Here is a 57,671-nt window from a genome sequence, read left to right as displayed (position 1 = left end):
TTTGTGCATTATGCAATGCCGCCAAAACAGAACTAGTAACGGTTAGACCGCAAAGATAATCAGCTGTATAAGGAAAAGCTGGCATAGGTTGATTTTGATCACCATTTTGTATCAAATAACCACTAAACGCTTGAGCTATTGTGTTATATGCAGCTAAATTTGTATATTCAGGATCGCCGTATTGTCCAAATCCAGAAAGATGAGCTATAACTAGTTTTTTATTGTGTGACCATAAAACCTCATCTGTTATACCTTTTTTAGCAAATGCAGGGCCTTTACTAGCTTCTATGAATATATCACATTCTTTTATAAGTTTATAAAAAACTTCTTTACCCTCTTCGCTAAATAAATTTAATGATAACGCATATAAGTTTCTGCGACTCAACTCTTTATAATTTTCTTGAACTCTTATAGTGTCTGGATATTTTGAATTTTCTATCCAAATAACTTCTGCTCCCCACTCAGCTAATATTTGAGCCGAAAATGGTCCAGCTATTTCCATAGCTGAAAAAACCACTTTTACACCGCTTAATGGACCAAATTTTGGAGTGTTAAATTTCATATTACATCCTTTTATCTATATTTTTTCAAAATAGCTCTACCAAGAGTTAAAATTTGCATTTCATCAGAACCACCAGACAATCTATCAACTCTTAAATCTCTCCAAAATCTGCCAACTCTATGACCTGTAACACCGATTCCACCAAGAACTTGAACAGCATCATCAACAACTTCAAATGCTTTATTTGCACAATAATATTTACACATGGCGCTTTCACCAGTAACATTTAAGCCTTGATCCATTTTCCAAGCTGTTTCATAAACCATATTTTTCATAGCGTTTAGCTTCATTGCCATATGAGCAAATTTTTCTTGAATAAGCTGAGTTCTGCCTATAGTTTCACCAAATTGAACACGTTCATTTGCATATTTGGCAGCATCTTCAAAAGCACAATAAGCTATACCGTAATTTGTGCAAGCTACCAAAAATCTTTCAGCGTCAAATTCTTCTTTTACTCTATTAAAGCCATTGCCATCTTCACCAAACATATCTTTTTCTTCAAGTTCTACATTGTCAAAAACTATCTCACAACAACTATCCATTCTAAGACCTAGTTTGTCCAGTTGAGTTAATTTAATACCTGGTTTACTCATATCAACAAACCATTCTGTAAAGACTGGCTTTTCACTTTCACTATCTCTTGCCATAACAACCAAGTAAGGAGTATGAGCACTTGATGTTATAAAGCATTTTTGACCATTTAAATACACTTTTCCATTTTTTCTTGTATAAGTAGTTTTTAAACTACCTACATCAGAACCAGCACCAGGCTCTGTTATGGCTGAGTTCAACATTTGTTTACCGGTTCCGCGATAAGCAAAAATTTTATCTATTTGCTCCTTTGTTCCATATTTTAAAATAGTACTAAATCCAGGAAGTTGATATAACACATATGTTGGGGCACCGCATCTGCCAAGTTCTTCCCAAATAGCTGTTAGTGTTATCCAATCAGCACTCATGCCACCATGCTCTTCTGGTAAAAGCATAGTATCAACACCCAGTTCAGCAAGCTCTTTGACCCATTTTATAGGATATTCGTGATTTTCATCACATTTTGCAAAATACACTTCCCAATTTTCTCTTTCCATAAGCTCTTTAATTCCAGCAACAAATAATTGTTGCTCATCTGTTAAACTAAAATCAACCATATTGTTCTCCTTTTAATAATTAATACCAATTATTCTTTTTAGCATCTTTAAAGAAAGATACCAATATCAAAATATTTACAAAAAATAATGGGCAACCACCTGCTATGATAGCTGTCTGAATAGGTTTTAATCCGCCCAACGCAAGCAAAGTCACACCTATAATACCAACTAAAACAGACCAACCTATTCTAACCCACAAAGGTGGCTCATCATATCCTGTTGCCTCTTTGCAAGTACTCATTGCTAAAGTATATGAGCATGCATTAATCAGTGTTATAGTTGCTATGAAAGCCAATATAAAAAATCCCCAAATGGTAAGTGTGGACATAGGTAAAGCAGCCCAAGTTTCAATAATAGCTCTTGCCATACCAGCTGTTTTTACAATTTCTGACATATTAACAACACCAGTAATCATAGTGTGAATTGTGTTACTTCCAAGTATAGTCCATAAAATCCAAGTTGTAGCGGTAAGACCAGCAACCATACCAATACAAAGCTCTCTAACTGTTCTACCTCTTGAAATTCTTGCCAAGAATATGCACATTTGTATACCATAAACTACCCACCAAGCCCAATAAAATACTGTCCAGCCTTGAGGAAATCCGCCTTTAGCGATAGGATCGGTGTAAAATAACATCCTGCCAAGATAACTAAGCATAACACCAACACTATCTGTAAAATAGTTAATTGTAAAAGTTGAAGCTCCAACTATTACAACCCAGCCAAGCATAATTATCATTAGATAACTTCTAACATCACTAGCTATCTTTATACCTCTATTAAGGCCAAAAGCAACACAAATAGCATTAAATAAAACCCAGCAAGATATAATCATAGTATCTAACTCCAGTGTTCTTTCAATGCCAAAAAGCCACTGCATACACTCAGTAACAAGTGGGGTAGCAAGACCCAAACTTGTTCCCATAGCAAGTATTAAAGCAACGATATAGACATTGTCTATAATTACACCAAGCCAACCTTTTGCTAATTTTTCACCAACAGCTGCCTCAATTGTTCCACTAGGACGGACAACATTAATTTTTTTAACAAACAAGAAATAACCAAAAGCAACAGACAATAAACTGTATGTAGCCCAAGGCAAAGGTCCCCAGTGAAATAAACTATAAGCAAGACCCAACTCTTTAGCTTGTGTGCTCATAGGCTCAAGACCAAAAGGTGGATAAGTTACATAATAGTAAATTTCCAAACTACCCCAATACAAAACAGCGGCTGACGTGCATGATGCAAACATCATAAAAATCCAGCTAACTGTACTAAACTCTGGTTTATCTTCAGGATCGCCTAATTTTTTATCTTTCATAGGACCAAAAATTAGCCAAAACCATCCAAACACCATAATAACCATATACCACTCAAAAGCCCAACCCCAAGAATTAGTTACATAGGCAAAAGTTGCATTTATTACTTTGTTTGCTGCATCCAAATCCCTAACAACTAACCAACTTAAAATCGCAACAGCGATTAGCGAGGGAAAGAATACTTTTGGTTCTATCCCAACTTTTTTAACCTTCATTTTAACTCCTTTGATTAAAATTGAAATTTTTAGTAATAAAATCCGCACCATCTTGTATAGCTTCATTGGCTATTTTCATCATCCTTGTATAGTGCAAAAATGCATGCATTACACCTTTATATTCCTTGTATTCACTATCATTTGTTTGTTTTAGTATTTCATACAAAGCAACACTATCATCTTTTAATGGATCAAATTCACAAGAAGCTATAAAACAATTAGGAATATTATCTGTCAAATCAGCATTGAAAATATTTACAAATTTAGAGTTTATATCGGTATCTTTTTTTAAATACTCATTGTAATAATATTGCATATCCTCTTCTCTTAACCAATCTATATCATTGCCATATAAAGTTCTTGATACTGAATCTTTAAGTCCATAAACACCGTAAAACAACGCCATTGATTTAATTAAACTTGTATCGATTATTTTTTTATCTTTTTGATATAAAAAAGTTCCCATGCACATATTAGCGCCAGCACTATCTCCAGCATAAGAAAATTCATCAGGTGATAGCTTATACTTTTTACTATTTTTGATAAAATATTCTATAGTTGCATTACACTCTTGAATTTGAAACGGAAATTTCTTATCTGGTGCAAGAGAGTAATCTATACCAATAACCGCGCATTTACTTAAGCTAGCCAAATTTCTCATCATTCTATCATGAGTTTTTATACTTCCTACTACCCATCCTCCTCCATGTATAAAAAATATAGTTTTATATTGATCTTGATCTTGTGGATAATAAATCCTAGTTTTTATCTTTACTTGCCCAAAATCAATAAAAACATCATGCATGTCAAACATAACAGCTCCGCCTTCGTTCCAATACTCTCTTTCTAGCTCATAATTAAGCCTCATCTGATTATTATCAGTTGCAGGCTCACTAGAGGCATTATCTTGTTGATGTTTAACAACCAACTTCATCTCTTCTGAAATTTTATTTAGTACATTAATTTTGTTAATAATATTCATAGAATATCCTTTAAATCATTGTATGGTAAAGCCCAATAAATTATTAATAATATAGTTAATATAATTCCTGAAGCAATCATTAAATATGCATAAAATCTGTCTATTTTATAATCACTAGAATTTTGTTCACTTATAGGAATTTCATGAAGTTTATTTAAAAATTCAACCTCTTTTGGTGTTCTTTTTTGACCAAAAGAACCAATAGTGGCTAAGCATACACTTAAAAATAAACCTATAAAAAACGGATCAAATAAATTTTTTAAATCAAATCCAGCAAATTCAACCAAACACTTACTTATCAAATATCCAAAAAATCCACCCAACATTGACAGATAAGCGCCTCTTTCTGTTATTTTTTTGCTCCAAACACTTGCAAATGCCAAAAATCCCCAAGAAGAAGCTATAATAGTACTAGCAAACCAGGCTATGATTCTTATACTAGCTAAATCAAAATATGCTAATATCAAAGCTATAAAGCTTACAACAAAAACTACTTTTCTTGTAAAACCTATCTGTGATTTTTCATTTTTAAAATTTATCCTAAAAATGTCATTCGCAAGACTAAAACTAACTACTGATAAAAATGTAGTTGCGGAACTAAGACCAGCTGATAAAATTCCAGTTAACAAAAATACACCCAAAAATTTCGGAACTACCTCATGGGCAGTCCAAATAATAACTTGTTCTGGTTTTTCCATATTTGGATTTAACTGTATAACACTGATTGCTATTATATAAAGATACAATAAGAAAAATGTTGTAAGAAGCGCTGATAATACACCTGAACGAAAAACAACATGTTCATTTTTAGCCATTAGATTGCGTCCAGCTTGCCAAGGACTAACAGCAACAGTTATCATCCAAACTATACCAAGAGTTATAGCATAAATTACTATATCAAAAGCACTTCCATTGCCGGTATTTCCATGATAACTAAAAAGATCTTTTGGTGAGTTTGGATTTGAAATCAAATTTTGTATTAAATTTGATATACCTCCTGACTCATTAAAAACAAAATAACCAAGAAAAATGGTTGAAGATAAAAAGCATAAACACATGATAGTATCTATAAGAACAACACCTTTTGAACCAGAATAAACAGTAAAAAGTAGTATACAAATCCAAGATATAAAAAGACAAGTTGTTCTATCAAAACCACTTAGAACTTCCATTAATATAGTTGTTCCAGACATAACGCTAAGCAAATAAGCACTAAGAGAGACAACAGTTATAATGCCTGCAAATCTTTGTATTCTATCACTATTGAATCTCAAAGAAAAATAACTTGGCATGGTATTTACTTTTGCTCTTCTTATAAAGCGACCAAAATAAAGCGGTCCTAAAACATATCCACATGCACAAAGTATATTTATCAAAAAAATAGTTGTTATATTTCCATTATAAGCATAAGCTGTATCGCCCATAAAACCATTTGTGCTAAGCATTGATGCAAACATAGTACCTGTTACAAAAAGAGTTGTTGATTTTCTACCATTAACATAATAGTCTTCTAAATTTTTAACTTTTTTACCGGCATAAAAACCTATAACGAGATAAATACAAATACCGACTAAAACACCAGCTATATAAATATTCATCTTTAGTCTCTTTCTTCGTTTTTTATATCTTCAGAACTTAAACTCTTATTTAAAATACCACCTGTAAAAACTAGACATAAGCCAACAAAAATAGAAAAGATAACTTCTCCCATGTATAACTCCTTACAGCATTATTCTTATAAAATTTCAAAAATACCAATAAGAACAATACTGAGATTCTTTAAAAAGAATCTCAAAAAAAAATTATTTTCCTTTCCAATTAGGCTTTCTTTTTTCCATAAATGCCAAAGGTCCCTCTATGCCATCTTGCGTTTTTTCTATAAAACGATAAGCTACATCTGAATATCTCATAGCATCATCTACAGACATAGAAGGAGCTACATGCATAATCTCTTTTGTTATTTTTAGAGATAAAGGAGCATTTGCTGCTATTTGCTCAGCAATTTCTATCGCCTTATTCATTAATTCTTCAGACTCTACAACATAATTAACAATACCTATTTCTTTAGCTTCATCGGCATATATTAATTTTCCTGTTAAGCATAATTCCATAGCAATTTTTCTAGGCAATTCTCTAGCCATTCTTACTATTCCACCTGTTGATGCTATAAGTCCAACTTTAACTTCAGGAAGACCAAATCTAGCGCCTTTTACAGCAACTATTATGTCGCAAGATACAGCTATTTCCATACCTCCGCCAACAGCTGTTCCATTAACAGCACAAATTATAGGCTTAGGGCAAAGTCTATTAGTAAGACCTCCAAAACCATGCTCCATTACAGTTTGACACTCACCAGTGCTACTTAGTTCGCTTAAATCTTCTCCTGCGCAAAAGCTTTTTTCACCAGCACCTGTTATAATGATAACCCTAACATCACTATCTTTTTCGGCCTTATTAATAATCTCTTCCATCTTCGCAGAAGTTACACCATTTAAGGCATTTCTTTTTTCTGGTCTATTTATGGTTAAAACCAAAATACCATCATCCCTAAGCTCACTAATAACTTCATTTGAGCCAAAATAATCTCTCATATAACACCCCCTATTTTAAAGAATTTATAAGTGCAGGCACTACTTTGTACAAATCACCAACTATTCCATAATCAGCATAATCAAATATTGGAGCATTTTTATCTTTATTGATAACTATAATTTTATCTGCATCTTTAACTCCAACCATATGTTGAACCTGTCCAGAAATTCCTATAGATATATAAACATCGGGTTTCGCCATAACACTTGATATACCTATATATCTCTCATGCTCCATCCATTTTTCTCCTTCTGCTATAGGGCGAGAACAACCAAGTTCTGCACCTATTGCAGTGCATAGCTCTTTTATCATTTTTAGATCTTCTTCTTTTGCTACACCTCTACCAACAGCTATAATTTTTTTAGCTTTACCCAAATCAACACTACTTGCTGTTTTAGGAAGCTTATTTATACATTTGATACTTGTGCTTGATTTTACAAACTGCAATTCTTTTACTTCACCATCGTTTGAAAAGTTGCCATTAGCTTGTTCAAAAGTACCAGAATTAACAAGAACTATGGCTATTTTTGAATTGATTTTTTCTGTAGCTATAGCCAAACCTCCGTACATTATCTTCATGCTTTCTACAGAGTTTTCAACAATTTTTATATCATTAACTTCTGTGCTAACACCAGCATTTAGCTTTGCACCCAAAATACCAGCCATTACCTTGCAACGCTTTGTATTTGGCATAAGAATAACGCCACTTTGGTTTTCAATATTAGCTATTACAGTAGAACTAAAATTTTCAAAAATATCATCTTCTTCACTACAAAAAACTTCATCAGCACCAAAAGAAAACATCTTTTTTGCTTCATCTTTTTTGCTTCCAAAAACAAAGCATGTGACTTTTTCACCAAGATTTTTAGCACCACCCATAATTTCTTCTATTTTGCCTAATGTATCACCTAATACCCATATATTAGAAACTTTACTCATATTAAAATCCTCTTAATTTAACACTTTTTTGAAGTTAGATATAAAATCAACCACACATTCTTCACTATCATCTTGTAAAACAACTCCTAATCTATCTTTTTTCTTAGGAGCATTAACATTTACTAGCTCTACAATATTGCTCATCGAATAATCAAAGGATAAAATATTAACTGGTTTTTTTGCGGCAGCTAATATGGCTTTCATTCCAGGAATTGAAGGCTCATTAATATCAGTAGAAACACATATTAATGCTGGCAATGAAAGTTCTAGCTCTTCTATTTCATTTTCAAGCTTTCTTTGAACCATAATCTTTGAACTGCTTATATCAATAGATAAAATTTTACTAACACTATTTATAACAGGAATATCAAGCAAAGCACCGGCCCTAAGACCAACTTGGCTAGCAAACAAATCAGCAGAACCATCTGCGCACACTATCAAATCAAAACCAATTTTTTCAGATGCTTGTTTGAATATCTCAGCGGTATCATGAGCTAATAAGTTATCAAATTTATCATCAATAACAATATTTAATTCATCAGCACCTCTTGATAAAATATCTTTTTTTACTTTTGTATTTTCAAGATTTTTTCCACCTATACTAAGAACTTTGATATTTACTTCATCCAAAACCATTGATTTAATATCAACGGCTGTTTGTATTGCATTTAAATCAAATGGATTTATTTTTGGATTAGCTTTACTAAAATCCAGAGTCCTATCACTATTTATAGATATATCTTGTTCTTCTAGAACAACCTTGCATCCTACTATTATATTCATAATTGCTCCTTAAATATTAATCATGATTAAATAATAATCATGATTTTTATATTATCGTGATTATATAATAACTACAATCAATTTGTCAATAGTTTTATTAAATTTATAATTAATTATATAATTTAATATTTATATAATATTTTATTTAGATATATTAAAAATTATAATAATTATTGTTTTGAAGCCAATAAATAGTGATTTTTTTAGATGTTTTAAAAGTAATAAAATAATTTCAATATTATATTTAAAATAATATAGCATATATAATTTAATCTAAAAAATATGCATCTTAATATAAAAATTAATTTTTTATATACAAATAATTATTATATAACTTAATAGGATGGTTGAATTTATATATCAACTTGAGTAATTTATTATAATATTAAATTAAGTTATTATTTTAATATATAAATCATATTTAATAAAACATGTAAAAACAGGGGGGGGGTTGGGGATAATGTAAGTCATGCAAAAAAATAACTTACATTAAAAAATATTATCTAACAAAAGGAATAAATTTTTCATACCCCATTTGTTTCATCTTTTCAAGTGGAATAAACTCCAAAGCAGCACCATTGATACAATACCTAAGTCCACCTTTCTCTTTTATACCATCTCCAAAAACATGTCCAAGGTGTCCATCAGCTACCTTTGAACGAACTTCAACCCTCTTCATGCCATGACTATCATCATTTTTATAATAGATAGAATCAGTTGTTATAGGTTTTGTAAAACTAGGCCAACCACAACCAGCATCATATTTATCAGATGAGCTAAAAAGTGGCTTTTTACTAACAATATCAACATAAATGCCTTTTTCTCCAAACTTATCATATTCGCTAGAAAATGGTCTTTCTGTTGCATTTTCTTGAGTAACAGCAAATGCAACATCAGATAGTATTTTTTTTAATTCATCTTTGCTTGGCTTATTAAATCTAGTATCATCAAGTGGCTTTTTAGCCAAAGAAAGATCGACATGACAATACCCATTTGTATTTTTATCAAGATATTTTTGATGATATTCTTCAGCCAAAACATAGTTTTTTATAGGCTCAACCTCAACAACAAAAGGCTTATCATAGTTATTTTGCTCTTGCTTTAAACTTGCATTTATCATATCTACCTGTTTTTCATTAGTATAGTAAATACCACTTCTATACTGTTCGCCTACATCATTTCCTTGTTTGTTTAAAGATGTTGGATCAATAACCCTTAAAAAATGAGCCAATAATTCAGCTAAAGATATCTTTGAACTATCAAAAACAACACGCAAAGTTTCAGCATGATGAGTTTTTGCTATATCATAATAGCTTGTTATATCACTATCTCCATTTGCATAACCAACATCTGTTTGCAAAACCCCTAAAAGTTGATCAAAATATCCTTGCATACCCCAAAAACAACCGCCAGCTATATATATCTCTTCTTTTATTTCATTCATAAAACACCCCTATTCTACTGTTACACTCTTTGCTAAATTTCTTGGCATATCTACATTATTACCAAGTCTTATAGAAATTTCAAGCGCTAAAATTTGAAGCACAACCATCATCTCAAAAAACTCAGACATAGCATGCTCATGCTCTTTTATTTTGATAAAATCATCACTTAGCTCAAATTCAAATGGGCTAATAGCAAGTATATAAGAATCCCTTGCCGCAAGCTCTTCAACATTACTTTTTGTCTTTTCATAAAGCGTATTTTTTGGCATAAGGGCTATAGTAAATAATCTCTCATCAGCCAAGGCTATCGGTCCATGCTTCATCTCGCCAGATGGATAACCCTCTGCATGTAGATAAGATATCTCTTTTAGTTTTAAAGCACCCTCTAATGCAAGTGGATAAAATATATCCCTACCTATAAAGAAAAATCCATGTCCATGCAAATAATGTTTAGAAAGTCTATAAATTTTTTCTTGCAATTTTGAATCAATATTTAAAACAGTTGGGACATGAAGCAAGGCTTGAATCTCTTTTTCAAGTTCGTTAGGTTCTATGCTATTTTTGGCTTCAGCCATCTGCAAAACAAACATCCAAAGCAAAACAACCTGAGTAGCAAAAGCCTTCGTGCTAGCAACACCTTTTTCAATACCAGCCCTAGTTAAAAGTGTAATATCAGCAAGTCTAACTATAGATGAATTATCAACATTACAAATAGCTAAAGTTTTTAACCCTTGCTCTTTTGCAATCTTTAAAGCCTCTAATGTATCAGCAGTCTCGCCACTTTGACTAATAACAATAAAAAGTGTATTTTTATGAAGTCTTGCTTGTCTATACCTAAACTCGCTAGCTATCTCAACCTTAGCCCTAACACCAGCCAATCTTTCAAACAAATAACTAGCAGTAAGTGCAGCGTGATAACTTGTCCCACAAGCACATAAAACAACATCATCTATGCCTTTTAAAAACTCATCATCAACACCTTCTAAGCTGATTTTTTGCTTTTTAACCCGACCCATAAGACAATCACTCACAACACTACTTTGTTCATATATCTCTTTTTCCATAAAAAACCTATACCCCTCTTTTTGTGCATAAGTTTTATCTTTTGGAAGTGGTATAAACATAGGTTTTATAGGCTTTGAATCCTTATAGACCCAAATATCTGTATCGCTAATAAATCCATAACTTTTATCATCAAGGTAAGCAACTTCATTAGCAACACCTATAACCGCTGCATCAGAAGAAGCAAAAAATAGATCTTTGTCATTTTTAGCTATCGCAAGAGGAGCGGCATCTTTTGCAAAAAATATCTTATTTGGAGCTAGTTTTGTTATAAGCAAGGTAGCATAAGCACCTTTTAGCCTTGCTATACTCATCTCATATGCCTTAAACACATCATCAGTATGTTTAACATTTTCTTCAAACAAATGAACGATTACTTCTGTATCTGTTTGACTGATAAACTTAACACCTTTTGCCTCTAGCTCATCTTTTAGCTCTTTATAGTTTTCAATAATTCCATTATGAACCACAAAAGAATGTTCCCCCAAATGAGGATGAGCATTTATCTCTGTTGGTTTGCCGTGAGTAGCCCATCTAGTATGACCTATAGCCACACCCATACCGCTTAAACTAAAATCTTTTGTCTTATCAGCTAAGTTTTCAAGCTTTCCGACAGCCTTAAAATACTGTATATCATCATCACTCATTACAGCCATTCCAGCACTATCATAACCCCTATATTCAAGCTCTTTTAATCCACTTAAAATTATATTTTTCTTTTCACTTTCGCCTATATATCCAACTATTCCGCACATTTTTCACTCACTTATTAATAAATTTAATATTTTTTCATAATTTGCATTTAGTCCATCATCTTTACTTATCAAAAACAAATTCCTAGTTTTATTTTTGATAGTTTGAACTTTTGCACTTGTTATTTTAAAATTCATATCATAAAAAACACTCATCACATAAGCCATAAGACCTCTTTGATCTTTTGCATTTATATTTAATTTAGCATACTCATCAGAGTGGTTAAGATCAAAACTTATCTCATCTTTATATATAATAGGTGCTGTTAAAACAAGCTTTTCATTGCTATTTAAAGCATTTAATGCCTTTGCTTTAAAATTTAAAAGATCACTATTTTTTATATTTTTATTAAACTCAAGTCTTATAAAAAACTTTTCATCAAAAAGCTCAAAAATTTCCATATAAGCAAGATCAAAATCAGCAAAAACAGCAAGCAAAGCTGATAAATTTAAAAATCTATTAGATATGATTTTAACTCTTAAGCCTTGAGTATTTTGTAAATCAAAGTATATATCATCACATAAAAATGCCTTTTTAGTTATATCTATAATATCTAAAACACTATGTTTTGCAAATAATAAATTTGAAGAAATTTCAAAAATTTTATTTTGAACTTCTTCATCTAGCACAGCAAACTCATCGTGTCTTTTTATACTATGTTCTTTTTTTACCCTTCTAGTAGCCTCATCAAGCAAATTCTCATCATCAAAACTCTCAAAAGACAAGTCATAAAGTTTTCTTAAAAGCTTTGATAAATACGGTGTATAAAGACTATCATCTGTTGCATTAAGAATACAATAAGTTAAAATATAAAGTAGTTGTAAACTTTTTTTATCAGAAAGTTTTGATATAAAACCAAAAACAACTCTTTGAGAATATATATCCTCCGTATTTGCAACCACATTCATCAAAGTATGATATTTTATAAGTAAAACACCCATATTTACAGCCTCAGCACTAAGCTCTAGCTTATTAGCATATGCTCTAAATATATTTGCACCGACCAACTCATGCTCACCTTCGCTTCCCTTACCGACATCGTGCATTAAAGCTACTAATTTAAGCATAATTTTACCTTGTAAGCATATATCACCATAAAGAGAATTTATAAATTTATCTTTTATATTTTCCAAAAAATACAAAGTAAACATACTATGTTCATCAACACTAAATTTATGATAACCATCATATTTTGGAAGTAATGCTATATTTTCCATAGGCTTTATAAGGACATTAAGCACACCAGCATCAAGAAATGCTTTTAGTATGCAATGTGAGTTATTTTTAGCTAATAATTTTTTGATTTGTGTATTTATATTTTGTGTTCCATCATCGGCACTAACAACCTTTTTTATATAAAAAATAATACTCATATCAATCTTATAATCAATATCATCAACCAAGATAAAATCATTTAAAAGATCTTTTAAACCAACTATTTTTTTATGCCTATGGACAAAAAGTGTTGAGTTTAGATTATAAAAACCACCTTTTGTCTTAGATAGTTTCTTTTGTAAAAATGAGAAGTTTGAAAAATTATAACTTGTAATTGATGAGGCAACAAAACGGGTAAATAAGCCTATATTTTTCATACAACTTAGAATTTTTTGACTAATTCTAATATTTGTATCTTGTGATTTTTTAGATTTTGTCTGCATTAATGTTGTTATTTCATCTATATTTTTTTCACTAAAAATATCTTCATTATTTACTAAATTCAAAGTTGATTTTAATGATAGTAAAAAATCCACACATATATTAAACTGGCTTGTTTGCTTCTCATCAAGCAAAAGCATAGATGGCATTCTTGCGCTATTTTCGCCACTTATGGTGCTTAATATACAATTTAAAGAGTATATATCATCAACGCCTCCAAAGCTTGTTTTTAAATTCGGCTCTTGTTCCAAAAAAGGAACATTATCAAAAGGTAAAAGCTTTTTAATATGATACGATAAAAAAGTATCTTTGTTATACTCTTTCAACCTTGTTATTTCATCTCTTGCATTTTTATAAAGAGTTTTTGACCCGCATATATATCTTATCAAACAAAGTTTGCTTTTTGATTTTATATCATCTTTAAATTTATCATACAAACTTGATAACTCTACAATCTTAATATTTATATCAAACTCTTGAAATCTTTCATCCAAGGATCTTAATAAATGCTTTGTATTATAGCCTTGTATATCCTTATAAACTATCATAATATCTAGTTTTGAATTTATAGAGATAAGATTTTGAGCATATTTATTGGTAGCTATTATACTTATTGGAAGCTTATCTATATCGGGACAAAAATCACCAAAAAATTGAGCTAGTGTTTCCGAAAAGATATTTTTAAATGTATCATCACGCTCTTTTATTAAAAAATTTATAAAATTTCTACTATTTTTATTAAAAAATTTATAAAATTTATTTACATCTTTCAAACTACAAACTACCCTAACTTTTTTTATTTTTTAACAAGATGATACTAAAAATTTGCAAAAATAAAGCTTTTTTTAATTATAATCCTAAAATATTAAAATAATTAGAAAGCAAAAATTTACTCAAATGAATATTATTAAAAAACTTGAAAATGGCGAAAGAATAGACAAGCACGAGGCATATAGCTTGTATGAACTTGACCTTTTCACACTAGGAAAGTTTGCATTTAAGCAAAGAGTTAAAAGATTTGGAAAAAAAGTTTTTTTTAACATAAATAGACACATAAATCCTACAAATATATGTGCTGATATATGTAAATTTTGTGCATTTTCAGCACATAGAAAAAATCCAAATCCTTACAAAATGTCGCACGAAGAAATTCTACAAATAGTAGGAAATAGTGTAAAAAATGGCGCCAAAGAGGTGCATATAGTATCAGCTCACAATGTCCAAAGTGGTTGGGAGTGGTATCTTGAAATTTTCAAAAAAATCAAAGAACAATATCCACAAATACATATAAAAGCACTTACTGCTGCTGAGATTGATTTTTTATCAAGAAGTTGTGGTTTTAGCTACGAAGAAGTTATAGATAAAATGATAGAATACGGAGTGGATAGTATGCCTGGTGGTGGGGCTGAGATATTTGATGAGGATATACGCAAAAGAATTTGCAACGGAAAAGTAAGCTCTGAAAATTGGCTAAAGATTCATCAAATTTGGCACGAACATGGTCGCCAAAGTAACGCCACAATGTTATTTGGTCATATAGAATCAAGAGAGCATAGGATAGACCATATGCTTAGAATTCGCGACTTGCAAGATAAAACAAATGGCTTTAATGCATTCATTCCTCTAGTTTATCAAACACAAAACAACTACTTAAAAGATATAAAATTTCTAGGTTCAAGCGAGATACTAAAAACGATAGCCATAGCAAGACTTCTTTTAGATAATGTAGCACACATTAAAGCTTATTGGGCCACATCTACACTTAATCTAGCAATGATAGCTCAAGAATTTGGAGCTGATGATCTTGATGGAACGATAGAAAAAGAAAGTATACAAAGTGCTGCTGGCGCAAGTAGTGCTAACGGAACAAATTTAAAGACATTTTGTGAGCTTATAAAAAGCTCTGGATTTTTGCCTGTTGAAAGAGACAGTTTGTATAATGAAATAAAAAATTATTAAAGGAGAATGAGTTGGATTTTTTCAAGCTTAAGGAAAACAACACCAGCATAAAACAAGAATTTACTGCTGGATTTACGACATTTTTGGCGATGATGTATATCGTGCCCACAAATGCTATCATAATGAGTAAAACAGGTATGCCAATAGATGCGCTTATAACAGCAACAGCTCTTGCAACTATCTTAGCAACAGTTTTAAATGGTCTTTGGGCAAACACTCCGGTTGCAATGAGCGTTGGAATGGGTCTTAATGCTTATTTTACATTTGGTCTTGTTATAGGTATGAATATACCTTGGCAAACAGCTTTGGGTATAGTATTTTTATCTGGTATATTGTTTGTAGCCTTGTCTTTTACCAACTTTAGGATATGGGTAGTAAAATCTATACCTATTGATTTAAGAAGAGCTATAAGCGCTGGTATTGGATGTTTTATAAGCTTTATAGGGTTACAACAAATAGGAATCATAGCAAACAACGATGCCGTATTAGTTTCATTAGGCGATATCAAAAATTCAAATGTTTTACTTGGAATTATAGGACTACTAATAGTAATGGCATTTTGGTCTTGGAAGATAAAAGGCGCATTTATGTTAGCGGTAATCACAACTTCTATCATAGCTTGGGTTTTTGGAATGTCTCCGGTTCCAACTGAGTTTTTATCAACTCCGGCTTCAATAGAGCCTATATTTTTACAATTTGATGTAAAAAGTGTATTGTTTGATGCAAGTGGTGTTTTTACACTTGCCCTTCTTCCAGTAATTATAATATTTTTTGTAACAGATTTATTTGACTCTATCGGCACTTTAACCGGTGTTGGAAGCAAGGCTGGCTTATTTACAGGAGAGGATCAAAATGATTCAAAAAGACTAGAAAAGACATTAGAGGCTGACGCGTTAGCTACAGTAGGCGGGTCACTAATAGGCGTTAGCACAACTACAACATTTGTAGAAAGTGCAAGTGGAGTAGCCGCTGGCGGAAGGACTGGACTTACCGCTGTATTTTGTGGATTATTATTTATCTTAACACTATTTTTACTTCCATTTTTTAAAGCAATCCCAGCAAATGCGATCTATCCTATATTAGTAATGGTTGGTGTTTTGATGTTTACAGAGCTTACAAATGTAAATTTCAAAGACCCGGCTATATGTGTAGCAACTTTTTTTATAGTTATTTTAATGCCATTAACATACTCTATAACAAATGGTCTAGCATTTGGATTTTTATCTTACTTTATAGTAAGAGTGTTAAGAAAAGAGTGGGAGCATATAAATTTAGGGATTATTGTATTGTCTATTATTAGCTTTGTAATATTCTTAGTTCATTAAGAAAGGTTGGTTGATTATGTTTTTTTATTCTTATGATGAATTTGAAAAAGATATAAAGGCTATGGCAAGAGAGATAAAGAATGATTTTAGTCCTGATGCTATACTAGCTATCGCAAGAGGTGGAATGACGATAGGACATTTTATGGCAATTGCTTTACAAAATCGTAATTTATTTAGTCTAAACTCTATACACTACAATGAGCAAAGCAAACTTGACACAATAAACATATTTAATATACCTGATTTATCAAATGTAAATAAAATTTTAGTTGTAGATGATATAGTTGATAGCGGGGAAAGTATGGCTGAGATAAAAAAGACATTATTAAAGCTATATCCTCATTTAGATATAAAAATAGCAACTATATTTTATAAAAAAACCGCTCTTTTAATGCCTGATTATAAAGCAAAAGAGGCAACTGAGTGGATTGAATTTTTTTGGGATATAACACTTTAAATGAAAGATTATGGTTTAAAACCTTATAGCATTAAAAACAATGATATATTTGTTTTAACCATAATCTGCGCTCTTGATTTAGCTCTTTTGATATATTGCACAAGCACTTTAAGCATAAGCTACTATGAAGCACTTGTATTTTTTAAAGAACAAGATTCTATCTTACATAAAATAATAACCGCTAGTTGCAAACTCTTTGGACAAAACGATTTTGCATTACGAATACCTATGATTTTTTTTCATATTATTAGTGTTATTTTGCTATATAAAATAAGTAAGTTTTATATTAAATTTCATCAAGATAGAATTATTGCAATACTACTTTTTGTATTTTTACCAGGCACTGTAGCAAGCGCTTTAATAGTAAACAATGCTGGCTTGTGCCTTATGATAACCCTTTTTATTTTATATTTTTTTCACAAAAACAATATCTATATAACTTATATCTTAATGGCTAGTTCTATTTTTGTAGATAGCTCATTTATGATACTATTTTTAGCATTTTTTGCTTATGGTGTATATACAAAAAATGCTACACTAGCTTGGCTTAGTGCTATTTTTTTTACAATAAGTCTATACTTTTTTGGATTTGATACACAAGGTAAACCAAGTAGCCACTTTATAGATACCTTTGGTATATTTGCTGCTGTTTTTTCGCCATTTATATTTATATTTTTTATATATGCCATATATAGAATTTGGATAAAAGAAAAAAAAGATATATTGTGGTTTTTGTCGGTAGTTTCGTTTTGTATTAGTATAGTATTATCTATAAGACAAAAGGTTCAATTGGAAGAATTCTTACCTTTTTGCATTATAGCAACGCCTCTTATGATTAGAATATTTTTTAGCTCATACAGAGTAAGGCTACCCGAGTTTAGAAAAAAACATAAAATAGCATTAGTATTTGTATTTGTATTTTTATTTTCTAATTGGTTAATTATTATTTTCAACCCTGTATTATATAATTTTATAGACAATCCAAAAAAACATTTTGCATATAAATTTCATGTAGCAAAAGAGCTGTCAAAAGAGCTGTCAAAGCTAAATATATATGAGATAAATACACAAAATTATAAATTAGCTCTTAGGTTACAATTTTATGGTATATCCAATGGTGGTAATTTAGCTCTTATAGAAAATAATAATGATTTTTTTGTTAAAAAATTTGATAAAATAATACATAAATTATAAATAAATAATTTGAGGTTATGATGATAAAAAGAGCATTTACAATGTTGGAACTAGTATTTGTTATAGCAATAGTTGGAATATTATCAGCTTTAGCTATACCAAGATCAAATAAAGATCCGTTAAGAGAAGCAGCAAATCAGATAATGGCAGATATAAGATATACTCAACACTTAGCAATGCAAGATAATAAATTTACACTACAATCAGATAGCACTCCGACCAAAGATTGGTATAAGGCATACTGGAGGATCAAATTTCAAAATGCGAAAAATTCAGGAAAAGCAAAATGGATTTATAGCGTTTTTAGTGATAGTCCTACATATGATAACGATCCAAAAAATGATGAGATAATATCAAGTCCAAATCAATTAGATAAAAAACTATCTGGATTAACAAACAATGATTATGATTTAAGTAAAAAATTTGGCATTACTAATATTATTATACATACCGACAATGCATCAAATGACAGTCAAGACTATGATGGCACTATTAGCTTTGATAATATAGGCAGACCGTATAAAAAAGTATCAAATACAAGTGCTTATGAAAATTTAATGAATGATAAAATAAATATAGACTTGGCAAGGAATGGAAATATTTTAACAATTGTATTATATCCACAAACTGGATATACATGTATAAAAGCTAATCAAAAAGTAATAGATGAAAGAAAAAAAAGTACAAATAAAATTGATGAGTGCGAATAAAACAATAAGATAAAAAATTAATTACTATTTTGTCATTTTATTTTTTAATTTTATAAAAACATAAAATAAAATCTATATAGTTTTAGTATTTTATATAAAAACAGAGGAAATAAAATGACAAAAAAAGCTTTTACGATATTAGAACTAGTATTTGTTATAGCAATAGTTGCAATATTATCAGCTTTAGCTATACCAAGATCAAATAAAAATCCACTAAGAGAAGCAGCAAATCAGATAATGGCAGATATAAGATACACTCAACACTTAGCAATGCAAGATAATAAATTTACACTACAATCAGATGGCACTCCGGAAAATGATTGGTATAAAGCATACTGGAGAATACTCTTTCATTATGATACGCAAAAAAGTAAGAAAATATGGAGATATACAGTTTTTAGTGATAGTGGTTCATATAGTGGAAATCCAAATTCAATAGATCAAATAGCGAACAACTCAAGAGATTTAAGTAAAAAACTAACTAGTGGATACGCTAGGCAAAAATACCCAAATCAAATTTTAGATAAAAAACTAAACTTAACGAAAACATATGGTATCACAAAAGTAAAGTTTAATTCAAGAAATCAAACATTAGCATTTGATACATTAGGTCGCCCGTATTCTGCATTGCAAAACTCAAAAAGTCCATACGAAAAGTTACTTCACAAAAATGCAAAAATATCATTACAAGGCAATGGTGATGTATTAAACATACTTGTTTTTAAAGAAAGTGGATACACATGCATAGAAGACAAAAACAATATAGGAAATTGTGAATAATATATTTAAAAATTTCAAAAAACTTTTAAATATAATTTATTGCATTAAACGCTAAGAGAGTTAAAGCAGTTATAAAAACTGCTTTAAATTTATTAGTTAGATTGTTTTGCTTTTCTTTTTCTCTCTGTTGGATCAAGATAACGCTTTCTTACCCTTATGTTTTGAGGAGTAACCTCAACAAGCTCATCATCCTCTATCCACTCAAGTGCGCGCTCAAGGCTAAGTTTTCTTGGTGGAACTAGTTTTATAGCATCATCAGAACCACTAGCACGAACGTTTGTTAGGTTTTTACCTTTTATAGGGTTTACATCAAGGTCATTAGGTCTACTATGCTCACCTATAACCATACCTATATAAACCTTTGCTTGTGGCTCAATAAATAAAACTCCACGGTCTTGTAAGTTAAATAATGAATAAGCAAGAGATACTCCATTTTCCATAGAAACCAAAGAACCATTTGTTCTATGCTCAACACTTCCACTAAACGGACGAAACTCTAAAAAGCTATGGTTCATAACACCCTCGCCCTTTGTATCTGTCAAAAACTGACTTCTAAATCCTATAAGTCCTCTAGCCGGTATTTCAAACTCTATTCTTGTTTGTCCATCGCCTGTTGGATTCATGCTTATCATCTCAGCTTTTCTCTTACCAAGCTTTTCTATAACCGTTCCGGTGCAGTCATCAGGTGCATCTATAACTAAAAGTTCAAATGGTTCACACTTAACACCATCTATCTCTTTTATGATAACCTCAGGACGACCAAGCAAAAACTCATAACCCTCTCTACGCATATTTTCAGCCAGTATTGTTATTTGAAGTTCTCCACGACCGCTAACCTTAAATTTACCTTCGCCTATATTTTCATATCTCATTGCGATATTTGTTTTCATTTCACTTTGCAAACGTTCATCTATCTTATTTGATGTAACGTGCTTACCCTCTGTTCCAGCCAAAGGACCATCATTTACACTAAATACAACACTTAGTGTAGGCTCTTCTATATGCAAAGGATCAAGCGGGATAGGATTATTTGGATCAACTATACTATCGCCAACATCAAGTGCTTCAAAACCAGCAATAGCAACTATATCACCGGTGCTGGCTTCGTTTATATCTTGTCTTTCAAGACCTAAAAATCCGATAAGTTTTGAAATTCTACCATTTGTTTTTGTTCCATCAGCCTTTGCCAAAGTAACATTTTGATTTTTAGAAATTTTACCGTTAAAAATTCTAGCAATACCAATTTTTCCAACATAGTTATCATAATCAAGAGTAAATACTTGAAGTTGTAAAGGATTGTCATCTTTTCCACTTGGAGCTGGAACATGTGCAAGTATAGCCTCAAAAAGAGGTTCCATATTTACATCCGGATCATCTAAGTTATGTTTGGCAAATCCATTTTTTGCAGCAGCATAAACCACAGGAAACTCAAGCTGCTCATCATTTGCATCAAGTGCAACAAAAAGGTCAAAAATTTCATTTATGACACGTTCAGGATCAGCTGCTGGCTTGTCTATCTTGTTTACAACAACTATAGGTCTGAGACCCAAACTAAGTGCCTTTTTAACAACAAATTTTGTCTGAGGCATAACACCCTCTTGTGCATCAACCAAAAGCAATACACCATCAACCATCTTTAGCACACGCTCGACCTCACCACCAAAATCGGCGTGCCCCGGGGTGTCTATGATATTTATCTTAGTATCTTTGTATTTTATCGCTGTATTTTTAGAAAGTATCGTTATACCACGTTCTTTTTCTATGTCATTGTTATCCATAACACGCTCACCAACACTTTGATGTTCGTTAAATGTTCCAGATTGCTTAAGCAATTCATCAACCATAGTTGTTTTACCGTGGTCAACGTGAGCTATTACTGCTATATTTCGTAAATTTTCCAAAATCTATCTCCAAGTTTTTTAAATAAGGGGGAGATTATACCTAAAATTTTCTTATATAAATTTAATGAAAATTTTGGAACATATTTTGCTTGATATATTTTCAGTTTAATATAAGAGGTTAAAAATGCAAACATTTAACACAAAAAATCAGATTGATCTTTTTACAAATACGAACAAAAAAAGCTCAAATAGCCCAAAAAAAAATAAAAGCGATAATAATGAATTTTTAAATATGGTTTTAAGCGCTGCATCCAAAAAAGCAGACAAAGGCGAAAAACTAAGTGAAAAAGATGTAAAAGATATAGCAAAATCAGTAAGTATGAAAAATGAGACTGACAAACAAATAAAAAAAGAAAATAATATAAAAATTTCACAAGATTTAGAAAGCAAACTTGATGATGATACAAAAAATGAGTTGTATGAAAATGCAAATTTTATGCAACTTTTACAAGTTTTAGAAATTTTAAATGGCGGGGAAAAAGTTAGTAAATTTCCAAATTTCACAGATAAAATAGCAAATTTTTTAAATAAAATAGCAAATGTTGAAGAGCTAAGCAATGTAAAAAGTGTTAATGAACTTATAGAACTTGCAAACAAATTTGACCTTGGACTTGATAAGATAAAAATCACACAAGGAAATGTTGATGAGCTAAAAAATATGTTTGAAAACTTAGGCAAAAAAGACTTTTTCAAACCAGTAATGCCATTACAAACAAAAATAACTCCGGATATAAAAAATCAAGTAGAACAAACCATACAGCAAGTTACAAAAAACACACAAAATCCTATCGGTTTAAATGAAGTGCTAAAAGAAATCTCAAAGCCTATCAATGAAGCTGTAAAAACAGAAACACCAAAACAAATAGCACAAGATAGTAAAAACAATGAGAGTGTATTAAAAACCATATCTGATGATGATAAAGAGGAGATAAATCTAACTCCAAAAACAAATGAAATGATCTCAAAAGATACAAAAAATCAAAAGATAAATTTACAAACACTGCTCTATCCTGAAAAAGAACAGCAATCAAGCCAAGAAGATAGTATCATCCAAACCACACAAAAAGATGATCAAAGTGAGCTTAATGCGATAGTAAAAGATATAGTAAAAACAGCAAACAATCAGATAAATCACAAACTAGCAGTAAAAGAGACTTTTAGTAATTTTTCACAAAATTTAGCAGATCAGATACAAAACTATAAAGCACCTTTTACTAAATTTAACATAACTCTAAACCCTTTAAATTTAGGGGAAGTTGAAGTTACAATGGTAAATAGGGGAAATAACCTGCATATCAATTTTAACTCAAACACAAACACGATGAATATATTTTTACAAAATCAAGCAGAGTTTAAAAACAGCCTTGTAAACATGGGCTTTACAGAACTTGAAATGAATTTTTCAGACCAACAAAGCAAACAAGAACAAGGACAAAAAAAATATAAGCAAATGGCTCAAGGCGAAAGCGATGAAGCAACAAACGAACAAGTATTATTAGAACTTGTAATGCCTATATATATATAAACAAGGGGAAATTATGGCAAGTATAACAGATACAAATTTAGAATTTACAGCAGATAAAAGAACAAAAAAACTTCAAGATGCAAAAAATCAAAAAGCTGATGGAACAAATCCATCAGCACACCTTGATAAAGATGCATTTATGAAACTACTTTTAACAGAACTCAAATATCAAGATCCAACATCGCCTATGGATACAGAAAAAATGCTAACACAAACAAGTCAGTTAGCAACACTTGAAATGCAAGAAAATACAAACTCAGCTATGAAAGAGCTTGTATCACAACTTAAATCAAACTCAAGTATGTATGCACTTTCTGCACTTGGAAAGATGGCAAACCTAGGCACAGATAGAGTTTTAGTAAAAGAAGAAACACAAACCCTAGATATACCTATTTATTTTAAAGATGAGGTAAAATCTGGTGTAATTGAAATACTTGACTCAAACTCAAATGTAATAAGAAAATTTAGTTTAGAGAAAATGCCAGCTGGAACACATAAAATAAAATGGGATTTATCAACCGACACAGGAGGTGTTGCAAAACCGGGAAGCTATCAAGCAAAAGCCACCTACAAAGATCCAAAAGATGAAGCTCATACAGCCCTTTATGGAACATATCCAGTAGAAGCTGTTAAGTTTATAGATGGTAAAGCAAATGTAAGAATTGGTGGCGAGTATAAGTCAGTAGAAGAAGTATCTGAATTTTTTTGAAAGTTAAGAGATGATAAGAGGATTTTATAACGGAGTTGCTGGAATCAAAACACAAAGTTTTGGTATAGATGTTTGGGCAAACAATATATCAAATATAAATAATGTAGGCTTTAAAGCATCTTTACCTGAGTTTAAAAGTATATTTTATCAAAGCATGGTATCGGCTGGAAATAAGCCTACAACAGATCAAGTAGGACTTGGAGCTACAAAACAAACAACAGCACTTGATATGAGTATGGGTAGCTTTAAAAACACAGAAAACAAATTTGATATGGCTATTCACGGGGATGGTTTTTTTGGTGTAAGAGATAGACACGGCGATGTGTATTATACTCGTGCGGGGAACTTTGATGTTGATGTTGATGGAAATTTAGTTGATCCTATGGGTAAGTTTGTGCAAGGAACTATGGCAAACTTAAAAACAGCAACACCAAGCAAAAATGCACTAAAACAATATGATTCAACAAAAGATATAAATAAAGCATTTAGTATAGATGAAAAAGAAGTCTTAGAGCTTGAAAATGAAAACACTCAAACAAATATAAAGCTTCCACATTTTTTATATCAACCAGCAAAAGCAACAAAAAATGTAGACATCAAAGGTAATTTAGATGCTACAAGAAAATTTGAAAATGTCAAAGTTGATTTGAAACAAGATTCATACAAACATGAAATAAAAGCAGATGAAAAAACATTAAGCATAAGTGGAAACATAAACAACAGCCCAAGTGTAAATAAATACAAAAAAGGCGATAGTATAATTATAAAAATAAAAGATGGGGATAAGCTTAGCGAACTATCAACACAGGTAAATGAAGATGGAAGCTGGGAATTAAAGGATTATAAATTAAATTATATGGATTTAAAAAATGCTGAGGTTTCAGCACAACTTTTAACAAACCAAGAAGTTGCAAATGTTCAAAAAATGAGTGCAGATATATTTAACGATGATGGAACAAAAAGCCTTTTATCACTAAGATACACAAAACAAATCCCTCAACAAAATGATAAAACAGTGTGGGATGTAGAAGCTACAATAACAGATGAAAAAAATAATATAGTTGAAACAAAAAAAGGGATGCTTACATTTGGACCAAGAGGAACATTAGTAGAAACAACCATAACAGAAATTGGTGGAGTAAATATAAATTTCGCACAACAAGAGCCACAAAATGATAAAAACAATACGAATAATAATACAAAAGATGACAAAGATAAACAGCAAGCTATCTACAAAGGCTTAACCACACTCCATAGCAAAGCTGTAACAGAGATAAAAAAAGATGGATTTGCGGAAGGGTTGTTAAAAAGCTATGAGGTTGTAAACAACGGCACAATAATGGCAAATTTCAACAACGGCCAAATGTTTCCTATAGCAAAAGTTGCACTTTATCACTTTCAAAACGACCAAGGTCTAGCAAAAATGGGTGATAACATATATACAAAAACATCAAACTCAGGAGAGCCATTTTTCTATAAGAGTAAAAATGGAGCAACAATACTTGGAACAAATATCGCATCAAACACACTTGAAATAAGCAATGTAGATCTAGGTCAAGCGCTAACAGAAATGATAGTTATGCAAAAAGCTTACGATGCTAGTTCAAAAAGCATAACAACAAGCGATCAAATGATACAAACCGCAATACAAATGAAAAGATAATAACTAGTCAGTTTTTGGCTAGTTATTATAATCTCAAAAAATATTTTCATTAAATTTATACTTTTTAGATATGATACACATTTTAAAATTTTAAGTAAAAAGATGAAACAAATAGACGAAAAAGCAAAAAGAGTAAAATACATACGAGCATTAGAAAAATTTGCAAAATCAGCCATAAGCGGGCTTAAAAGAGATGATTTTAATAAAGATGAATTTTACATAAGAATTGACAAAAATATGAAAATGCTAGAAAAAGCAGAGGCCGTTTATCTTGATAGCCCATACACAAAAGAGCTTGAAAACTTTGTAAATTTTGTTATTGCAAAACAAGATCCGCAAGAGCTTTTAAAAAAGGCAAATCATCTTGATAAATTAAAAAATTCAAAAACATATAAAAAAGATAAACATAAAAACAAATTTAAGGAAAATTAATGAAAGTTGTTATTTTTGATATGGATGGAACTGTCATAGACAGCTCAACAGCGATAGAAAAAACCATAAATGGCATAAGAAAAGATATGGGGCTAGATGAACTTGCAAAAACTTATATAACAAAAGTTATAAATGAACCTGGTAGAAATTTGGCATTTGATCTTTATGGTATACAAACACCAAGCACATCTTTAAAAAAGGGTTTTGAAGCTGAGTTTGAAAAAAACTATGACTTATATGCAACGACATATAATGGCGTAAAAGAGCTTTTACAAAAGTGTAAAGATAATGATTATAAAATAGTCCTAGCTTCAAATGCACCAGAAAAAACACTAAGCAAAATTCTTGAAAAAAACGAAATACTACATTTTTTTGATGAAGTAATAGGAGCAAGTAAAGATGTGCCAGAAAAGCCAGATCCAACTATGCTAAATCTTGCTATAGATAAAACAGGTGCGACAAAGGCTGTATTTGTTGGAGATAGCTTAAAAGATAAAATGGCTGCTGATAATGCAAAGATAGATTATATACAGGTAAATTGGGGCTTTGGAGTAGTTATAGAAAGCAAATATAGTGCAGATACCACAGACCAAGCTTGGCAGCTAATAGAAAAAATTTAATTTTTTAAGTATAATGTGGTCTAAAAAATTTTGTTAATAAATTTTATATTTTTAAGAAAAATTAGATGAATAAAATCATAATATTTTTTTGTTGCTTTGTTTTTTGTTGTGCAACGGCACCAGATTTTGATCACTCCTATGTTTTTGAGTTACCAAAAGATGAGTGGGGAAGAGTTGCTATAATACAAAAACAGACAAACGAAAAAGAGTATTTTGATTTTAGATGGACTTTGTCTGACACGACAAACATAACAGTTCAAAGTTTTTTTAGAAGATTTCCAAGACATATGGTTATGGGTTTGCAACACGGCAGAGATAGATACAAACAAGATATCTTGCCAAGCATGAAAAACCCACCAGATGATGGAGTGAAATTATATATAACTTTTATTGATTTTAAAAACAACTTAGGCAGTTTTCAAATTGATATTTTAGATGGACAAAAACTTGTTGATGTTGAGTTTATAAGACCAAAAACTAGGAGATAAGTTATGGATATGATAGATAAGATAATGCTTGATTATATAAAGGAGCTTGATTATAAACTTGCCACCGATATGTTCGAAAATATCAGCTCAGGTAAAAAACTTCGCTCAAAACTACTGCTAAAAATAGCTGGAGAAAATGAAAATACATATAGATTGTGTGCGATAATAGAGCTTATCCATCTAGCTAGTTTATTACATGATGATGTGATAGATAAGGCTGATACAAGAAGAGGCAAGCCGAGCATAAACTATCTATTTGGCACACAAAACTCAGTAATGCTTGGAGATATTTTATATTCAAAAGGTTTTCACGAGCTTAGCAAATTTGGAAAAGAGATATCATCTATCATATCAGACGCTGTTTGTAAACTAAGCATAGGCGAACTTATGGATGTCAATTTAAGCAAAGAGTTTAACTGTGACAAAGAAGCTTATAATAAAATGATATATTACAAAACAGCTATACTTATACAAGCCACGGCTTGCTGTGGTGCTATACTGGCTGGGCTTTCACAAAATGAGTTTGAAATTTATGGTAAAAACCTAGGTCTTGCATTTCAAATAATAGACGATGTTTTAGATATTACACAAGATAGCAAAACCTTAGGAAAACCGAATTTGAGCGATTATAAAGAGGGAAAAACAACTCTTCCTTATATATATCTTTATGAAAGTTTAGATGAAAAAGAGAAAGAAATTTTAAAAAGTTTTCATGCAAAAGAGTTAGATGAAAGCAAAATAAAATGGATAAAAGATAGATTTGAGAAATACAATATAATACAAAAAACTATAAACGAAGCAAAAGAACTTGGAATTGAGGCTATAAAAGCGATTAAAAATCATTCAAACCAAGAGCTTGAAAGCATTATAAAAAGTATGATCGACAGGGATTACTAATGCATTATTTAAGTATTAGTTTTACACATAAAAATACAGATATTTCTGTTCGTGAAAAGTTAGCATTTAATACACCAGAAAAAAAATTGCAAATTTTAAAACTAATAAAAACAGACAAAGATATAAATGAAGCTATGGTTATAAGCACCTGTAATAGGGTGGAAGTTTTGTCATTTAGCAATGAGCCAAAAACATCATCATCTCATATAATAAAATGTATGGCGATAGCATCTGGTGTATTTGAAGATGAGCTTTTTGAAAGGGCTGATGTCTTTGAAGATAGCGGTGCCTTACACCATCTTTTTTCTGTCGCCAGCTCTCTTGATAGCCTAGTGGTTGGCGAAACACAGATAATGGGGCAGATAAAAAATGATTTTAAATTTGCTCTTGAAAATGAGTTTTGTGGCGAAAATATAAACAAGGCTATTGATTATGCAAAAATATGCGCCGCAAAGGTAAGAAACGATACTCAAATTTCAAAAAATCCGATCTCTGTATCAAGTGTAGCTGTAAATAAAGCAAAAGAGATTTTTACAACTCTACAAAGCAAAACAGCTCTTATCATCGGTGCTGGGGAGATGTGTGAGCTAGCTGCTAAACACCTGATATCAAATGGAGCAAAAGTCATTATCCTAAACAGAAGCTCAGAAAGAGTAGAAACATTAGTGCAAAGCTTAGGAGAGATGGCTGATTGGGATACGATTTTAAAGCTAAAAGAGTATGTAAATAAATTTGACCTTATCTTTTCAGGAACTTCGGCACCAAACCCTATAATAACAGATGAAATAATACAACCAACAACATTTCACAGATACTTTTTTGATATCGCTGTTCCAAGAGATATAGATATAAAAAACAAAAGTGAGCTTATAGATATATACTCAGTTGATGACCTTGAAGAGATAGTAAAACAAAACCTAGCACTACGAGAAGAACAAGCCGAGCTAGCCTACTCTATCGTAGGAAACAGCACATCTGAGTTTTTAAAAGCTCAAAAAACAAGCCTTAGCACACCGATCATAAAGGCTATAAGACAACAAGCAAAGGAGTGTGCCGAAAAAGAGTTACAAAAAGCCATAAAAAAAGGCTATCTAAAAAACTCAGACAAAGAAGAGGCATACAAACTAATAAATCAAGTCCTAAACTCTTTTTTACACCCTATGACTACGAATTTAAAACAAATAGGCGAAACAAAGAATGCACTTGATATAACAAAATCAATGAAATATATTTTTGACATCAAAGAGGATAAATAACAATGAGATTTTCTAAATTTTATGCACCAACAACAAAAGAAGCACCAAAAGACGCAACACTGCCAAGCCATATATTTTTAGTAAGGGGTGGATTTGTAGAACAAAACGGATCTGGTCTTTACAACTTCTTACCGCTTGGAAAAATTATGCTTGAAAAGATAAAAAGTGTAGTAAAAGAAGAGATGGATAAAAGCGGTGCTTTGCAGGTTGATTTTAGTGTTGTAACATCATCAGAACTTTGGAAACAAAGTGGTCGTTTTGATGTTTTTGGAAAAGAGCTTTTAAGATTTAAAGATAGAAAAGAAAATGACTTTGTTATAAGCCCTACAAATGAAGAAAGTGCTGTTTGCATGGTTCGTGGTAAAGTTACAAGTTACAAGCAACTACCGCTAAATATATATCAAATAAATACAAAATTCAGAGATGAAGCAAGACCTAGATTTGGAATTTTAAGAGGTCGTGAGTTTGTGATGAAAGATGCTTACAGCTTTCATTCAAACACAGATGATTTAAAAAGAGAATTTGACCTAATGGAACAAACTTACTCCAATATCTTTACAAAACTTGGTCTAAATTTTAGAGCAGTTCAAGCAGATAGTGGAGCCATAGGTGGGAGTGGTAGTAAAGAGTTTATGGTGCTTACACAAAACGGCGAAGATGACATAGTTTATTGTGAGCATTGTGATTATGCGGCAAATATAGAAGTAGCAACAAGAGCTGCAAAAACGACAGATAAGCCACAACCAGAAGCAGATGCTTCTAAGTTTTTCACGCCAGATACAAAAACAATAAAAGATGTAGCCGAGTTTTTCAAGATAGATGAATACTACACAATAAAAGCCGTTATAAAAAAAGCCATATTTGAAAAAGAGTCAAAAATAGTTGTATTTTTTATCCGTGGCAATGATGAGCTTCAAGAGACAAAAGCACAAAATGCAGCAAAAGCCTTGGAGCTAACAGACGCAACAGAAGAAGAGATATCGCAAGCTGGTCTTATAGCCGGTTTTTGTGGTCCAGTTGGGTTAAATAAAGTTGAGTTTTTTATAGATAACGAGCTAAAAGATAGCAAACAAATGATATGCGGAGCCAATGAAAAAGACTATCATTTTGTTGGTGTAAATATAACAAATTTCAACGAAGATAGATTTAAAGACTTAAGTCAAGTAAATGAAGGCGACAGATGTCCAAAATGCGGTGGTAAGCTAAAAATAAGCAAAGGCATAGAAGTAGGACATATTTTCCAACTAGGCGATAAATACTCAAGTGCTATGAATGCTACATTCTTAGATGAAAATGGCAAAGCAAAGCCATTTATAATGGGTTGTTATGGCATAGGTGTAAGTAGACTTATAGCAGTTATGATAGAGGCAAGCCACGATGATAAAGGATGTATCTGGAAAAAAGAGTGCGCTCCTTTTGATGGTATGATAGTTATATCAAATCTAAAAGATGAAAACTGTGTAAATTATGCAACAAAGCTTTATGAGCAAGCAAAAAATATCGGAATAAATGTAATGCTTGATGACAGAAACGAGCGATTTGGCGTAAAGATGAATGATTATGAGCTACTAGGTTTTCCTTATGCTATCATAGTTGGAAAATCACTAGCAGATGATGAAGTAGAGCTTATCCAAAGAGATGGGCTTATAAAGACAAAAATCAAAGCAAGCCAAGCGTTAGATGAGCTAAAAAATAGACTATGCTAATTAGACTTAAAAGCTCACTTTTTATACCATATATAATCGCAGAAACAGTATTTACGGTTATTTATATAAGCAATTATGGTTTTTTATCATTAGTTGGCGAAGTATTTTTAAGTGCTATAATTGGTTTTTTATTTATATTTAACATAGGCTTTTTCAACCTAACATCTAAGATAAATATGATAAAACCAAGCGATATTTTTAGCTCTATTGGTATAGGCATAGGTGGATTTTTGCTATTTTTACCGGGGCTTATAAGCGATACTTTTGGAATTATAGTTATAACAATAAGTCTTATTTACAAGCTAGTAAAAAAACCTGACTATAAACAAAATGAACGTGATTTTAGATATGATAGATATGATAACGAAGAAGAGATTATAGATGTTGAAGTTATTGATGACACTCATCACATTCGCTAGTATTTGCCTTGCTGATGTGAATTTTTATAATTTTTTAAAAAGAAATTATGAAAAAAACGAGAAACTAAAAGTTGGAAACATAAAAACAAACAAAATTCAAAAGCTACAAAATGGCTTTGACGCATATTTTGTTACACTTGATATAAATTTCAAACCATTAAACAGAAAAATATCAAAAAAAGATATTATATTTGTAAACAACGATCTAATCGTGACAGAAATTTTTGATACAAAAACAAAAATAAGTCTAAGAAACAAACTTTTAGGCGAAAAGATGAGTATAAACTTACGAAATTTCAAAAGGGATGCTATACATGAAAACGATCAAAATTGCTACTAGAAAAAGCATACTGGCGATGTGGCAAAGCGAACACATCAAGCAAAAACTTATAACACAGCATAAAGATTTAGATGTTGAGCTTGTAGGCATGACAACCAAAGGCGATGTTATCTTAGATACCCCTCTTGCAAAAATAGGAGGAAAAGGACTTTTTACAAAAGAGCTTGAGATTAGTATGCTAAACGGAGATACACACATAGCAGTTCATAGTCTAAAAGATGTTCCAGTTGAGTTTCCTGATGGACTTGTGTTGGCAGCCACTTGCTCCCGCGAAGATGTAAGAGATGCTCTTATATCTGAAAAATACAAACATATAAGCGAACTTCCAATAGGCGCAAAAATAGGCACAACAAGCCTAAGAAGAAGAATGCAACTTTTACTGCTAAGACCTGATTTAAAGATATTTTCTCTTCGCGGAAATGTCCAAACAAGACTTAAAAAGCTAAAAGATGGTGAATTTGACGCTATCATCTTAGCAAAAGCAGGGGCAAATAGACTAAACTTACAAAACGATGTTAGATATATAACGCCTTTTGAATTAGATGAGATGATACCATCTATGGGACAAGGCGCATTAGGCATAGAGGCTGTAAACAAAAAAGAGATAATACAAAAGATTGATTTTTTAAATGATGAAAAAACCATCATAGAAACAAAAATAGAGCGTGATTTTGTAGCGACACTTCAAGGTGGATGCCAAGTCCCTATAGGCATAAACGCCTTATTACAAAATGACACGATAGATATAAGAGCTATAGTTGGTATGCCTGATGCAAGTAAATACATAAAAGACAGTATAAAAGTAAGCAAGAGCGAGTATAAAGATATAGGCACTATACTGGCAAATGAATTTATAAAAAAAGGTGCAAAAGAGATATTAAAACAAGCTGAAATTATGGGCAATCAAATTTAATTTAGATATAATTCAAAAAAGCTAAGGAGTATAGATGGCAGATGAAGAAAAAGAAGTAAAAGAAGAAACCAAAAAAAGTGGTAAAGGGCTTATTATAGCAATTATAGGTGTAGTTATTGTTTTATTACTAGCTATAGGTGGTGTTATAATATTTTTATTATCAGGAGATGATGAAAACACACAAATGCAGCAACAAGTCTCTCAAACAGCACCAAAATCAAGAATGCCAGGCAAAAGAAGTAGCGACTATATGAATATGGGACCTATTTATCCACTTGATCAATTCATAGTGAATTTACTAAGTGAGAACGGCTCAAGATTTTTAAAAACAAAAATAGACTTAGAGCAAAGCAATGAATCACTTATGGCAGAATTAGACAAGAAAAAAGCACTTTTAAGAGATATCATCATACGAACTCTATCATCAAAGACATTTGAAGAAGTAAGCACAGCAAAAGGCAAAGACAAACTAAAAGATGAGATAGTAGGTAAGATAAATGAAGTTTTAAGTGATGGCTATATCAAAAACATATATTTTACTGATTTTGTGGTGCAATGATAGGTGTAGATATCATATCTATAGATAGAATTTCAAAGCTTAACGAGCGTTTTAAAGATAATTTTCTAAGACGCTTTTTAAGCGAACACGAGATATCTATAGCAAAAAATGATGCAAGTATAGCTGGTCTTTGGGCAGCAAAAGAAGCAGCAAGTAAAGCCTTGGGTGTAGGCATAGGTACTGAGTGTAGCTTTTTTGATATCATCATCACAAAAGATAAAAAAAACGCACCCATTATAGACTTTAGCGATAAAGTCAAAAAAAGCTTTGGCATAAAAAACTCAGCCCTTAGTATAAGCCACGATGGTGGTTTTGCTATAGCGGTTGTTGTAGTGCAAACATTAGACAAACCATAAAAGTTGCTTATAAAATATATCATCATATATTTTACTCGCTAGTAAATAAAATTTTAAAAATCAACAATAATATATTGTTCTAAAGAAAAAGTGGTAAGACATATTAACAATGCCTTACATTGTAAAAGCTATAAATTAGCTAAAGCTAACTCCGCTTCCTTTTATAATTTCTCCTATGAAGTAGCCATCTGTTTTTTGTAAAATTTCATCTGCATTTTGTTTTGATGCAACTATAACCATACCAACACCCATATTAAATGTTCTAAATAGTTCGCTATCATCAACATGACCTTTAAATATATCATATACTTTAGGTGTTTTAATAAGGCTTTTATCTATCTTAGCGCCTATACCATAAGGAAATACTCTTGGTAAGTTTTCTACCAATCCACCGCCTGTTATATGTGCTAGTGCATTTATTTTGTCTTTTGATTCTAAAAATTCTTTTACATAAATTCTAGTAGGTTCTAAAAGCATATCGGCTATACTTTTTCCATCTATCTTGTCATCTAAATTAAGCTTTGCTACATCTAGCACTTTTCTAGCCAAAGAGTAACCATTTGAATGAAGTCCACTAGATGGCAATGCTATCAATACATCACCCTCTTTTACAAATTTACTTCTGTCTATCTCATCTATTTCAGCCATTCCAACAGCAAAACCAGCTAGATCAAAATCATCTTTTTTATACATGGATGGCATTTCAGCAGTTTCTCCGCCTATTAATGCACATTGTGCGAGTCTACATCCTTTTGCTATACCCTCAACTACTATTTGTGCGCTTTTTATATCAAGTTTTGAAGTAGCATAATAATCCAAAAAGAACAAAGGTGTTGCAAAATTGCAAATTAAGTCATTAACACACATAGCAACCAAGTCTTGTCCAACATTTTCAAGGCGATTTGTATCAATAGCAAGTCTTAATTTTGTTCCAACTCCATCAGTAGCACCTAAAATAGCTGGATTTTTGTATCCAGTAGGAAGCTTAATAGCTCCAGAAAATGAACCAATCCCCCCAAGAACAAGTGGCGTAAAAGTTGATTTTACATGTGGTTTTATCGCATTTACAAAATCATTTCCAGCATCTATATCAACCCCAGCATCTTTATATGTTATCATCAAAACTCCTTATAAATTTGCTTGATTTTATCTAAAATTTGCTAAAATCGGATTAAAACTCAAGGCATAGTTGTGAATAAATTTAACAAAGCATACGTGGTAACAGGAACTATCGGTAGTGGAAAGTCAAGCTTTTGCAAGATAGTAAAAGAACTTGGATATGATGTTATTGATGCTGATAAGATAGGACATTTGATCTTAGATGAAAGCACAAAAGATATATCACAGATATTTGGAAAAGAGTTTATCAAAGATGACAAGGTTGATAGAGCAAAGCTTGGCGAACTTGTTTTTAATAACAAAAATGAGATTGAAAAATTAGAAAATTTCATACATCCAAAGATAATGGGCAGAGTTTATCTTGAATGTGAAAAAAATGAGTTAAAAAATAAGCCATATTTTGTTGAAATTTCTGTATTTTTTGAAAAATGTGGCGATAAGAGATTTAAAAATGTAGTTGTGGTTTATGCACCTGATGAGATTTTACTTGATCGTATATCAAAAAGAAACAACCTTACAAAAGAGCAGATACAAGCTAGACTTGATAAACAAATTGATATGCAAACCAAAAGAAAAATGGCTGATTATGTGATAGATAATAGCAAGGATTTTGATAGCCTAAAAGAACAAGCCAAGATATTTTTAAATCAGATAAACAAGGATATGCAGTGATAGTATCAAAATACAATGCAAGTGGAAATGATTTTGTTATATTTCATACATTTTTAACCAAAGATAGAAGCGAACTAGCTAAAAAAATTTGCGATAGACAAAACGGAGTTGGTGCTGATGGGCTTATTGTATTAAAACCTGGGATTGATAAAGATCATATTGAATGGGAGTTTTACAATAGCGATGGAAGTATCGCAAATATGTGTGGCAACGGCTCAAGAGCTGCTGCAAGATATGCCTTTGATAATGGTTTGGCGTATCGGAGTTTTTTTATAAAAACAGGTAGCGGAGATGTTGGTGCAAATGTATCTTTTGATGTCGAGGTCGAGCTTACAAGCCCTAAGATACTTAGTGATGATGTTATAGATGAGTTTGGATTTAAATGGTATTTTTATGATACTGGTGTGCCACATTTGGTTTGTTATGTGGATGATTTGGATAAGTTTGATATTGAAATTTGCAAACAACTAAGACACAAATATAATGCAAATGTAAACTATGCAAAGATTTTTAATGATGAGCTTTTTGTAAGAACTTACGAGCGTGGTGTTGAGGGTGAAACACTTGCTTGTGGAACTGGAATGGCTGCTTGTTTTTATGGAGGGATTTTAAATTTCAACCTTTCTAAAAAGATAAATGTGTATCCAAAAAGTGGCGAAAAGTTAGGCCTTGAGTTTAAAAATAACAAGATATTTTTTAAGGGCTTTGTAAAGCACTGTTTTGATGTAAATTTTGATATTTGATTTAAATTTACATCAAAAACTCAGCCAACATCGTCATTTTTACTCAAACCTAGCCTTATTATGCTATCTTGTAAAGCTGTTAGTGAGTGTTTTGTATTTGCATTTAAAGCTATCATTTCAGTTTATTTAGCTCAAATTTGTCACTCCCTCTTTTGCACTTTGAAACTTGTATGCTTATAGGGGCTTGATTTTCTTGTATCGTAAGCCATTTTGCATACAAGTTCTTATATTAGATAAAAACACTAAACAAACTTTACTTTAAAAATTACTTTTTAGACTAAAGCAAATTTACTTATTTAAAACCTTAAAAACTCTACTAACATCATCATTTTTACTCAAACTTAGTCTTATTATACTATCTTGTAAAGCTATTAGTGAGTGTTTTATATTTGCATTTAAAGCTATCATTTCAAGCTCTGATAGTTCAAATTTTTCACTCTCTACACCTAATGTTATTTTGCCTTTTAAAACTTGTATGCTTATAGGGGCTGGTGCTTGATGTTCTTTCATTATAGCTCCATTTTGCATACAAATTCTTATCTCTTTTGTATCTTTTGTTTCAAGCATTTTTGTTACTTCTATGTTGTTGAAATTTTCAACATTCCAGATTAATTTTTCCATTTTTTTCTCCTTTTTTTTATTATATTATTATAAAAAATTAGAAAAATCATTGATGAAAATTAAGTTTTTTGATAATGTTTTGCATAAATAATAAAAATTAAAAATTATATTTTAGATTTAAGTTTAATTTTACTATAAATTTACGTAAAAGTTATAAAATCAACAAAAATAAAATATTTTTTAAAGGAGAAGATATGGATTTTTCAAGAAGAAATTTTTTAAAATCCACCGCAACAGCTGGTGCTGCTGCAGCCTGTATTACACCTGGCTCATTGGCTAGTGTAGGGGCTGGTGCTTTAAAAGGTAGCGAGAATTTTACCAGAAGCTTTTGCGAGATGTGTTCTACTCGTTGTCCTATAGAGGGTCGTGTTATTGACGGTAAAAATGTTTTTATACAAGGAAACAGCAAAGCAAGCGGAACAAAAACTTCTATTTGTGCAAGGGGAGGCTCAGGACATAATCAGCTTTATGATCCAGAACGTATAGTAAAGCCTCTTATTCGTGCTGGAGAGCGTGGAGAGGGTAAATGGAGAGAGGCTAGCTGGGAAGAGGCTCTTGATTTGGTCGCTACAAAAATGAATGAGATAAAACAAAAATATGGCCCAGAAAGTTTTGTTTTTACCTGCAAAAGTTCAGACACACATAAACTTATGACAAATTTCGCACACTCTTATGGTTCGCCAAATGTATTTTCTCACCTTTCTTGCTGTCCTATCACATATCAAATGGTATGCTCTCATATGTATGGAGAAGCAAAACTAAAAAGAGACTATGGCAATGCAAAATATATAGTAAATTTCGGACATAATTTATTTGAGGGTATCGTTATATCTGATGCAAAAAAACTTGCAAAATTTGCTGATAAAAAAGATACAAAACTTTTAGTTTTAGAGCCTAGATTTAGTGTAATCGCATCTAAGGCTGATGAGTGGCTACCTGTAAAACCAGGAACAGATATAGCCTTTGTTATGGCTTTGATACATACTTGGATCAAAAGAGATACTTATGATAAAAAATTCATACAAGATTTTACGATAGGTTTTGATAAGGTTATTGAAGCTACAAAAGACACAACTCCGCAGTGGCAAGAAAAAATCACAGGCATACCAGCTGAAACTGTTGAACGTATAGCTACTGAAATTTACAAAGCCGCACCTAGAGTTATTATAGATTTTGGTCACAAAACTACCACAACTAGAGCTGAGTATATGAGAACTAGAGCTATTATGGTTGCAAATGCTATGATGGGTAACTGGGAGGTTAAAGGTGGTCTTTTTGGTGGCAAAAAAGCAAAAACATTTAACAAGCTTACCGGAACAAGCGATTTTCCAGAGATAACAAACCCTGATAAAAATTTCAAAGCACCAAAGATCAAGCGTATAGACTTTGCAGGAGAGGATGGAAAGCATAAATTTGTAGGTAAAAATCACGGTGTTTTGATGGATATAGCAGATAGTATTTTAAGTGAAAAACCATATCCAGTAAAAGGCTGGTTTAATATAAGATTTAACCACCTTATAAATGTCGCTGGCACGGATAAGAGCATAGAGGCACTTAAAAAATTAGATTTTATAGTAGTTAGTGATATTTACCTAAACGATATGGCTACTTTTGCTGATGTTATCTTGCCTGAAAGCACATATCTTGAAAGAGATGAGGGCATACAAGACAAGTCAAGTCAAAAACCAGCTTATATGATAAGAAATAAGATAGTAGAGCCTATCGGAGACACAAAAGATGGGGCTAGTATATTTAGAGAGTTAGCTAGAAAAATGAAAATAGACCAAAACTATACTTGGGATACTATAAGAGATTGGCGTATGCAACAAGTTAAAGGAAATGTAGATCTTCTCGCAACTCTTGAAAAAGATGGATATATCACTTGGAAAGTGCCTGGTATCTTATATAGAGAAAAAGATTCGGTTGATAAGTTTGTAAAAACATTTCCGTATGCTAGTAAATTTGTAGGCGAAAATGGGCTTATGGATACAATGGCAAAATTAAAAACAAAAAGTGGAAAGATAGAGCTATTTAGCGAAGATGTAGAAAAACAATTTCCTGGTTATGGTTGCTTAAATACAAATGATATAGATGTATTCGAAGGACATGAACTTTGTCTAACAAATGGTAAAACTCCTATTCATACAAACGGTCATACTCAAAATATTCCATTTTTAAATGATATGATGAAAAGCGCACCTATCTGGATAAACCCAAGAACAGCCGCAAAAAAAGGTCTAAAAGATGGTGATGATGTATTTTTACAAAACAAACACGGCAAAGAAAAAGGAAAAGTATTTATAACAGAGGGTATTAGAGAAGATACTTTGTTTGTATATCACGGATTTGGGCATATTACTCCAGGGATGACTAGAACTAACGGTATTGGAACAAATGATAGCAAGTTGCTTAATCCGGCCGAGGGTTTGGTTGCAGGAACTATGGTTACAAATGTCGGTGTTGATATAGTAAAAGCTTAGGGGATGATGATATGAAAAAATATTTAATGTTACACGATGAAAATTTATGCATAGGTTGTCAAGCTTGTTCGGTTGCTTGTAGAAGTGAAAACTCAGTTCCTAGAGGATTATATCGCTTGCAAGTTCATACCAAGATGATTGGAACTTTTCCGAATTTAAAGATGGATTTTTTACGACATAGCTGTGTTATGTGTGAAGATGCACCTTGTGTTGATGTTTGTCCTACAGGCGCTAGTTTTAAGACAGAAGATGGCGTAACACTCTTAAATCACAAAATTTGTGTTTCTTGCAAATACTGCATTTTAGCCTGTCCTTATGACGCTAGATTTGTTTTACCTGATGGCGAGATAGGAAAATGCACATTTTGCTATGAGAGTAGACTTGGTAAAGGCGAAGATCCAGCTTGTGTTAGTGTATGTCCTACTGATGCTCTTGTATTTGGCGACGCAAACGATGAAAACTCAGAAATTTCTAAAAAACTAAAAGAGAAAAAAGTTTATTATCCAAAAGAGCATTTAAACACACGACCAAGACTTGCTATGGTTGCAAACACTAAAGGAGAAAGCCATGAATAATATGTGGGGAAGTATGTTGCAGTATAATGAAATTTATTGGCCGTGGCCTATCGCCATTTATCTATTTTTGGCTGGTCTTAGCGCTGGCGCTATGATGGTAGCTATCATTCAAAGATGGCGTGATAAAAATGACGCGTGTTTTAAATCAGCCTCTTTGCTCGCACCGCTTAGCATAAGCATAGGTCTTGCACTTTTGGTTTTTGACCTTGGTAAGCCTTTCGATTTTTATTGGATTTTATTAAAATACAACTTTAAATCTGTTATGTCTATCGGTGTTGCTTTACTTTTATTTTATACACCTTTGGCTTTTGTGTATGCTATCTATGCATTTAGAGATGTTAAGTTTTTAGCTCCTTTTAAAAGCATTATAAACACCATCGCGAAAACAAGACTTCTAAATTTACTTGAACTACTCCTTTTTATTTTAGCTATTGGTGTTGGTGTTTATACCGGATTTTTACTAAGTGCCGTTAGCAAGATAGTTCTTTGGAACAACTATATACTTCCTATACTATTTTTGGTTTCAGGCTTTAGTTCTGGTATTGCAGCAAGTATATTTTTTGGAATTTTATCATTTAAAAACGATATAGACAAATCATCTATCGCCACACTTTTAAAGCTTGATTTATTTGCCATATTTTTTGAAATAGCCTTGATAGTGGTATTGTTTATGTTTGTATTTTCTACCAGCGAAAATGCAGCATTATTTGTAAAAAATGCTTTAACAACAGGAGGCATATCTGCAATATTTTGGATAGGTGCTGTAGGACTTGGATTATTAATGCCTATTTTAATAGACTTAACAGCATTAAAAGGGCATACTTATAAACAAGGTGTTATAGTTTTTAACACTTTTTTAGTTTTAGTTGGTGTCGTTTTACTTAGATGCTATATAGTTTATGCCGGACAAATTTTTACAGGAATTTAATGAGAATTTTACTGTTAGAAGATGATATAGAACTTAGCGAGAGTGTAAGTGAATACTTACACTCTCTTGGATATGAGGTTGATTCGGTTGCTGATGGAGCTTTAGCTTGTGATAAGATAGCAAATGGCTTTTACCATCTTTTTATACTTGATATCAAAGTTCCAAATATAAATGGCTTTGAAGTTATGAAATATATAAAAAACCTAGATATCCAAACCCCTATTATGATTATGACCTCTCTTGTTGATATAAACGATATGGCTATTTGCTATGAGTTAGGCTGTAACGAATATCTTAAAAAACCATTTGAGTTAGCAGAGCTTAAACTTAGAGTCGCAGAGCTTTTAAGAAAATATTACAATGTTGATGATAGAAATATTGTCTATCTAAACGAGGATTTTAGTTTTAATATACATAAAAGAACTCTATTTGATAAGAACAACAACGCGATAGATTTAAGCGCAAAAGAGTTACAACTTGTAGAGTATCTTATATCGCACTTAAATGTTTATGTTAGCATTGCGGACTTGATAGAAAATGTATGGGAAAACAAAAACATAGAAGAAGCAGATATCCGTATGCATATATTAAAGATAAGAAATAAAACATCTAGTAGTTTTATATCATCAAAAAGGCGTATAGGATATAAAATAGATGCTAAAAAAGCTTAAGATACCAATACTTGCATCTTTACTAATAATGCTTTTGTTTGTATTTAAGGGTTTTAACACCTTAAGTATAATCAACCAAGATGAAATTTTAAAAAATATCTTTTCAATTATGCGTTTTGAAGAAAAGGTAACTTACAATTTTATCTCAGATAAGACATTACCAAATTCAGTTATATACAACTATGCTATTTATGATACAAGCTTAAAGCCTGTATTTTCAAACTTATCAAAACAACCAAGTGATTTTAAATTTGTTACAATGCAAGAAGATGGTTATCTTTTTTATAAGAATTTCTTTTTTAAAGACAAAGTTCCTTATTTTATAGTTATATCTCAAGAAATTTCAAACAAGCACAATCTATTTATATTTCTTATAATGCTGGTTTTTACTCTTGTCTTGGTTGTTTTTATATTTTATACATTTTATATAGCAAGTGTTAGACCATACAAGCAAGCACAAAAATATATGAATAACTTTTTTAATGATGCTATGCACGAGCTAAAAACACCGCTTAGCGTGGCTAGTATAAACTTAGAAATGATAGGAATTACAAACAAACACACAAAACGTATACAAAATGCCTTAAAACAAATGCAGATAGCTTACGAAGATGTTGAATATTATATAAAAAAAGGGCATATTAAATTTCCAATAGAGAGTATAAATTTTAGTGAGTACTTAGAGCGTAGAGTTTTGTTTTTGCTCTCCATTGCTGACACAAAGGAAATTGTCATTCATAAAGAGATAGATAGTGATATATCTGTTTTGATGAGTAAATTAGCCTTACAAAGAATTATAGATAACAATATCATAAATGCCATAAAATACAGTCCAAAAAACTCAAAAGTGGTAGTTAGTCTGATAAAAGACAATGGCTTTGCTACATTTAAGATACAAGATTTTGGATACGGCATAAAAGATATAAATCGTGTGTTTAAAAGATATGAAAGAGAGGATTTAGTTCAGGGCGGGTTTGGTCTTGGACTAAATATAGTCCGAGAAATCTGCTTAAAATACGACATAAAATACAATGTAGTTTCAAAGCTAAATGAGGGTAGTATTTTTACTTATACTTTTAAGATATCTAAATCAACACTATAAAAATAAGTTTTTATCTGTCAATCACATAAAACATAAATTCAAATTTATTATATCTTAGTATGAAATTTACTAAGATTTTATCCAATAAAGCAAATCGCCAAATATTTTTTAGCACTAAAACACTTAATGTTTATATAGTATATTTAAACAATTTATAAAAATAAAATTTAGAAAGAAGTTTGTAGATGTTTGCGGATATGGTATCATAGCTTAAAATTATTGAGTGGTTTTTGCATTGTTAATATTATAATTATAAAAAGAGTTTTTGCATATGCTGGCTTAAAAATTTATGGTTTTTAATGTCAAATACAAATCGTATTTTATGGATATTTTAAAAGTTAGGAAAAATCCTAACTTTATTTGAATTATTTTAACAACTTAGCCTCATCTACAAACTTAGGCACACTTCTTACACCTGTAGCGAAGTATTTTTGTCTAAGTTTATCGATACTTTCAACCTCTTTATCGCTGACTGAGCCATCTTTAACTTCGTATTTTTCATCAAAGTATTTTCTTAGTATCTTGACCTTATCGCTATCTGATTTTGCTTTTGCTATATCTTTGTATATAAGATGTGCTTTTTGAAGAGAGCTTTTATCATGCACTGGTGTTATGATGATCTTTAGGTTTGTATCTTTTAGTGTTTTTTCTATCTCTTTTAATTCAGCTCTACAATAAGGGCATTCAGGATCACTAAACATAACTTTTGTAGGATTTTTATTATCTTTTCCTAGTGATATTATGTATTTTTTATCCTCTTCTTTATAGACTTTTGCAAGATTTTTTTCTAGCATTTGCTCGCCAAAAGATGCCTTATAGCTCATACCTTTTTTGACATCTATCACATCAGGAAATACATAATCCCCTTTTGTAAAAATCACATCGCTTTGAGTAACCTTACCATCGCTTATATTTACAATAACACTTTCTATACCCGATGAACTATCTAGCGCTTTTCTTTCTTGCACAGTAGCTTTAAGGTTTTCTGGTAAAACATTACCATAAAACTCAATTATTTGTGTGTCATTAGCACCAAATGCAAAACTAGCCGCGACCAAACTTGTCATCAAAACTTTTTTCATTTTTTTCCTTTTTAAAAATTTTTAAATTTATTATATTTGATTCTTTTAAATGTCTTTTAAATCTCTTATAAAATTTATTCTAACATATAGCCTAAACATAGTTTTGTCTAGCTATGTTTAGGGCAGGTATCACCACTTAATGCTTGACATACCAAGAGGTATGCCTGTTATGACTTCAGGTGTGTATTCTGTGATAAGAACAGGAGTTGCCGAACTTCTATCTTGACCGACTATTTTATTTGTTTTTTGTATGTATTTAAACTGCGTACTCATTATATTTTGAATGCTTTTGTATTGTATTATCTTTTGGCATAAAGGATCGCGCTTAGTCGCTTCGTTTTGTGTTATCTCTAGATATGAAGGTGTGCTATTTATCTTATCTTCTGGTATAAGTCGTATCTTTATACACTCTTTGCCATTAGTCATAAGATAGTAGTTGCCATTATATTCATTTTTCCTTATAGCACGAACGTTTGTCATATCTTCTAAGTTATCAGATAAACTTACTCGGGATGTATAGTGCATACCTATATCGCTTACAAAGGTGCTTAGGTTTTTGGCTGTATTTACTATCTCCGCATCATCTCTTGTTGCTAGAAATTTAGGAACAGCTATTGCCGATAATACACCAAGTATAACTATAACAAATACAAGTTCTATCATAGTAAAAGCTTTTTTCATCTTCAAACCTCATCTATCCAAAATTATGCTTAGTTTTTAAAATTTCGCACCGCTTCCAGTACCAAGTGAAAATTCACCAGCACCACTAAGAGAGCTTTCTTTCTTTGTATTATCATAAAAGCTAAATTTCCTGCTTTTTAGTTCCACTATACTTTGAGATTTTAATATCTTTTGACAAAAACTATCAGACGCCTCTTCTCCATCTTCTAGTTTTAGGTGTATAGGTTTTTCGCCACTCTCTTTGACAAGAGTTATCTTCATACATTTTTTACCGGCTGAAAGTATGCTGTTGTTTTCCCAGCCATATCCATATAAGACACGGACATTTGTCATATCTTTGAGATTTGGTGCTATATCTGATCTAGTAATATAATACATACCGATATCACTTATGATGGTGTTTACATTTGTTAAAGTCTTTACTATCTCAGCATCATCTCTTGTAGCCATAAGTTTTGGTATAGAGATAGCTGCTAGTATGCCAAGTATCACTATAACAAATACAAGTTCTATCATCGTAAAAGCTTTTTTCATAAATCCCTTAGCTTAGTAAAATTATGTTTATATAATCTTTTATCTTAGCATAATTTATGTAAAAATGATATAAATTTTGATATTCAAAAGTTTGATCAAGATTTAATTGAGCGGATTCATATTAAGATATAAAAAGTATTAAGCACAGCACATTGAGTGAGTTTTATAACCTAGTTAAAAACTAGGTTATAAAATATTTATTAGTAAACTATTCCACTTCCACCAAGTTCTATTGTTTTGCCATTATTGTTGGTGGCGTAAGTTATATTGCCATTCTCGCCAACAGTACCACCTAGAAGCTCGGCTATACTTCTCATCTTATAAAGTTTAGAACATATAGCTGCCGCTAAATCAGTTCCTTTTGATATAGTCAACGTTGCTCCTGTTGCTGGTGTTGCTGTTGCATCTGTTGCTTTTGTTCCAACCACTTTTATACATTTTTTTCCTGCTGAAATTAACTCAGCGGTTAAATTAGTTTTTTCATCTACTTGAACATTTGTCATATCTTTTATTTTACTGGCTAATTCACCTTGTGATGTATAGTAAGATGTAATGTCACTTACAAGTGTAGTTAAGTTTGTGGCTGCTTTTGCTACTTCAGCATCATCTCTTGTAGCTGTTAGTCTTGGCACAGCAACAGCTGCTAAGATACCTAATATAACGATCACGAAGATCAATTCGATCATAGTAAAACCTTTTTTCATGGTTTCTCCTTTTGTAAAAATATGCAATACCTTATATACATTTATATAAAGCATTTGGCGAATTATACTAATGAATTATTAAAATATTATTAATTTTAAATATTATATTACATATCTTTGCTTACTTAAATGCCTTTTGCGTGATAGATAAAACACAAAAAATATTTTATAAAATAGCTCTAAAACCAGGATACATATTTATACTTTTGATATCAATAAAATAGAAAATATGACATAGCTATAGGAGACCTTATAAATGCTGTATTTACAAAAAACCCAAATAAACAAAGTGGTTTATATTTTATAGTTTTAAAAATTTGGTAGAGTTTTAGTCTATCTACATGTATATACAAGATTTCATTATCACTTAATGATTTATGCATAAAGTCTCTCTTTGCTTAGTTGTATCCAAAATGTTTTTTGAATAGCTATAGCATTGAATTATCACTTCCTATTAAAAATTATCAATGTATTTGTGTTTAAAAACACATCTATATCATCTGTCTTACTTAAAACGAAAATTATTAGAATTTATCAAATTTTAAAGCGCTGTCCTATTTGTCTATTTGCTTCTATGGATCTTGTGATTTCATTGTTAACAATTCATAATAAATAAAACTCCTAGTCATTGCTCTTAATACAATCAGGCTTATGTCCTATTTAAAGCATCTATTGGATTTAGCTTTGAGGCATTTTTAGCTGGCATATAACCAAAAATCACACCGATAGCGGTAGATGTAACAAGTGCTACTATTATAGATGTATTTGAAAATATCATCTTATATCCCAGCAAATCATCAGCAACATATCCTACAAAATAAGAAAAGCCTATACCTATACTTCCTCCAACTATACATAAAAGCACAGCCTCTATCAAAAACTGTTGGAGTATATCTCTTGCATAAGCCCCTATCGCCATTTTTATACCTATCTCTTTTGTCCTTTCAGTAACCGAAACTAGCATAATATTCATAACACCTATACCACCAACGATAAGGCTTATAAGTGCTATGCCTGAGATTAGGATTTGCATTGTTTGGATAGTCTCTTCTACGGCTTTTTTTATGGTGTCACTATTTCTTGTAAAAAAGTTTTTTTTGCCGTGCTTTGCACTAAGCAATGCTATGATGTTTTTTTCCGCTATTTGAGCATTTACATCATCTTTTACACGAACTGTTATTGAGTTTATATATCTACTTCCTGTTAGGCGATTTATAACACTTGTATAAGGGGCATAAATTCGCAAAATACTATTATCTCTATAGCCATCATCTTCATCCAACACACCTATAACGACAAAGGGTTGTCTGTTAAAAAGCACCTTTTGTCCTATCGGGTCTTTACCTTTAAAAAGCTCTTTTACACTATTTTGATCTATGACTATAACTGAGGCTGATTCTTTTACCTCTTCTGGTGTAAAGGCTCTTCCTCTTTTTAGCTTTAGCCCATTTACTTCGAGTCCTTGCTCTCCACCACCGCTTAAACTAGCAGTAAGCGAAACCGAACCATAGGTTACAACTCCGCTTGTGTATGTGTTTGGGGTAACGGCATCTAAAAAAGCTTGTTGCTTTAGCACCTCAACATCGCTTATAGTTAGACTTCTAACTCGGTTTGAGCGCAGATCTCCAAAACCCCTGCCCGGGTATATATCTATCGTATTAGTGCCTATTTTGCGAATTCCAGCAAGTATCTCTTCTTGAGAGCCTTGTCCAAGTGCTACCACACTTATGACAGCTGTTATGCCTATGATGATACCAAGCATAGTTAAGATACTTCGCATTTTGTTTGCAAGCATTGCAGACACTGACATCTTAAAACTCTCAACCACCCTATCTTTGAAGGCTAAAAGAGATGGTTTTGATTTTATATCTTGTTTTTTATACTCAGATATTTTTTCATCTTTTGTACTATCTGATATGATAAGTCCGTCTTTTATCTCAATAACACGACTTGCATATTGTGCTATTTTGGGGTCGTGGGTTACTATTATTATCGTATGGCCTTGCTCGTGTAGCTTAGTAAGTATATCCATAACTACCAGTCCGCTTTTGCTATCTAAAGCCCCTGTTGGCTCATCTGCGAGTATGATCTCGCCACCATTTTGCAAAGCCCTTGCTATACTAACTCGTTGTTGCTGTCCGCCTGATAGCTTATTTATAGCATTTTGAGATTTTTCACTAAGTCCTAGTGTTTGTAAATTTTTTAGCGCTCTTTCTTCTCTGCTTTGCTTACTCTCTCCTGCATATATGCTAGGAAGTGCTACATTTTCAAGCACATTTAAACTTCCAAGGAGATTATACTGTTGGAAGATAAAGCCAAACTTCTTTCTTCTTAATCGTGCTAATTCATCTTTACTAAAACTAGAAATATCAGCATTATCAAGCTTGTAAACACCGCTTGTTGGGCTATCAAGACAACCTAGGATATTCATAAGTGTTGATTTACCGCTACCTGACTGACCTATGATAGCAACCATCTCGCCTCGTTTTATCTCAACACTTACACCTTTTAAGGCTTCGAACTCATTATCACCTATTTTAAAGCTTTTGTGTATATTTTCTAGTTTTATCAAGTGATTACCTTTTTATATCTTGAACCATAGAGTTTATTTCAGACTCTGAGCCTGAGCTTGTTATAACGTTATCGCCTACATCTATGCCACTTATTATCTGAGTACTTAGGTTGTTACTTATGCCTACTTTGACTTCCCTTTCTTCCACCACATCGCCCTGCTTTAAAATGCTTATAAATTTCTTATCGCCTTTTTGCTTTATAGCAAAAGCTGGGACTATCACAGCATCTTTTACCTGTGCTACATCTATGCTATTTTGAGTACTCATACCTATCCTGAGAAGTCCTGATGGATTATCAACTATGCTTTGAGCATAGTAATAAACGGCATTTTCCAAACTTGATCCATTTGTTGAGTATCTACCGTTGCTAAGTGTGGTTAGAGCTGGGTCTATAGAGCTTATTTTTGCACTAAAAGTTTTATTTGGTTCGCTTAGTATGGTATAGCTTACATTTGCGCCAACTTTTATTTTTGTTATATCGCCCTCTGCTATTTGAATTTTCATTTTTACGCGACTTAAATCGGCTATATTTACGATAGTTGGTGCTGATTGGACACTATTTAATGTCTGCCCCTCCTCTACCGCAACAAAAACTATAGTTCCATCTTTTGGTGCTACTATCTTTGTATAACCTAGGTCTATTTGGGCTGTATTTAGGGCTATTTTGGCTTGTTTTATCTGAGCTTCAAGCTCGGATACTTTTGCCTTTATAGAAGCATAGGCTGATTGTATATCTTCTAAGTTTTGCTTGCTACTAGCACCTTTTGCAAAGAGTGATTTTATACGATTTAGCTTATACCCTACCGTTTGTTTTTCTACCTTTGCGCTATTTAGCTGGGCTTCATATATAAAAAGCTGGGCTTTTCTATTATCCACCATATTTTGCTGGGTTGAGCTGTCTATCTCAGCTATCAAATCGCCTTTTTTTACATTATCGCCAAGCTTTACATATAGCTTTTTTATCTGCCCGCCAACTTGCGCGCCTACATCAATAAGCTCTGTTGCAAATATCTCTCCACTGGCTTCAACTTTTTTTGTAAGTGTTCCTAGCTCTGCTTTTTGAGTTATATAGATGATTTTTTCATCTTTTTGAAAGTAGTTTTTATATACCCAAAAGCCAATGGCTGATAATAATATACAAGCTATTATGATTTTAAATAATTTTTTCATTTTTTCCTCTTTTATTAGCTTTTATATGAATTTTAGTAGCAAAAATTAAATATTTTTTAAAATCGCCAAATAAAGATAATTCAAATGCAAATAAAATTTTAAAATTATATATATTTAACCCTATATTTGATAAAATTTTAAAAATAAAAAACAAGGCAATAATAATGAAAATTTTAATAACAGGAACAGCTGGTTTTATAGGATTTCATCTAGCAAACTTCCTATCTTCAAGGGGAGATGAAGTATTTGGGATTGATAACATAAATGACTATTATGATGTAAACTTAAAACTAGCAAGGCTAAAAAATGCTGGTTTTGATACAGATGAGATAGAAGAAAACAAGCTAATAACATCAAAAACAAAACAAAATTTAAAATTTATAAAAGCTGATTTGTGTGATTTTGATACTTTAAAAAATCTATTTGAAAAAGAAAAATTTGATTGTGTTGTAAACCTAGCAGCACAGGCTGGAGTTAGGTATTCGCTTATAAATCCAAAGGCATATATAGATAGCAATATAACGGGATTTGTAAATATTTTAGAGTGTTGCAGACACAATGAAGTTAAAAACTTGGTATATGCGAGCTCTAGCTCTGTATATGGGCTAAATACAAATATGCCTTTTTCTACACACGAAGCTGTAAATCATCCTATAAGCTTATATGCTGCAAGTAAAAAAAGCAATGAAATGATGGCACATACTTATAGTCATTTGTTTGGGTTACCTACAACCGGCCTTAGGTTTTTTACAGTTTATGGTCCTTGGGGAAGACCTGATATGGCTCTTTTTATGTTTGTAAAATCAGCCATTGAAGGAAAGGCTATAGATGTCTTTAATCACGGAAAAATGAAAAGGGATTTTACATATGTAGATGATATAGTAAAAGGCATAGTAAAGTGTGTAGACAATCCAGCAAAGCCAAATCCATCTTGGAATAGTAACAATCCAGACCCAGCAACATCAAGTGCACCATTTAAAATATATAATATAGGCAACAATAATCCAGTAGAACTTATGGAGTATATCAAAGCTATAGAGATAAGACTAGATAAAGAGATCAAGAAAAACTTTTTACCTTTACAAGCTGGAGATGTTCCTGCTACATTTGCTGATGTGAAAGATTTGGTTGATGACTTTGAATACAAACCAGACACTAGTATAAATGATGGGGTTAGAAATTTTATAGATTGGTATTGTGAGTTTTATGGCATAAAAATATAATTTTATGCCATTTATTAATTTATTTTGTTATGGTGTGAGAGAGTTTGTCTTGAACTTCACTTATCTTTGATACTATGTTGCAGTCTTGAGCATTATATCTCTTTGCTGTTTGCTTGATATCTTCATAAGCCAAGATTGTCTTATCTTGGTTTTTATATATCAAAAACTTAAGTGGTAACTCTAAGGCTATCTCGTTCGAACATTGCATTAGCAGTGTTCCCACCTTTGGCGATCCAAAAATTATAACAGTTGTATCACTCATATCAAGACCAACATCTTTTGCAAGTTTTGAATGTTGTATAACATCAAAAACTTTTAACTCTTTGCTTTTTAAAATTTCAAGAGCTTTTTTTGTAGTCTCATCAACACTTAAATTTGTTTGTAATTTTATTAAATTTGAGCTAGAAAAAGCCAAGCAAGTAAACAATGCCAAAATAAATATTTTTTTCATAAAAACAACCTTTTAAAGAATTTAAATCATATTAACATAATTTAATAAAATTTTAATTATTAAAATTTCTCAGCAAATAAAACAGCTTCAAGAGGATTGTTAAATATTTTATCATTTGTTTGTGATAAAATTTCATAAGTGCTATAACCGCAAGTAAGACTTAAAGGTATCACACCTGCATTAATGGCAGCACCTGTATCAAGAGGAGTATCGCCTACCATAAATGATATTTTTTTATACTCAGGGCTATTTTTATTAAGTTTTGTAAGTGCTAACTCAACAGGCTCTGCACTTGGCTTAGGATTTACTACATCATTTCTGCCAACAAATACAGCAAAGTATTTTCCTATCTCAAGATTATTCAAAAGAGGTGATAAAAATTTAGAACTTTTTGTTGTAACCACACCCAAATCAGCAAATTCATATGCTTTCATCACAGCTTGTTTTGCATAAGGCAAAAGTATTGTCTTTGGTAGATAGACATTTTTATAATGATCTCTATAAACATTAAAATAATTTTGCACCATATCCTGCTTAACACCAAGGCCTAAAAATATGTCTTCTAGGGTATATCCTATAAGCGACTTTGCTTTTTCTTCATCTAACTTCATCTCGCCATAAAAATCAAAAGCAACTTTAAAGCTTTCAAGTATAGCCGGAGTAGAGTCTATTAAAGTCCCATCTAAATCAAATAATATAGTTTTTTTCATGTGATTAAAAAAGGTTGCTAAATAGCAACCTTAAGAATTACTTATTAAAAGTAGCTTCAACGCGTCTGTTTTCAGCGCGTCCTTCTTTTGTGTTATTAGGAGCTACTGGACGTGTTTCACCATAACCAACTGTTTTGATTTTGTTTGCATCTACACCAAAGTATTGAAGTGCTTGAGACACAGCATTTGCTCTTTTTTCAGATAGTTTTTGATTATAAGCTTCTGCACCAACGCTATCAGTATGACCTTTTAGCAATACTCTGTAAGCTGGATTTTCAGACATAAACTCAGCTACTTTTCTAATCTCTTCTGCATAAGATGCATTAACTTTATAGCTATCAAATGCAAAGTTTACATCCAAATCTCTAAGTATTATAACTTTTTCACAACCATTTTCATCAACAACAACACCTGCTGGAGTATTTGGACATCTATCTAATTCATTTATAACACCATCGTTGTCATCATCCATAGAAACAGACTCAACCATAGGTGTTTGTTCAACCACGATAGGTTCAGGCTTAACCATAGGTGCCGGAGTGTTTTTAGCATCTAAGCCGATTGCAAATCCAAGTGTGTAAAACCAGTTGTGATCACCATGATCAAATTTGATAGCATCTTTAGCCTCTGCCTTTAAAGCAAAATTGTCTGTAACTTGAAATCTAAGTCCTAGACCATACTCACCAAAACCGCCTCTTTCATTTGCAATAAATTTTTTAGATATATCTTCATATCCAGCACCAACAAGACCATAAGCACCAACATTATCGCTAAAATCAATTAAATTCTTAACAACATCAGCATGATATCTTGTAACGTGACCTTTTCTTGTCACATTTTTTTTTGTTTTAGAATCCATTATAGTTTCTTTTATATTACGAGTATAATTCATGCCTATTTGAATTTGATCAAAAAACATATCTTCTAAATTTCTAGCCGCTGTAATTCCGATATTAAACTGATCTCTTGTTAAATCTAAATTTCCCTCTGATCTAACTCCACCAACTGTAGGAGTTACCTCATAATTATAAGCCATGTCAGCTGCAAAAATAGCACTTGCAGAAACTAAAGCTAAAGCAATCTTTTTCATAATTAAAGCCTTTCAATAAATTGTAATTTTTGTGTAAGTATCAATTATATCAAAAAATTGTAAATAAATTATTTGGGTTAAATTAACAATACAGATCAAACTATATCAATAAGCCTATTCTTGCGTTGTTTTACAACCCCAATTATCCTAGAGTCCTCGTAACCGCAATCAATAAGTCTTTGTAAAGCTTTTTTACAATCTTTTTCGCTAACAGCCAAGATAAGTCCTCCTGATGTTTGGGCATCAAAAAATAAAATATCAACATCTTTGTTTACAAACTTAGAACAAAAATCTCTATTTTTATAGCTTCCAGCTGGAACAAAACCCATATCAGCCATATCTTTTGCACTTTGAATTACAGGAACCTCTTTTTCAAAAATTTCAAACGATATATCATCTCTTCCCATTTCGCTAAGATGTCCTAAAAATCCAAAGCCAGTAACATCAGTGCAAGCATTTACACTTATATCACACATAGCATCCACTGCATAATAATTAAGCCTAGACATAACATCTACAGCCTCTTTTATCTGAGATTCGTTTAGCATATCTGCCTTTATACAAGTGCTTAAAACCCCTGTTCCAAGTGGCTTTGTAAGGATCAAAACATCTCCAATTTTTGCGGTATTGTTAGCCCAAAATTTCAAAGGATGGCATACTCCAAGAACACTAAGACCATAATACATCTCAGTTGTTTGAACACTATGCCCACCGACAATAACACCGCCGCACTCTTTTACCTTATCAAGTCCGCCTTGCATTATCTCATCAAGCACACCTGTATCAAAGTTGCAACTATCAAAGCCAACTATATTAAGAGCATTTGTAACCCTAGCTCCCATAGCAAAAATATCACTTAGTGAATTTGCTGCTGCTATCTGACCATACAAAAACGGATCGTCTGCAACTGGTGTTATAAAATCCAAGGTTTGAACCAAAGCAAGTTCATCATTTATCAAAAATACACTTGCATCTTCGTTGTTTTTAATACCTGTTAATAATCTTTCATTTCCAAGGCTTAGCTTATCTATGCTTTTGTTTAGACCCGACGGGTCAAGCTTGGCAGCTCAGCCCGCAGAACGAACAAATTTTGTTAGTTTTTTATTGTTGTATATCATAATTTAATCATCTCGTAATTACTTAGCAAATCAGCTATCTCATAAGCATTACTAATCTTACCAACTCCAAGCTTATCAACCAAACCATAAGCCTCTAAGCAACTTCCGCAACTAAGCACTTCAACACCTATACTTTCAAATTTTTTCAAAACTTCAAACGAAGCCGATGCTCTATTTGTAGTCATTTTAACAGCATTGTTTACACATAAAATAGCATAAGGTTTGTTATCTACTTGCAAAAAAGCACCAAGTAGCTTTGATAAAAGCACTTCGCCTACAACTCCGCTTCCAGCCTTATCTTCATTTAGATATATTACTTTTTTATTTTTTAAAGATAAATTGCAATCATAATCAGATATATTTATATCTGTAATTTTTGCTTTTTTATTTAAAACTATCTTTTTCTCATCACCATTTAAGTTTTCCACAACAAATTCTTGTTGTAGAGAGTTTAAAAAACGAGAGATGTTTTCAAACGGCGCTTTTTCATTTACTAAAATTTCAAGCTTATCGCCATCTTTTATCTGCTCTAGTTGTTGTTTTGTTCTTATAACAGGTTCAGGACATACAAGCCCCCTACAATCTAATTGCATTTTATCTCCTATTTTTATTATAAATTTCATTTTACAATTATACTTAAGCACATTAAATAAAAAAGCATATTTTGTAAGTTTAAAATTTCCAAAGTGATATAATATCAAAAAATAAAAATCATGTTAATTAAATGTATAAAAAAAATTGCAAACACACTTTTTGGCAATAATCATGTTTTCATTATTTGTTATATTTGATATCATAAAATTTAACTCATTAATTCAAGTATATAGTTTAAAATGGAATTTTCCTTGTTTTTACAAACAAAGGATATGGTCGTATTTTTATATTAACACTAAATTATTTATATATTCTAAAAATCAATATACCTAAATTTGATAAAAAACCAAACAAACAGTTAAAATAGAATTATTTGGTGTTATATACGATTAAATTTCTTAGAATTATAAATAAAAAGAGTAATTAGTTAAAAGATAGAGAGTTTTTCTCTATCTTTAGTTTTTTTGTTTTGTTTGTATTATTTGTTTAAACTAGCTTCAAGCATCCAAATGCTTTTTTCATAGTTAGCTATCTTTTCTTGAGCATAAGCTTGAGTTGTAGTATCGCCATCAGCTAATTCATCTAATTTTTTAAACTCACCTAATAGGTGCTTATAATCAGCTAATACTAACTCTAATACTTCTGTTGGAGTATAGCTATCTTTTGGAGTATGTGTTATATGAGACATCTTTAATAATTCATCACCTTTTACTATAGCTTTGCCGCCTAGCATTATAGCTCTTTCAGCAACATCATCAAACATATCATGCATATCTTCATAAGCTTGTTCTGTATATTCATGTATACTATAAAACTGAATTCCCTTTACATTCCAATGCAAATCATGAAGTTTTATATATAAAGCATGAGTATCAGCTTGTATTTGATTTAATTGAGCGATTACTTTTGACATTTTGTCTCCTTTATATCTTTAATAAATTATTAAAATTATATCACAAAATATTTAATACATCATAAATTAAATAATAAAAATTATTGATTAATAAAATTAATTATTTTATCTTATACCCTACACTTCCATTATAAACTATATCTTCTGCTTTTATATCATCGTTTTTAAGCATATCGCTTATATCTATCTTGTCTTTATCAAACTCAATATCTTCTTGATATGTATAAGCCATAGCCACAGAGCTAACACCGCTTATAGATTCTAACTCTTTAAATTTCTTAACCTCTTCATTTACACTATCTACAGTTATAACGGCTACTATTTTAATCCCTTCATAGGTTATAATCTCACAATCTTTTACCTCTTTTACTCTAGCCAAAACCTCATCAACCAAATTAGGCTTATCTATATATATAATCACACTTGAAATATTCAATCTATCCTCCAAAATAATAATTTTTTGTCGTAAGCGGTAGTTATAAGCTTGTTGTTGCTTATAAAAATAATATCATTTATAGCATCTTGCTTTGTATTTAGAGTGGTTATTTTTGATAAATTTCTTGTGTTTATTATATCAACATCGTTTAACTCTCCATTCACAAAAGCACCGATATTAGAATCAAGGCTTAAGCCAACGGCATAAACTAAAAATTCAGTCTTTATTTTATCCATCTTTCCATCTTTATAAACACCCGCAAACTTATCAACACTACCGCTTATCACAGTATCGTTTTTAAAATCAATACTATATATTTTATCTTTATGAATATCTAGTGTATTTATAATCTTATCTTTTAAGATGTCATAAAAATAAACCTTACCACCCTCAGTTGCAACACAAAGCATTTTTTTGTCAATACTTAATTTCATATCTGACATAGAGGCTGTGGATAGTTTGGTATTTTTATAAATTTTATTATCATTCAAGCTCAAAAAATAAAGCTCGTTACTAAGCGAGCCTAAAATCACACTTGTATCATCTAAAAAATAGGCTTTTTTTATAGACTGGTTTTGAAGTTTTTGTTTAGTAGCTATACCATTTTTTACAAGATAAATAATCCTGTCGCCAAAATCACCTTCTGCTAAAACAATCACTTTGCCATTAAGCTCATCTATGCTTAAGACCTTGGGATTGTTATTGTCATTAAAAAAATTCTTTATCTTTTTTAAAGTTAGTATATTTGTAAATTTATCATTTTTGATATCATAATCCATTACCAAGCCATCATCTGTAGCTATATAAAGATTATCATTTACAAAAGCTACATTTAAAACATTTGCATTCAGCTCTAAGGTTTTATAAGGAACTTGCAAAACATCACAAAAAGCAAAAATCATAGATATACAAATACAAAAAACAATCTTCATACTGCCCTCATTGATATTGAACTTTTAAAACATACATAAAAACATTCGCCACAATTTACACATTTATCATTTATCATAGGTCTAAATACACCAAAAAAGTTTATGGCATTAAACCTACAAACATCTTGACAATTATAACACATAACTCCATTCCAAGCTAAGCAAGTGCTTGTATCTATACTTGTTTTTGCTATTATTTTTGAAGGATTGTTTATATTTAATACACTTGTTTGATTTTGCTCACAAGCTAAGGCACAATCTTTACAAAAATTACAACCAAGCTCTTTAACTTCAAAAACAATCCTATCTTCTTTTAAGCTAAGAAGCTCTCTATCGCAGCTATCAACGCAAGGCGCCAAACAATCTTTACAATCAAACTCTCCACTAAAATAAGGTGGAGTTATAAATTTGGGTGCATTTTTATCTGCACCCAAAAATTTACCAAATAGCTCTCTACGTTGCACTTTTAGCGAACACCATCATTTAAAATTTCAAGCAAGTTTGACTTTGTTTTTGAGTCTGGATTTCTAAAATCGGCTTTGAAATTATTTTTAAAAGGCGTATCAGTATTTGCTTGTGGCACATGGCAAGTTGTGCAAACAAATCTCTCATCATCTAACACACCCTGTAAATCTTTTTTATTTCTTATATCATAAAGATGAGAAGCTGGTATAGCTGTAGCTCCGCTATCAGCTGCAAACTCAGGCATATGACAAGTAACACACATATTCATATCTTTTGTAATAGGCACTAAACCCTCCGTATCATGAGGTATAAAAGGTGGTGCATTTTCAAAAGAACGATCAAACTTTTTTGATTCCCCAGCTGGAGCAGCCGTCCAATTAATATCTTTTAATACCACATCTTTTTCATTAGAAAGCTCA

General features: G+C 31.5%; 58 protein-coding genes (2 of these 58 cut by a window edge). 28 read left to right on the top strand and 30 right to left on the bottom strand.

Annotation, left to right across the window (positions count from 1 at the left end):
- From caiB to CPIN17260_RS02010, 11 genes are all read right to left on the bottom strand, one after another.
- Positions 1–562, bottom strand: the beginning of a protein-coding gene (caiB, locus tag CPIN17260_RS02060; RefSeq protein WP_078440498.1) for an L-carnitine CoA-transferase. The gene continues 650 nt to the left of window position 1, outside the view; the window shows 562 of its 1,212 coding nt (coding positions 1–562); its start codon is at positions 560–562; the stop codon falls past the left edge of the window.
- An 11-nt stretch (positions 563–573) separates the two neighbouring features.
- A complete protein-coding gene (gene caiA / locus CPIN17260_RS02055; protein WP_078440497.1) occupies positions 574–1,710 on the bottom strand; it encodes a crotonobetainyl-CoA dehydrogenase in 1,137 nt (378 codons plus the stop codon).
- Positions 1,711–1,729: 19 nt separating this feature from the next.
- Positions 1,730–3,244, bottom strand: coding sequence for an L-carnitine/gamma-butyrobetaine antiporter (caiT, locus tag CPIN17260_RS02050; RefSeq protein WP_078440496.1), 1,515 nt, complete (start codon positions 3,242–3,244; stop codon positions 1,730–1,732).
- Between the two features lies 1 nt (position 3,245).
- Positions 3,246–4,226, bottom strand: coding sequence for an acetyl esterase (gene aes / locus CPIN17260_RS02045; protein ID WP_078440495.1), 981 nt, complete (start codon positions 4,224–4,226; stop codon positions 3,246–3,248).
- Entirely contained in the window at positions 4,223–5,824 is a 1,602-nt protein-coding gene (locus tag CPIN17260_RS02040; RefSeq protein ID WP_078440494.1) for a sodium:solute symporter family protein, read from the bottom strand. Before CPIN17260_RS02040 ends, aes begins: the two co-directional genes overlap by 4 nt.
- Positions 5,825–6,028: 204 nt before the next feature.
- A complete protein-coding gene (locus tag CPIN17260_RS02035) occupies positions 6,029–6,817 on the bottom strand; it encodes an enoyl-CoA hydratase/isomerase family protein (RefSeq protein WP_078440493.1) in 789 nt (262 codons plus the stop codon).
- Positions 6,818–6,827: 10 nt separating this feature from the next.
- Entirely contained in the window at positions 6,828–7,757 is a 930-nt protein-coding gene (locus CPIN17260_RS02030) for an FAD-binding protein (RefSeq protein ID WP_069637724.1), read from the bottom strand.
- 12 nt (positions 7,758–7,769) lie between these two features.
- A complete protein-coding gene (gene fixA / locus CPIN17260_RS02025) occupies positions 7,770–8,540 on the bottom strand; it encodes a putative electron transfer flavoprotein FixA (RefSeq protein ID WP_069637725.1) in 771 nt (256 codons plus the stop codon).
- 499 nt (positions 8,541–9,039) lie between these two features.
- A complete protein-coding gene (gene msrB / locus CPIN17260_RS02020; protein WP_078440492.1) occupies positions 9,040–9,984 on the bottom strand; it encodes a peptide-methionine (R)-S-oxide reductase MsrB in 945 nt (314 codons plus the stop codon).
- 9 nt (positions 9,985–9,993) lie between these two features.
- Positions 9,994–11,802: a glutamine--fructose-6-phosphate transaminase (isomerizing) gene (gene glmS / locus CPIN17260_RS02015; protein WP_078440491.1), complete on the bottom strand. Its 1,809-nt coding sequence runs from the start codon at positions 11,800–11,802 to the stop codon at positions 9,994–9,996.
- 3 nt (positions 11,803–11,805) lie between these two features.
- Positions 11,806–14,229, bottom strand: coding sequence for an HD domain-containing protein (locus CPIN17260_RS02010; protein ID WP_226996969.1), 2,424 nt, complete (start codon positions 14,227–14,229; stop codon positions 11,806–11,808).
- A 124-nt stretch (positions 14,230–14,353) separates the two neighbouring features.
- Here CPIN17260_RS02010 and mqnE point away from each other — a divergent pair, with 124 nt between their 5' ends.
- From mqnE to CPIN17260_RS01980, 6 genes are all read left to right on the top strand, one after another.
- Positions 14,354–15,415, top strand: a complete 1,062-nt coding sequence (gene mqnE / locus CPIN17260_RS02005; RefSeq protein ID WP_078440490.1) for an aminofutalosine synthase MqnE — start codon at positions 14,354–14,356, stop codon at positions 15,413–15,415.
- 11 nt (positions 15,416–15,426) lie between these two features.
- Positions 15,427–16,740, top strand: coding sequence for an NCS2 family permease (locus CPIN17260_RS02000; protein WP_078440489.1), 1,314 nt, complete (start codon positions 15,427–15,429; stop codon positions 16,738–16,740).
- 16 nt (positions 16,741–16,756) lie between these two features.
- Positions 16,757–17,197: a phosphoribosyltransferase gene (locus CPIN17260_RS01995; RefSeq protein ID WP_078440488.1), complete on the top strand. Its 441-nt coding sequence runs from the start codon at positions 16,757–16,759 to the stop codon at positions 17,195–17,197.
- Complete coding sequence (locus CPIN17260_RS01990) at positions 17,198–18,391, top strand: glycosyltransferase family protein (RefSeq protein WP_078440487.1); 1,194 nt, start codon at positions 17,198–17,200, stop codon at positions 18,389–18,391. It begins immediately after the preceding gene.
- Positions 18,392–18,408: 17 nt separating this feature from the next.
- The gene (locus CPIN17260_RS01985) at positions 18,409–19,101 is read left to right on the top strand and encodes a pilus assembly FimT family protein (protein ID WP_078440486.1); all 693 of its coding nucleotides are present in this window, start codon (positions 18,409–18,411) and stop codon (positions 19,099–19,101) included.
- Positions 19,102–19,215: 114 nt separating this feature from the next.
- Positions 19,216–19,881 carry a pilus assembly FimT family protein gene (locus CPIN17260_RS01980; protein WP_078440485.1) on the top strand — a complete coding sequence of 222 codons (666 nt, stop codon included), beginning with the start codon at positions 19,216–19,218 and terminating at the stop codon, positions 19,879–19,881.
- A 92-nt stretch (positions 19,882–19,973) separates the two neighbouring features.
- Here the strand turns inward: CPIN17260_RS01980 and typA are convergent, their stop codons facing one another.
- Positions 19,974–21,782 (bottom strand): translational GTPase TypA, encoded by a 1,809-nt coding sequence (gene typA / locus CPIN17260_RS01975; RefSeq protein ID WP_078440484.1) that lies wholly within the window; start codon positions 21,780–21,782, stop codon positions 19,974–19,976.
- Between the two features lie 124 nt (positions 21,783–21,906).
- On the opposite strand from typA, the gene fliK reads away from it, so the two are divergent.
- The 14 genes from fliK to acpS all read left to right on the top strand — a co-directional run bounded on the left by fliK (position 21,907) and on the right by acpS (position 33,665).
- On the top strand, positions 21,907–23,307 hold the full coding sequence (fliK, locus tag CPIN17260_RS01970) for a flagellar hook-length control protein FliK (RefSeq protein WP_078440483.1): 1,401 nt from the start codon (positions 21,907–21,909) through the stop codon (positions 23,305–23,307).
- 13 nt (positions 23,308–23,320) lie between these two features.
- The gene (locus CPIN17260_RS01965) at positions 23,321–24,016 is read left to right on the top strand and encodes a flagellar basal body rod modification protein (protein ID WP_069633043.1); all 696 of its coding nucleotides are present in this window, start codon (positions 23,321–23,323) and stop codon (positions 24,014–24,016) included.
- Between the two features lie 10 nt (positions 24,017–24,026).
- Entirely contained in the window at positions 24,027–25,679 is a 1,653-nt protein-coding gene (locus CPIN17260_RS01960) for a flagellar hook protein FlgE (protein ID WP_167562271.1), read from the top strand.
- Between the two features lie 102 nt (positions 25,680–25,781).
- Positions 25,782–26,111 (top strand): hypothetical protein, encoded by a 330-nt coding sequence (locus tag CPIN17260_RS01955; RefSeq protein WP_069633041.1) that lies wholly within the window; start codon positions 25,782–25,784, stop codon positions 26,109–26,111.
- On the top strand, positions 26,111–26,731 hold the full coding sequence (locus tag CPIN17260_RS01950; RefSeq protein ID WP_069633040.1) for an HAD family hydrolase: 621 nt from the start codon (positions 26,111–26,113) through the stop codon (positions 26,729–26,731). Before CPIN17260_RS01955 ends, CPIN17260_RS01950 begins: the two co-directional genes overlap by 1 nt.
- A gap of 65 nt (positions 26,732–26,796) precedes the next feature.
- Positions 26,797–27,219, top strand: coding sequence for a hypothetical protein (locus CPIN17260_RS01945; RefSeq protein ID WP_078440482.1), 423 nt, complete (start codon positions 26,797–26,799; stop codon positions 27,217–27,219).
- A 3-nt stretch (positions 27,220–27,222) separates the two neighbouring features.
- A complete protein-coding gene (locus tag CPIN17260_RS01940) occupies positions 27,223–28,116 on the top strand; it encodes a polyprenyl synthetase family protein (protein WP_069633038.1) in 894 nt (297 codons plus the stop codon).
- A complete protein-coding gene (gene hemA / locus CPIN17260_RS01935; RefSeq protein WP_078440481.1) occupies positions 28,116–29,372 on the top strand; it encodes a glutamyl-tRNA reductase in 1,257 nt (418 codons plus the stop codon). The genes CPIN17260_RS01940 and hemA overlap by 1 nt, the downstream gene beginning before the upstream one ends.
- Before the next feature lie 2 nt (positions 29,373–29,374).
- Complete coding sequence (locus CPIN17260_RS01930; RefSeq protein ID WP_078440480.1) at positions 29,375–31,078, top strand: proline--tRNA ligase; 1,704 nt, start codon at positions 29,375–29,377, stop codon at positions 31,076–31,078.
- Entirely contained in the window at positions 31,072–31,497 is a 426-nt protein-coding gene (locus CPIN17260_RS01925) for an FxsA family protein (RefSeq protein WP_078387445.1), read from the top strand. The genes CPIN17260_RS01930 and CPIN17260_RS01925 overlap by 7 nt, the downstream gene beginning before the upstream one ends.
- Complete coding sequence (locus CPIN17260_RS01920; RefSeq protein WP_157887322.1) at positions 31,460–31,837, top strand: hypothetical protein; 378 nt, start codon at positions 31,460–31,462, stop codon at positions 31,835–31,837. The genes CPIN17260_RS01925 and CPIN17260_RS01920 overlap by 38 nt, the downstream gene beginning before the upstream one ends.
- Positions 31,812–32,750 (top strand): hydroxymethylbilane synthase, encoded by a 939-nt coding sequence (gene hemC, locus CPIN17260_RS01915; RefSeq protein ID WP_078398077.1) that lies wholly within the window; start codon positions 31,812–31,814, stop codon positions 32,748–32,750. Before CPIN17260_RS01920 ends, hemC begins: the two co-directional genes overlap by 26 nt.
- 34 nt (positions 32,751–32,784) lie before the next feature.
- Positions 32,785–33,309: a flagellar basal body-associated protein FliL gene (fliL, locus tag CPIN17260_RS01910; RefSeq protein ID WP_078387442.1), complete on the top strand. Its 525-nt coding sequence runs from the start codon at positions 32,785–32,787 to the stop codon at positions 33,307–33,309.
- Positions 33,306–33,665, top strand: coding sequence for a holo-ACP synthase (acpS, locus tag CPIN17260_RS01905; protein WP_078387441.1), 360 nt, complete (start codon positions 33,306–33,308; stop codon positions 33,663–33,665). The genes fliL and acpS overlap by 4 nt, the downstream gene beginning before the upstream one ends.
- Positions 33,666–33,800: 135 nt before the next feature.
- On the opposite strand, the gene purM is transcribed toward acpS, so the two are convergent.
- The gene (gene purM, locus CPIN17260_RS01900) at positions 33,801–34,787 is read right to left on the bottom strand and encodes a phosphoribosylformylglycinamidine cyclo-ligase (RefSeq protein WP_193431670.1); all 987 of its coding nucleotides are present in this window, start codon (positions 34,785–34,787) and stop codon (positions 33,801–33,803) included.
- 69 nt (positions 34,788–34,856) lie between these two features.
- Here purM and coaE point away from each other — a divergent pair, with 69 nt between their 5' ends.
- On the top strand, positions 34,857–35,456 hold the full coding sequence (coaE, locus tag CPIN17260_RS01895; RefSeq protein ID WP_157887321.1) for a dephospho-CoA kinase: 600 nt from the start codon (positions 34,857–34,859) through the stop codon (positions 35,454–35,456).
- Entirely contained in the window at positions 35,453–36,199 is a 747-nt protein-coding gene (dapF, locus tag CPIN17260_RS01890; protein WP_078440477.1) for a diaminopimelate epimerase, read from the top strand. Before coaE ends, dapF begins: the two co-directional genes overlap by 4 nt.
- A gap of 288 nt (positions 36,200–36,487) precedes the next feature.
- On the opposite strand, the gene CPIN17260_RS01885 is transcribed toward dapF, so the two are convergent.
- A complete protein-coding gene (locus CPIN17260_RS01885; protein ID WP_069633027.1) occupies positions 36,488–36,820 on the bottom strand; it encodes a cupin domain-containing protein in 333 nt (110 codons plus the stop codon).
- A gap of 194 nt (positions 36,821–37,014) precedes the next feature.
- Here CPIN17260_RS01885 and phsA point away from each other — a divergent pair, with 194 nt between their 5' ends.
- Genes phsA through CPIN17260_RS01860 form a run of 5 tightly spaced genes read left to right on the top strand, consistent with a single transcriptional unit; the run spans position 37,015 to position 42,576 of the window.
- Entirely contained in the window at positions 37,015–39,300 is a 2,286-nt protein-coding gene (gene phsA, locus CPIN17260_RS01880) for a thiosulfate reductase PhsA (RefSeq protein WP_078440476.1), read from the top strand.
- Positions 39,301–39,311: 11 nt separating this feature from the next.
- A complete protein-coding gene (locus tag CPIN17260_RS01875) occupies positions 39,312–39,875 on the top strand; it encodes a 4Fe-4S dicluster domain-containing protein (RefSeq protein WP_069637745.1) in 564 nt (187 codons plus the stop codon).
- Positions 39,868–40,803 carry an NrfD/PsrC family molybdoenzyme membrane anchor subunit gene (nrfD, locus tag CPIN17260_RS01870; RefSeq protein ID WP_069637746.1) on the top strand — a complete coding sequence of 312 codons (936 nt, stop codon included), beginning with the start codon at positions 39,868–39,870 and terminating at the stop codon, positions 40,801–40,803. The genes CPIN17260_RS01875 and nrfD overlap by 8 nt, the downstream gene beginning before the upstream one ends.
- On the top strand, positions 40,803–41,474 hold the full coding sequence (locus CPIN17260_RS01865; protein WP_078440475.1) for a response regulator transcription factor: 672 nt from the start codon (positions 40,803–40,805) through the stop codon (positions 41,472–41,474). Before nrfD ends, CPIN17260_RS01865 begins: the two co-directional genes overlap by 1 nt.
- Positions 41,458–42,576, top strand: a complete 1,119-nt coding sequence (locus tag CPIN17260_RS01860) for a sensor histidine kinase (protein ID WP_078440474.1) — start codon at positions 41,458–41,460, stop codon at positions 42,574–42,576. The genes CPIN17260_RS01865 and CPIN17260_RS01860 overlap by 17 nt, the downstream gene beginning before the upstream one ends.
- Before the next feature lie 365 nt (positions 42,577–42,941).
- On the opposite strand, the gene CPIN17260_RS01855 is transcribed toward CPIN17260_RS01860, so the two are convergent.
- The 6 genes from CPIN17260_RS01855 to CPIN17260_RS01830 form a co-directional block, all read right to left on the bottom strand.
- A complete protein-coding gene (locus CPIN17260_RS01855; RefSeq protein ID WP_078440473.1) occupies positions 42,942–43,658 on the bottom strand; it encodes a thioredoxin domain-containing protein in 717 nt (238 codons plus the stop codon).
- A 129-nt stretch (positions 43,659–43,787) separates the two neighbouring features.
- The gene (locus tag CPIN17260_RS01850; RefSeq protein WP_078440472.1) at positions 43,788–44,339 is read right to left on the bottom strand and encodes a type II secretion system protein; all 552 of its coding nucleotides are present in this window, start codon (positions 44,337–44,339) and stop codon (positions 43,788–43,790) included.
- A 36-nt stretch (positions 44,340–44,375) separates the two neighbouring features.
- Positions 44,376–44,873 (bottom strand): type II secretion system protein, encoded by a 498-nt coding sequence (locus CPIN17260_RS01845; protein ID WP_078440471.1) that lies wholly within the window; start codon positions 44,871–44,873, stop codon positions 44,376–44,378.
- Positions 44,874–45,073: 200 nt separating this feature from the next.
- Positions 45,074–45,577, bottom strand: a complete 504-nt coding sequence (locus CPIN17260_RS09335; RefSeq protein WP_226996966.1) for a type II secretion system protein — start codon at positions 45,575–45,577, stop codon at positions 45,074–45,076.
- Between the two features lie 649 nt (positions 45,578–46,226).
- Complete coding sequence (locus CPIN17260_RS01835; protein WP_078440470.1) at positions 46,227–48,149, bottom strand: MacB family efflux pump subunit; 1,923 nt, start codon at positions 48,147–48,149, stop codon at positions 46,227–46,229.
- 4 nt (positions 48,150–48,153) lie between these two features.
- Positions 48,154–49,320, bottom strand: a complete 1,167-nt coding sequence (locus tag CPIN17260_RS01830; protein WP_078440469.1) for an efflux RND transporter periplasmic adaptor subunit — start codon at positions 49,318–49,320, stop codon at positions 48,154–48,156.
- 164 nt (positions 49,321–49,484) lie between these two features.
- On the opposite strand from CPIN17260_RS01830, the gene CPIN17260_RS01825 reads away from it, so the two are divergent.
- On the top strand, positions 49,485–50,543 hold the full coding sequence (locus tag CPIN17260_RS01825; RefSeq protein ID WP_069637755.1) for an NAD-dependent epimerase: 1,059 nt from the start codon (positions 49,485–49,487) through the stop codon (positions 50,541–50,543).
- Between the two features lie 19 nt (positions 50,544–50,562).
- Here CPIN17260_RS01825 and CPIN17260_RS01820 read toward each other — a convergent pair whose 3' ends face one another.
- From CPIN17260_RS01820 to CPIN17260_RS01775, 10 genes are all read right to left on the bottom strand, one after another.
- Positions 50,563–50,994: a DUF302 domain-containing protein gene (locus tag CPIN17260_RS01820; RefSeq protein ID WP_078387426.1), complete on the bottom strand. Its 432-nt coding sequence runs from the start codon at positions 50,992–50,994 to the stop codon at positions 50,563–50,565.
- A gap of 59 nt (positions 50,995–51,053) precedes the next feature.
- Positions 51,054–51,704 (bottom strand): HAD family hydrolase, encoded by a 651-nt coding sequence (locus CPIN17260_RS01815; RefSeq protein ID WP_069633014.1) that lies wholly within the window; start codon positions 51,702–51,704, stop codon positions 51,054–51,056.
- Between the two features lie 37 nt (positions 51,705–51,741).
- On the bottom strand, positions 51,742–52,794 hold the full coding sequence (locus CPIN17260_RS01810; RefSeq protein WP_069633013.1) for an OmpA family protein: 1,053 nt from the start codon (positions 52,792–52,794) through the stop codon (positions 51,742–51,744).
- A gap of 95 nt (positions 52,795–52,889) precedes the next feature.
- Positions 52,890–53,912: a selenide, water dikinase SelD gene (gene selD, locus CPIN17260_RS01805; protein ID WP_099046650.1), complete on the bottom strand. Its 1,023-nt coding sequence runs from the start codon at positions 53,910–53,912 to the stop codon at positions 52,890–52,892.
- Positions 53,909–54,505 (bottom strand): sulfurtransferase-like selenium metabolism protein YedF, encoded by a 597-nt coding sequence (gene yedF, locus CPIN17260_RS01800; RefSeq protein ID WP_069633011.1) that lies wholly within the window; start codon positions 54,503–54,505, stop codon positions 53,909–53,911. The genes selD and yedF overlap by 4 nt, the downstream gene beginning before the upstream one ends.
- A 479-nt stretch (positions 54,506–54,984) precedes the next feature.
- Positions 54,985–55,419 carry a Dps family protein gene (locus CPIN17260_RS01795; protein ID WP_069637646.1) on the bottom strand — a complete coding sequence of 145 codons (435 nt, stop codon included), beginning with the start codon at positions 55,417–55,419 and terminating at the stop codon, positions 54,985–54,987.
- Between the two features lie 100 nt (positions 55,420–55,519).
- Positions 55,520–55,855 carry a chaperone NapD gene (locus CPIN17260_RS01790; RefSeq protein WP_069633167.1) on the bottom strand — a complete coding sequence of 112 codons (336 nt, stop codon included), beginning with the start codon at positions 55,853–55,855 and terminating at the stop codon, positions 55,520–55,522.
- The gene (locus tag CPIN17260_RS01785) at positions 55,852–56,787 is read right to left on the bottom strand and encodes a WD40 domain-containing protein (protein ID WP_078440468.1); all 936 of its coding nucleotides are present in this window, start codon (positions 56,785–56,787) and stop codon (positions 55,852–55,854) included. Before CPIN17260_RS01785 ends, CPIN17260_RS01790 begins: the two co-directional genes overlap by 4 nt.
- Complete coding sequence (locus tag CPIN17260_RS01780; protein WP_078440467.1) at positions 56,784–57,251, bottom strand: 4Fe-4S dicluster domain-containing protein; 468 nt, start codon at positions 57,249–57,251, stop codon at positions 56,784–56,786. The genes CPIN17260_RS01785 and CPIN17260_RS01780 overlap by 4 nt, the downstream gene beginning before the upstream one ends.
- 2 nt (positions 57,252–57,253) lie before the next feature.
- Positions 57,254–57,671, bottom strand: the 3' portion of a protein-coding gene (locus CPIN17260_RS01775; RefSeq protein ID WP_069636897.1) for a nitrate reductase cytochrome c-type subunit. Its footprint extends 104 nt past the window's final position; the window shows 418 of its 522 coding nt (coding positions 105–522); its start codon lies beyond the right edge, outside the window; the stop codon is at positions 57,254–57,256.

Source organism: Campylobacter pinnipediorum subsp. pinnipediorum, from assembly GCF_002021925.1.
Classification (GTDB): Bacteria; Campylobacterota; Campylobacteria; order Campylobacterales; family Campylobacteraceae; genus Campylobacter_A; species Campylobacter_A pinnipediorum.
This window is presented reverse-complemented; position numbering and strand designations above follow the sequence as displayed.

Coding starts and splice junctions, on each gene's coding strand:
- caiA (WP_078440497.1), bottom strand. CDS start 1,710: ATGGTTGATTTTAGTTTAACAGATGAGCAACAATTATTTGTTGCTGGA.
- caiT (WP_078440496.1), bottom strand. CDS start 3,244: ATGAAGGTTAAAAAAGTTGGGATAGAACCAAAAGTATTCTTTCCCTCG.
- aes (WP_078440495.1), bottom strand. CDS start 4,226: ATGAATATTATTAACAAAATTAATGTACTAAATAAAATTTCAGAAGAG.
- CPIN17260_RS02040 (WP_078440494.1), bottom strand. CDS start 5,824: ATGAATATTTATATAGCTGGTGTTTTAGTCGGTATTTGTATTTATCTC.
- CPIN17260_RS02035 (WP_078440493.1), bottom strand. CDS start 6,817: ATGAGAGATTATTTTGGCTCAAATGAAGTTATTAGTGAGCTTAGGGAT.
- CPIN17260_RS02030 (WP_069637724.1), bottom strand. CDS start 7,757: ATGAGTAAAGTTTCTAATATATGGGTATTAGGTGATACATTAGGCAAA.
- fixA (WP_069637725.1), bottom strand. CDS start 8,540: ATGAATATAATAGTAGGATGCAAGGTTGTTCTAGAAGAACAAGATATA.
- msrB (WP_078440492.1), bottom strand. CDS start 9,984: ATGAATGAAATAAAAGAAGAGATATATATAGCTGGCGGTTGTTTTTGG.
- glmS (WP_078440491.1), bottom strand. CDS start 11,802: ATGTGCGGAATAGTTGGATATATAGGCGAAAGTGAAAAGAAAAATATA.
- mqnE (WP_078440490.1), top strand. CDS start 14,354: ATGAATATTATTAAAAAACTTGAAAATGGCGAAAGAATAGACAAGCAC.
- CPIN17260_RS01995 (WP_078440488.1), top strand. CDS start 16,757: ATGTTTTTTTATTCTTATGATGAATTTGAAAAAGATATAAAGGCTATG.
- CPIN17260_RS01990 (WP_078440487.1), top strand. CDS start 17,198: ATGAAAGATTATGGTTTAAAACCTTATAGCATTAAAAACAATGATATA.
- CPIN17260_RS01985 (WP_078440486.1), top strand. CDS start 18,409: ATGATGATAAAAAGAGCATTTACAATGTTGGAACTAGTATTTGTTATA.
- CPIN17260_RS01980 (WP_078440485.1), top strand. CDS start 19,216: ATGACAAAAAAAGCTTTTACGATATTAGAACTAGTATTTGTTATAGCA.
- fliK (WP_078440483.1), top strand. CDS start 21,907: ATGCAAACATTTAACACAAAAAATCAGATTGATCTTTTTACAAATACG.
- CPIN17260_RS01965 (WP_069633043.1), top strand. CDS start 23,321: ATGGCAAGTATAACAGATACAAATTTAGAATTTACAGCAGATAAAAGA.
- CPIN17260_RS01960 (WP_167562271.1), top strand. CDS start 24,027: ATGATAAGAGGATTTTATAACGGAGTTGCTGGAATCAAAACACAAAGT.
- CPIN17260_RS01955 (WP_069633041.1), top strand. CDS start 25,782: ATGAAACAAATAGACGAAAAAGCAAAAAGAGTAAAATACATACGAGCA.
- CPIN17260_RS01950 (WP_069633040.1), top strand. CDS start 26,111: ATGAAAGTTGTTATTTTTGATATGGATGGAACTGTCATAGACAGCTCA.
- CPIN17260_RS01945 (WP_078440482.1), top strand. CDS start 26,797: ATGAATAAAATCATAATATTTTTTTGTTGCTTTGTTTTTTGTTGTGCA.
- CPIN17260_RS01940 (WP_069633038.1), top strand. CDS start 27,223: ATGGATATGATAGATAAGATAATGCTTGATTATATAAAGGAGCTTGAT.
- hemA (WP_078440481.1), top strand. CDS start 28,116: ATGCATTATTTAAGTATTAGTTTTACACATAAAAATACAGATATTTCT.
- CPIN17260_RS01930 (WP_078440480.1), top strand. CDS start 29,375: ATGAGATTTTCTAAATTTTATGCACCAACAACAAAAGAAGCACCAAAA.
- CPIN17260_RS01925 (WP_078387445.1), top strand. CDS start 31,072: ATGCTAATTAGACTTAAAAGCTCACTTTTTATACCATATATAATCGCA.
- CPIN17260_RS01920 (WP_157887322.1), top strand. CDS start 31,460: ATGTTGAAGTTATTGATGACACTCATCACATTCGCTAGTATTTGCCTT.
- hemC (WP_078398077.1), top strand. CDS start 31,812: ATGAAAACGATCAAAATTGCTACTAGAAAAAGCATACTGGCGATGTGG.
- fliL (WP_078387442.1), top strand. CDS start 32,785: ATGGCAGATGAAGAAAAAGAAGTAAAAGAAGAAACCAAAAAAAGTGGT.
- acpS (WP_078387441.1), top strand. CDS start 33,306: ATGATAGGTGTAGATATCATATCTATAGATAGAATTTCAAAGCTTAAC.
- CPIN17260_RS01885 (WP_069633027.1), bottom strand. CDS start 36,820: ATGGAAAAATTAATCTGGAATGTTGAAAATTTCAACAACATAGAAGTA.
- phsA (WP_078440476.1), top strand. CDS start 37,015: ATGGATTTTTCAAGAAGAAATTTTTTAAAATCCACCGCAACAGCTGGT.
- CPIN17260_RS01875 (WP_069637745.1), top strand. CDS start 39,312: ATGAAAAAATATTTAATGTTACACGATGAAAATTTATGCATAGGTTGT.
- nrfD (WP_069637746.1), top strand. CDS start 39,868: ATGAATAATATGTGGGGAAGTATGTTGCAGTATAATGAAATTTATTGG.
- CPIN17260_RS01865 (WP_078440475.1), top strand. CDS start 40,803: ATGAGAATTTTACTGTTAGAAGATGATATAGAACTTAGCGAGAGTGTA.
- CPIN17260_RS01860 (WP_078440474.1), top strand. CDS start 41,458: ATGCTAAAAAAGCTTAAGATACCAATACTTGCATCTTTACTAATAATG.
- CPIN17260_RS01855 (WP_078440473.1), bottom strand. CDS start 43,658: ATGAAAAAAGTTTTGATGACAAGTTTGGTCGCGGCTAGTTTTGCATTT.
- CPIN17260_RS01850 (WP_078440472.1), bottom strand. CDS start 44,339: ATGAAAAAAGCTTTTACTATGATAGAACTTGTATTTGTTATAGTTATA.
- CPIN17260_RS01845 (WP_078440471.1), bottom strand. CDS start 44,873: ATGAAAAAAGCTTTTACGATGATAGAACTTGTATTTGTTATAGTGATA.
- CPIN17260_RS09335 (WP_226996966.1), bottom strand. CDS start 45,577: ATGAAAAAAGGTTTTACTATGATCGAATTGATCTTCGTGATCGTTATA.
- CPIN17260_RS01830 (WP_078440469.1), bottom strand. CDS start 49,320: ATGAAAAAATTATTTAAAATCATAATAGCTTGTATATTATTATCAGCC.
- CPIN17260_RS01825 (WP_069637755.1), top strand. CDS start 49,485: ATGAAAATTTTAATAACAGGAACAGCTGGTTTTATAGGATTTCATCTA.
- CPIN17260_RS01820 (WP_078387426.1), bottom strand. CDS start 50,994: ATGAAAAAAATATTTATTTTGGCATTGTTTACTTGCTTGGCTTTTTCT.
- CPIN17260_RS01815 (WP_069633014.1), bottom strand. CDS start 51,704: ATGAAAAAAACTATATTATTTGATTTAGATGGGACTTTAATAGACTCT.
- CPIN17260_RS01810 (WP_069633013.1), bottom strand. CDS start 52,794: ATGAAAAAGATTGCTTTAGCTTTAGTTTCTGCAAGTGCTATTTTTGCA.
- yedF (WP_069633011.1), bottom strand. CDS start 54,505: ATGCAATTAGATTGTAGGGGGCTTGTATGTCCTGAACCTGTTATAAGA.
- CPIN17260_RS01795 (WP_069637646.1), bottom strand. CDS start 55,419: ATGTCAAAAGTAATCGCTCAATTAAATCAAATACAAGCTGATACTCAT.
- CPIN17260_RS01785 (WP_078440468.1), bottom strand. CDS start 56,787: ATGAAGATTGTTTTTTGTATTTGTATATCTATGATTTTTGCTTTTTGT.